Source organism: Streptomyces nogalater (assembly GCF_039532885.1).
Taxonomy (GTDB): Bacteria; Actinomycetota; Actinomycetes; order Streptomycetales; family Streptomycetaceae; genus Streptomyces; species Streptomyces nogalater.
Genome location: NZ_BAAASM010000002.1, coordinates 279912 through 337582, shown reverse-complemented (window position 1 = coordinate 337582; position 57671 = coordinate 279912). Strand labels below are relative to the sequence as shown.

Below are 57671 nucleotides of genomic sequence, written 5' to 3'. Positions count from 1 at the left end.
ACCTCCTACCCCATCGGTCATCTGTCCACCATGTACTGGATCGGGCTCAAGCCCGGCGACGTCCACCTGAACATCTCCTCGCCCGGCTGGGCCAAGCACGCCTGGTCCAACCTGTTCGCGCCGTGGAACGCGGAGGCGACCGTCTTCGTCGTCAACTACACCCGCTTCGACGCCACCCGGCTGATGGCCGAGATGGACCGCGCCGGCGTCACCACCTTCTGCGCCCCGCCGACGGTGTGGCGGATGCTCATCCAGGCCGACCTCACCCGGCTGGCCAACCCGCCCCGCGAGGCCGTGGCCGCCGGTGAACCGCTCAACCCCGAGGTCATCGAACAGGTCCGGCGCGCCTGGGGGGTGACCATCCGGGACGGCTTCGGCCAGACCGAGACCGCCGTGCAGGTCGCCAACACCCCCGGCCAGCCGCTGAAGACGGGGTCCATGGGCCGGCCCAGCCCCGGGTTCCGGGTGCTGCTGCTGGACCCGGTCTCCGGCGCGCCCGGGGTCACCGAGGGGGAGATCGCCCTCGACCTGGCCGAGCGCCCGGCCGGCCTGATGACCGGCTACCACGGCGACCCGGACCGCACGGCCGAGGCCATGGCGGGCGGCTACTACCGCACCGGGGACATCGCGACCCGGGACGAGGAGGGCTACCTCACCTACATCGGGCGCAGCGACGACGTGTTCAAGTCCTCCGACTACAAGGTGAGCCCGTTCGAGCTGGAGAGCGCGCTGCTGGAGCACGAGGCGGTGGCCGAGGCGGCCGTGGTGCCCGCCCCGGACGAACTGCGGCTCGCCGTGCCGAAGGCGTACATCGTGCTCGCCGAGGGCTGGGAGCCCGGACCCGGCACCGCGAAGATCCTCTTCGAGCACTCCCGTGAGGTGCTCGCCCCCTACAAGCGCATCCGCCGGCTGGAGTTCGGAGCCCTGCCCAAGACCGTCTCCGGCAAGATCCGCCGGATCGAGCTGCGCGAGGCCACGGCCGCGGGTTCCTCCGACGAGTACCGCGAGGAGGACTTCCGGTGACGGTACCGACCCCGTACGACCACGGGCCTCAAGCCTCGTACACCCACGGGACGGGAACCACCCCGCTCCTCGGTGACACCATCGGCGCCAACCTGGACCGGGCCGTCGCGGCCTGGCCGGACCGCGAGGCGCTCGTGGACGTGGAGTCGGGCCGGCGCTGGACCTACGCCGAGTTCGGCGCCGACGTCGACCGGCTGGCGTACGCGCTGCGCGCCAGCGGGGTCGCCAAGGGGGACCGGGTGGGCATCTGGGCGGTCAACCGCCCGGAGTGGATGCTGGTCCAGTACGCCACCGCGCGCCTCGGCGCGATCATGGTGAACATCAACCCGGCGTACCGCACGCACGAGGTCGCCTACGTCCTGGGCCAGGCCGGTGTGTCCTTCCTGTTCGCCTCCCTGAGACACAAGACGAGCGACTACCGCGCGATGGTCGAGGAGGTACGGGCCGGGCTGCCCGGGCTGCGCGAGACGGTCTACTTCGGCGACCCGGGCTGGGAGGCGCTGCTCGCGCGCGCCACCCCCGAGGCCTCGGCGGAGCCGTTCGAGGAACTGTCCTGCGACGACCCCGTCAACATCCAGTACACCTCGGGTACCACGGGGTTCCCCAAGGGGGCCACCCTCTCCCACCACAACATCCTCAACAACGGTTACTTCGTGGGGGAGATGATCGCGTACACCGAACAGGACAGGATCTGCGTCCCGGTTCCCTTCTACCACTGTTTCGGCATGGTCATGGGCAATCTGGCCGCCACCTCCCACGGCGCCTGCGTGGTGATCCCGGCGCCCTCCTTCGACCCGGAGGCCACGCTGGAGGCGGTCCAGCGGGAGCGGTGCACCTCCCTGTACGGCGTTCCGACCATGTTCATCGCGGAGCTGAGCCTGCCCGGCTTCGCGGAGTTCGACCTGTCCTCCCTGCGCACCGGCATCATGGCGGGCTCCCCCTGCCCGGTGGAGGTGATGAAGCGGGTGGTGGCCGAGATGCACATGGAGCAGGTGTCCATCTGCTACGGCATGACGGAGACGTCACCGGTGTCGCTCCAGACGCGGATCGAGGACGACCTGGAGCACCGCACGGCCACCGTCGGCCGGGTCCTGCCCCACCTGGAGGTCAAGATCGTCGACCCCGCCACCGGCGTGACCCGGCCCCGGGGAACGGAAGGGGAGTTGTGCACCCGCGGCTACAGCGTGATGCTCGGCTACTGGAACGAGCCCGGGAAGACCGCCGAGGCGATCGACGCCGGCCGCTGGATGCACACCGGCGACCTCGCGGTGATGCGCGAGGACGGGTACGTCGAGATCGTCGGCCGGATCAAGGACATGATCATCCGGGGCGGCGAGAACATCTACCCGCGCGAGATCGAGGAGTTCCTCTACGCCCACCCCAAGATCCGGGACGTCCAGGTCGTCGGGGTGCCGCACGAGCGGTACGGCGAGGAGGTGCTCGCCTGTGTCATCCCGAGCGATCCCGCGCAGCCGCCCACCCTCCAGGAGCTGCAAGCCTTCTGCGCGGGCCGGCTCGCCCACTACAAGATCCCCAGCCGGCTCCGGCTGCTCGACTCCTTCCCGATGACGGTGTCCGGAAAGGTGCGCAAGGTGGAGCTGCGGGAGGCGTACGGCACCTGAGAGCCCTACCCCTTCCCCTTTTCCGGAGGGCCGCCCGTACCGGTACGGGCGGCCCTCCGGTGTTTTCCGGTCCCCGGACCGCTCTTGACGACCTTCGCCCACCCGCTTACATTGCTTCCAGATAGTAGAAGTTATATTCCGCAATACGGAAAAGGTTGCGGAGACTGACGATCGGGAGACCGTGCTCACCGCGGGGCGCGACGGGAGTACGCATCCGAGAGGCCGAAGCAGGAGTACTCGATGGCTCGTATGACCGCTGCCCGCGCGGCAGTTGAGATCCTCAAGCGCGAGGGCGTCACCGACGCCTTCGGTGTGCCGGGCGCGGCGATCAACCCGTTCTACAAGGCCCTCAAGGAGGGCGGTGGCATCAACCACACCCTCGCCCGCCACGTCGAGGGCGCCTCGCACATGGCCGAGGGCTACACCCGTACCAAGCCGGGCAACATCGGCGTGTGCATCGGCACCTCCGGACCGGCCGGCACCGACATGATCACCGGCCTGTACTCCGCCATCGGCGACTCCATCCCGATCCTGTGCATCACGGGACAGGCGCCGACGCACGTCATCCACAAGGAGGACTTCCAGGCCGTCGACATCGCCTCGATCGCCAAGCCGGTCACGAAGATGGCGGTGACCGTCCTGGAGGCCGCGCAGGTCCCCGGCGTCTTCCAGCAGGCCTTCCACCTGATGCGCTCCGGCCGCCCCGGCCCGGTCCTGATCGACCTGCCGATCGACGTCCAGCTCACCGAGATCGAGTTCGACCCGGAGACCTACGAGCCGCTGCCGGTCTACAAGCCGACCGCGACCCGTGCCCAGATCGAGAAGGCCCTCACCTTCCTGCTGGAGTCGGAGCGCCCGGTCATCGTGGCCGGCGGCGGCATCATCGGCGCCGACGCCTCCGACCTTTTGGTGGAGTTCGCCGAGCTGACCCAGACCCCGGTCGTCCCCACCCTGATGGGCTGGGGCGCGCTGCCCGACGACCACGAGCTGAACGCCGGCATGGTCGGCGTGCAGACCTCGCACCGGTACGGCAACGCCAACTTCCTGGAGTCCGACTTCGTCCTCGGCATCGGCAACCGCTGGGCCAACCGCCACACCGGCTACAAGCTCGACGTCTACCGCCAGGGCCGCAAGTTCGTCCACGTCGACATCGAGCCCACCCAGATCGGCAAGATCTTCCCGCCGGACTACGGCGTCGTCTCCGACGCCAAGGCCGCCCTGGAGCTGTTCGTCGAGGTCGCCAAGGAGCTGAAGGCGGCCGGCAAGCTGCCCGACCGCGGCGCCTGGGTGGCCTCCACCCAGGAGCGCAAGGCCACCCTGCTGCGCCGTACGCACTTCGACAACGTGCCGATGAAACCGCAGCGCGTGTACGAGGAGATGAACAAGGCCTTCGGCCCGGACACCCGGTACGTCACCACCATCGGCCTGTCCCAGATCGCCGGCGCGCAGATGCTGCACGTCTACAAGCCGCGCCACTGGATCAACTGCGGCCAGGCCGGCCCGCTCGGCTGGACCATCCCGGCCGCGATCGGCGTCGCCAAGGCCGACCCGGACTCCCCGGTCGTCGCGCTCTCCGGCGACTACGACTTCCAGTTCCTGATCGAGGAGCTGGCGGTCGCCGCCCAGCACAAGATCCCCTACGTCCACGTCCTGGTGAACAACGCCTACCTGGGCCTGATCCGTCAGGCGCAGATCGGCCTGGACATCAACTTCCAGGTCAACCTGGAGTTCGAGAACATCAACACGCCGGAGCTCGGCGTCTACGGCGTGGACCACGTCAAGGTCGCCGAGGGGCTCGGCTGCAAGGCCATCCGGGTCACCGAGCCGGACCAGCTGGGCGCCGCCTTCGAGCAGGCGAAGAAGCTGGCCGCGGAGTACCGGGTGCCGGTCGTCGTGGAGGCGATCCTGGAGCGGATCACCAACATCTCGATGAGCCGCACCATGGACATCAGCGACATCTCCGAGTTCGAGGACCTGGCCACCGAGCCCGGCCACGCGCCGACGTCGATCAAGACGTTGAAGGTCTGACAGACCGGACACAAGCCAGGGGCGGCCTGCCCGGGGGGACGGGCCGCCCCTTCGCCATGCCCACAGCCGAATCCACCGCCCCCGACCCCACCGCCGCGGTCGCCCCCCGGTCCGGCCGGCACCGCGCCGTACTCCCCGTACCGGCCGTACGCGTCGCCGAAGCACCGGCGGTAGCCGGCACCCGGCGAAGCCCGGCACGAGGACGGCCGGCGCCCGCTCGCCGTACGGCGCGACGCAGAGCAGCAGTTCCTCCTCGGACAGGCCGTCGGGGCCCTGGAGCAGCGGCCGGCGCTCGCGCAGCGCCGCCGGCACACGGCGGGCCGCCCGGGTGCGCCGGGGCGGCAGCGGGCGCAGCAGCCCCTCGGCCGTCAGCCCGGCCCGCAGCCGGGCGAGGGCCCGGCGCACCACGGCCCGCACGGGCGGTTCCGACGGACCGGCGGGCCGGTACAGGCCGGTGCGGACCGCCTTCTCCAGCGGGTGCCGCACCGACGCGGCCACGCCCGTCGCGGTCTCGCGCAGCGTGCCGGGCCGGCCCGCCTCGACCGCCCCGCGCAGACGCGGCGCGACCACGGCGACGGTCACGGCGGCGCGGTCACCCCCGCGCAGCAGCGTGACCGCGTACGGGTCCGGCACGGCGGGAACCGATGCCGAGGTGTGCGTAGCCGGGCCGCGTTCCTTGCCGCAGTCGGCGCCGTCAGATGTCGTACTCCCCGAGTCCGGGCCAGTCGTCCGGGCCGCCGCCCTGCCATTCGATCAGGTCGCTCTCCTCCACCTCGATCCGGTCCAGGTCGGCCAGCCGCAGGATCTCCACGACATCGTCCAGGTGCGAGGCGATCCCCAGCGTCACATCCCCCTCGGTGACCCGCCGGGAGCCGTCCAGGGCGGGGGAGTGGACCACGATGTGCGGGTGCTGTGTCGGGTTGCCCATGCCTTCAGCGTGCTGCGCATACGGGGGACGCGCACGCCGGAGCCCCGGACGCGGACAGCGCGAAGCGCTCCCTCCGGACCGGAGGGAGCGCTTCGCGCACGTATGGTGACCGTCCGACGGCGCGAGGCTGGGCGCGACAGGTCATTCGCGCCGCCGGACGGGGCTCGGGTACCTCCGGGGTGATGCCGGAGGTGGGGCTGGGACCGCGGTGGCGGCGACGGAGGCGGACGTCCCTTCCCTCTGGTCGAGAAGGGAGCCCGGTTCTCCTTCACCACCGCACTGGCTCGCACGCCACCGCGGTCCTCGCCCTGCCCGCCGTACCGGGTGATCACCCCTCATCCGGATCACCCGGGGCGGCGGGGCCTTCGCGTCCGGGGCACGACCTCCCCGTCACGTCCCGGACGCAGCCTTGGGACTAGTCCTCGCGCAGGGCGCGGACCGCCTCCTCCACGCGCTTGCCGTACTCGGGGTCGGCGGCGTGGAAGTGGGCCAGGTTCTTCTCGATCACGTCGTCACGGGAGACCTGCGAGAGGCCGCCGGCGATGTTCGCGACGAGACGGGACTTCTCCTCCTCCGACATCAGCCGGTACAGCTCGCCGGCCTGGAAGAAGTCGTCGTCCTTGGTGTGCGCCGGGGCGACGTGGCTGCCGGTGTAGCCGGCCACCGCGAGCGGGGCGGACAGCGGGCGGCCGGTCTCCACCGGGCCGTCGTAGGAGTTCGGCTCGTAGTTCTTGGCGTGCCGGCCCTGGCCGTTGACCGCCATGAAGCCGTCGCGGCCGTAGTTCCGGGCACCGCCCGGGACCGCCTTCGGGGCGTTCACCGCGAGCAGGGTGTGGTTGACACCGAGGCGGTAGCGGTGGGCGTCCGCGTAGGCGAACAGCCGGCCCTGGAGCATCTTGTCCGGGGACGGGCCGATGCCGGGCACGAAGTTGTTGGGGGAGAACGCGGCCTGCTCGACCTCGGCGAACACGTTGTCCGGGTTGCGGTCGAGGACCAGCCGGCCCACGCGCTGGAGCGGGTAGTCCTTGTGCGGCCAGACCTTGGTCAGGTCGAACGGGTTGAAGCGGTAGTCCGCCGCCTCGGCCGCCGGCATGATCTGGACGTACAGCGTCCAGGACGGGTGCACACCGCGCTCGATCGCCTGGAGCAGGTCGGTCTGGTGCGAGTTGGGGTCCTTGCCCGCCAGCTCCTGCGCCTGCTCGGTGGACAGGCAGCGGATGCCCTGGTTCGTCTTGAAGTGGTACTTGACGAAGAAGGCCTCGCCCTTGGCGTTCGTCCACTGGTAGGTGTGCGAGCCGTAGCCGTTCATGTGGCGGTACGACGCCGGGATGCCGCGGTCGCCCATGAGCCAGGTGACCTGGTGCGTGGCCTCGGGGGCGTGCGCCCAGAAGTCCCAGACGTTGTCGGGCTCCTGCTTGCCGGTGAACGGGTCGCGCTTCTGCGAGTGGATGAAGTCGGGGAACTTCAGCGGGTCCTTGATGAAGAACACCGGGGTGTTGTTGCCGACGAGGTCGTAGTTGCCCTCTTCGGTGTAGAACTTCACCGCGAAGCCGCGGGGGTCGCGGACCGCGTCGGCACCGCCGAGGTTGTCGGCGACGGTGGAGAAGCGCACGAACACCTCGGTGCGCTTGCCGATCTCGCCGAGGAAGTCTGCGTGGGTGTAACCGGTGACGTCGTCGGTCACCTCGAAGTGGCCGTACGCGCCGGAACCGCGGGCATGCACGACACGCTCCGGGATCCGCTCGCGGTTGAAGCGCGCGAGCTTCTCCAGGAGGTGCTGGTCCTGGATCAGGAGCGGGCCGCCGACGCCGGCGGAGGCGGAATTCTGGTTGTCGGCGACCGGTGCGCCGGACTCTGTCGTGAGCACGCGCTTCGACATCGTGGACCTTCCGTGCGGGTGTCAGCGGAAAACTGTTTCCGCTTTGTGGAGCCTAGAAGTGGGGCGATCTGAGCGTCAACACTTTGTTGAAACCGATTCCGGGCCGCGGCGCCGCCTGGGCGCGACAGGACAGGTGTCAGCGGCGCCGCGGCCCGGAAGTTCCGAGGGGTCGTCAGACCTGGGCGCCGGACAGGCGCTCGACGGCCCGCAGCAGGGCCGAGTGGTCCAGGCCGCCGTCGCCCTGGGCGCGCAGGCTGGCGACCAGCTGGGCGACCACGGCGCCGACCGGGAGCGCGGCACCGACGTTGCGGGCGGCGTCGGTGACGATGCCCATGTCCTTGTGGTGCAGGTCGATACGGAAGCCGGGCTTGAAGTCGCGGTTGAGGAAGTTGTCCTTCTTCCGCGCCAGCACGGTCGAGCCGGCCAGACCGCCGTTGAGGACGTCCAGGGCGGCCTCAAGGTCCACGCCCGACTTCTCCAGGAAGACCACGGCCTCGGCGCACGCCTGGATGTTCACGGCGACGATCAGCTGGTTGGCGGCCTTCACCGTCTGGCCCGAGCCGTGCGGACCGCACAGCACGATCGTCTTGCCGAGCGCCTCGAAGATCGGCTTGGCCTGGTCGAAGTCGGCCTGCTCGCCGCCGACCATGATCGACAGCACCGCCTCGATGGCGCCGGCCTCACCGCCGGACACCGGGGCGTCGAGCACCCGGATGCCCTTGTCCTTGGCGGCCTTGGCCAGGTCCACGGAGGTCTGCGGGGTGATCGAGGACATGTCGATCAGCAGGGCGCCGGACTTGGCGTTCTCCAGGATGCCGTCCGGGCCGTAGGCGATGGCCTCGACCTGCGGGGAGGCGGGCACCATCGTGATGACCACGTCGGCGTCGCGCACGGCCTCGGCGATGGAGCCGGCCGCGCTGCCGCCGGCGGCGGCCAGGCGGTCCAGCTTCTCCTTCTCCAGGGTGTAACCGGTGACCTGGTAGCCCGCCTTGATCAGGTTCTCGGACATGGGGGAGCCCATGATGCCGAGGCCGATCCAAGCGATCTTGGGAAGGTTGCTCATTTCGGGGGTGCCTCTCTTACTGCGGCAAGTACGTCTGTGAAGGGCGGCCGGTGCGCGGGGGCCGGCGGCTCAGCGGGCCGCGCGGGCCTCGCGCGGGAGCCAGTCGAACGCCTCGGCGCTCGGGCGGTCGCCCGGCTTGTACTCCAGGCCGACCCAGCCGTCGTAACCGGCCTTCCTCAGCCGGCCGAGCAGCTCCTCAAGCGGGAGCGAGCCGGTGCCGGGGGCGCCGCGGCCGGGGTTGTCGGCGATCTGCACGTGCCCGGTCTTCGCCGCGTAGGCGTCGATGACCGCGGGCAGGTCCTCGCCGTTCATGGACAGGTGGTACAGGTCCATCAGGAACTTGGCGTTCCCGAGCCCCGTCGCCGCGTTCACCTTGTCGACGACCTCCACCGCGGCCGGCGCCGACACCAGCGGGTACAGCGGCGATTCGGGCTTGTTCAGAGCCTCGATCAGCAGGATGGCACCGATCCGGTCGGCCGCCCGGGCCGCGAGGACGAGGTTCTCCAGGGCCAGCGCGTCCTGCTCGGCCGGGTCCACGCCCTCGACCCGGTTGCCGTACAGCGCGTTGAGCGCCGTGCAGCCGAGGGAGGCCGCGAAGTCGGCGGCCACGTCGATGTTGGCGCGGAACTTCTCCGACTCCTCGCCCGGCAGCGACAGGGCGCCACGGTCCGGGCCCGGCAGCCGCCCGGCGTAGAAGTTCAGGCCCGTGAGCCGGACTCCCGCGTCCTCGATCGCCTTCTTCAGGGCGTCCAGCTCGGACCGGGCCGGAGTGGGGGAGTCGATCCAGGGCCACCACAGCTCGACCGCGGAGAAGCCCGCCGCGGCGGCGGCCGCGGGGCGCTCCAGGAGCGGGAGTTCCGTGAAGAGGATCGACAGGTTGACGTTGAAGCGCTGGTCTGCGGCGGTGCTCCACTCGAAACCTGGCATTCGGGCCGCGCTCCCTTCCGTTGGGTCGAGATTCCGTATTACGGAAGTTCGTTTCTGCGTAATGGAAGATTGCCGTCGTGTGTCGCCGCTTGTCAAGAGGGGTCCGCGAGAGCCGCCCCCATGACGGCCTCGCGCGTTAGGTTGAGCGCGTGCGATTGAGAGTGGAGTTCACGACCGAGCCCTTCGACCTGGACGAAGCGCCCGCGCACGCCCTGGTGGCGCGCGAGGTCATAGAGACGGCAGAGCTGGACGCCGTGGACGTCGGCCCCTTCGGCAACACCGCCGAGGGCGGCGCCGACCGGGTGCTCGGCGCGGTGGAGGCGCTGCTGCGCAAGGCCCTCCAGGCCGGCGCCACCCGGGTCTCGCTCCAGGTCAACGTGATCGGTGACGAGGCCGGGGAGGGTGATAGGTGACCGGCGACGAGCCCTTCATCGCGGCGGTGAAACCGCTGGTCGACGCCATGGGTGGGACGATGCTCCCGCCCGACGAGGCCGGTCCCGAGGACGTCGTCCTCGCCTGGGAGGGCGCCGACGTCGTCGCCGTGCGCCTGCCCCAGCTGGCCGACTCCCTCGACCACATCCTGGCCGCCATGGAGCGCAAGGAGGGCCGGCCGCTGGCCGATCTGGACCGCAAGGCCAAGCAGGAGGTCGTACGGATCCTGGAGGCGCGCGGCGCGTTCGCGGTGCGGCACGGCGTGGAGACCGTGGCGAGCGCGCTCGGCGTCAGCCGCTTCACGGTCTACAACTACCTCAACCGCGAGAAGGGCCTCTGACCGGGGCGGGAGTGGGGCGGGAGCGGGGGCGCAAGGGCCGTTCGGTCCCCAACCCGGCTTGTTACGCGGAATTTTCAACAAAGTGTTGACGTGGTGTTTCCGAGGGCGTTAGCTATCCGCAGCCCGTTCAGCACAACGGCCCGAAGCGGCCACGGAGGCTCCCGTGACTACCACTTCCACGCCCCCGGGCCTGTCCCGGTTCAACGCTCTGGAGGAGCGCGAAGCCCTCGCCGCCCTCCACGAGGCGTGCGCCTCCATCGAGTGGGCCCGGCGACTGCTCGCCGCCCGCCCGTACGCCACCCCGGAGGACCTCTACACCGCCAGCGACGCCGCCACGGCCGAGCTGACCCCCGCGGACCTGGCGGAGGCGATGGCCGGACACCCGCCGATCGGGCGGCCCAAGCCCGGCGACCCGACCTCCGCCCGCGAACAGCGCGGCATGGCCGGTGCCTCCGACGAGCTCAAGGCGGAGATGCTCGAACTCAACCTGGCCTACCAGGAGAAGTTCGGGCATGTCTTCCTCATCTGCGCCACCAGCCGGACCGGCGAGCAGATGCGCGACGCGGTCAAGGAGCGGATCGGCAACTCGCCCGAGCAGGAGCGGGAGATAGTCCGCACCGAGCTGGGCAAGATCAACCGCATCCGACTGGCCCGACTCGTCGAAGAGGACGCCTGACACCATGAGCACCAGCACCACCGCCTCCGTGTCCACGCACATCCTGGACACCTCGATCGGCCGCCCCGCCGAGGGCGTCGCCGTCCACCTCTCCGCCCGCCTCGGGCGCGAGGCGGACTGGCAGGCGCTCGGCGGCTCGGCGACCGACGCCGACGGCCGGTGCAAGGACCTGCCGGCCCTGCCGGAAGGGACCACCCACGTGCGGTTGGACTTCGCCGTCGAGCCGTACTTCGAAATTTCTGCGAAGAAGCAAGCCGATGCGCAGCAGGACGCCCCCGCGAATCGGGACAGCGGTGCCGTGTTCTTCCCCGAGGTGGCGATCACCTTCGCCGTGGTGCCCGGGGAGCACTACCACGTACCGCTGCTGCTCAACCCGTTCGGCTACTCCGTTTACCGAGGGAGCTAGCTACATGCCGACCATCCTGGGACAGAACCAGTACGGCAAGGCCGAGAACCGAGTCGTCAAGATCACGCGGGACGGCGCCACCCATCACATCAAGGACCTCAACGTCTCCATCGCGCTGAGCGGCGATATGGAAGAGGTCCACTACTCGGGCTCCAACGCCAACGTCCTGCCGACCGACACCACCAAGAACACGGTGTTCGCGTTCGCCAAGGAATACGGCATCGAGTCCGCCGAGCAGTTCGGCATCCACCTCGCCCGGCACTTCGTCACCAGCCAGGAGCCGATCCACCGGGCGCGCATCCGCATCGAGGAGTACGCCTGGGAGCGGATCGAGACCTCCGACGCCAACAGCAAGTTCATCGGCGCGGACGACGTCAAGCACTCCTTCGTCCGCAAGGGCCAGGAGGTCCGCCTCACCCAGATCACCTACGACGGTGAGAAGTGGGAGGTCATCTCCGGCCTGAAGGACCTGGTCGTGATGAACTCGACCAACTCCGAGTTCTGGGGCTACGTCAAGGACAAGTACACCACCCTCCAGGAGGCGTACGACCGTATCCTCGCCACCCAGGTCTCCGGCCGCTGGCGGTTCAACTGGACCGACGACGCGCAGAAGATGCCCAACTGGGAGAAGTCCTACGAGCAGGTCAAGAAGCACATGCTCCACGCCTTCGCCGAGACCTACTCGCTCTCGCTCCAGCAGACGATGTACCAGATGGGCTCGCGCATCATCAACAACCGCAGCGAGATCGACGAGGTCCGCTTCTCGCTGCCCAACAAGCACCACTTCCTCGTGGACCTCGAGCCGTTCGGACTCAAGAACGACAACGAGGTCTACTTCGCCGCCGACCGCCCCTACGGCCTCATCGAGGCCACCATCCTGCGGGACGGCTGTGAGGCCCGTATCCCGGTCGACATGACCAACCTCTGACGCGGGACGCCCGCCCCCGGCCCGGCCTGACGGGCCGGGGGCGCGCTACACCGGAGGGAACAAAATGGCACAGCCTGCAAAGGGGCCGGCGAAAGCCCCGTGTTCCACCCCGCCGGTGCACATAATGGACGCCGTCACGTCCGTGCACCCGGTGGACGAGAAGCTCCACCCCTCGCGGCTCGTCCCCGCCGCGCTCCAGCACATCGCCGCAATGTACGCGGGCGTTGTCACTCCTCCGCTCATCATCGGTCAGGCCTGCGGGCTCGACATCGGGGCCCGTACCCGGCTCATCGCCGCGAGCCTGCTCATCGCGGGCATCGCGACCATCCTCCAGACCATCGGCGTCAAGGGCTTCGTCGGCAACCGGCTGCCCTTCGTCAACGCCGCCTCCTCCGCCGGCATCGCCCCCATCCTCGCGATCGCCGAGACCAACGGCCAAGGACACCAACTCCCCGCGATCTACGGCGCGGTGATGGTGGCCGGTGCCTTCTGCCTGGCACTCGGACCCTTCTTCGGCCGGCTGCTGCGCTTCTTCCCGCCCCTGGTCACCGGCGTGGTCATCACCCTGATCGGCGTCACGCTGATGCCCGTCCCGGTGGGCTGGGCCCAAGGCGGCGACAAGACCGCCGCCGACTTCGGCGACATGCGCTACCTGGCGCTCGCCGGGTTCACCCTCGCCGTCATCCTGCTGATCCAGCGCTTCGGCAAGGGCTTCGTCAAACAAGTCGCCCTGTTGTTCGGACTGCTCGTCGGCACCCTGGCCGCGATCCCCTTCGGCATGGCCGACTTCAGCGGCATCAAGTCCGCGCCCGTGGCCGCGCTGCCCACCCCCTTCGCCTTCGGCGCCCCGGAGTTCCAGCCCGCCGCGATCCTGTCGCTGTGCATCGTGATGCTGGTGCTGATGACCGAGTCCAGCGCCGGCATGCTCGCCCTCGGCGAGATCTGCGACCGCCGCGCCGACGCCAGGACCATCACCCGGGGCCTGCGCACCGACGGCCTCGCCACCCTGATCGGACCGGTCTTCGGCGGCTTCCCCACCTCCGCCTTCGCCCAGAACGTCGGCGTCGTCTCGCTCACCCGGGTACGCAGCCGGTACGTCGTCGCCGTCGCCGGCGGCAGCCTGATCATCCTCGGCGCCTTCCCGGTCCTCGGCGCGGTCGTCTCCCTGGTCCCCATGCCGGTGCTCGGCGGCGCGGGCATCGTCCTCTTCGGCTCCATCGCCGTCAGCGGCATCCGGACGCTCTCCGAGGCGGGCCTGGACGACAGCTCCAACATCATCCTGGTGGCCGTGGCACTCGGCGCCGGCATCATCCCGCTGGCCGCGCCGACCTTCTACGCCGACTTCCCGGCGTGGGCGCAGACCGTGCTCGGGTCCGGCATCAGCGCCGGCGCGCTCGTCGCCGTCCTGCTGAACCTCTTCTTCCACCACCTCGGCACCCGGAGCCGGCAACCGGCCCCGGTACTCGAATCCTCCTAGGGTCCTGCCGTGCCCACCCCGTGGATCCCCCCTGGTCCACGGGCCGCCACCGAAAGACAAGGAAGCAGATGGGACCATCGGCAGCCCAGCGCGTCGTCATCGAGAACTGTGCGATCGCGACCGTGGACGCGGGTGACACGGAGTACGCCTTCGGGTACCTCGTCCTCGCCGGCAACCGGATCGAGGCGGTCGGCGCGGGCGAGGCCCCCAGGACACTGGAGAACGTGGTGCGCCGGATCGACGGGCGCGGCCACCTGGCCACGCCCGGCCTGGTCAACACCCACCACCACTTCTACCAGTGGATCACCCGGGGCCTGGCCACCGACCACAACCTGTTCGACTGGCTGGTGGCGCTCTACCCCGTCTGGGCACGGATCGACGAGCGGATGACGTACACGGCGGCGCAGGGGTCCCTCGCCATGATGGCCCGGGGCGGTGTCACCACCGCCATGGACCACCACTACGTCTACCCGCGCGGCTCCGGCGACCTGTCCGGCTCGATCATCCGGGCCGCCGCCGAGATGGGGGTCCGCTTCACGCTGGCCCGCGGCTCGATGGACCGCGGCGAGAAGGACGGCGGGCTGCCCCCGGACTTCGCCGTGGAGACGCTTCAGGACGCGCTGCGGGCGACCGAGGAGACCGTCGAGCGGCACCACGACGCCTCCTTCGACGCCATGACCCAGGTGGCGGTCGCCCCCTGCTCCCCCTTCTCGGTCTCCACCGAACTGCTCCGCGAGGCAGCCGAGCTGGCGCGCCGGCTGGGAGTGCGGCTGCACACCCACGGCTCGGAGACGGTGCAGGAGGAGAAGTTCTGCCACGAGCTGTTCGGCATGGGCCCCACCGACTACTTCGAGTCCACCGGCTGGCTCGGCGAGGACGTGTGGATGGCGCACTGCGTCCACATGAACGACTCCGACATCCGGGCCTTCGCCCGCACGAAGACCGGTGTCGCCCACTGCCCGTCGTCCAACGCCCGCCTCGGCGCCGGTATCGCCCGCGTCCCCGATCTGCTGAAGGCGGGCGTCCCGGTCGGCCTCGGCGTCGACGGCACCGCCTCCAACGAGTCCGGCGAACTCCACACCGAGCTGCGCAACGCCCTGCTGATCAACCGGCTCGGCGCCCACCGCGAGGCCGCGCTGAACGCCCGTCAGGCGCTGCGGCTCGGCACCTACGGCGGCGCCCGGGTCCTCGGCCGGGCCGATCAGATCGGCTCGCTGGAACCCGGCAAGCTGGCCGACGTGGTGCTGTGGAAGATGGACACCCTCGCCCACGCCTCCATCACCGACCCGGTGACCGCGCTGGTCCTCGGCGCGCCGGCCCCGGTCACCGCGTCGTTCGTCAACGGCCGGCAGATCGTCGACAACGGCCGGCTGCTGACCGCCGACGAGGACGCCATCGCCGTCGGCACCCGGGAGGAAGCCCGGCGCCTGGCCCGGATCGCCGCACAGGACTGATCAGCGGCCCCACCCCAAGACTCCGGCCGGGAGGGACGGCTCCCGGCCGGAACCGTGGATCCGAGCGGGATCCACGGCGATGCCGTCTCCGGGGCGCGTGTGGACGCACGCCCCCGGAGACGGTCACCCCACATCCCCCGTCACGTTCCACGCACCCCACACCGCTCCACACCCCCACACACTCGTCACCGCTTATCTCGCCACCCCCCGCGTGGGTCCCGCACGACCCACCGCACCACCTCCATGAAACCCACGTCGACGATGACGTGTCACCCGCCCGGAGGAGCCGCCGTGGCCGCCCATCCCGTAGACGAGAAACTCCCCGCCCTGAAAATGGCGACCAGCGGACTGCAGCACGTGGCCGCCATGTACGCCGGTGTCGTCGCACCACCGCTCATCGTCGGCGCGGCCATCGGCCTCAGCGCGACCGAGCTGACCTTTCTCACCGGCGCCTGCCTGTTCACCGCCGGCCTCGCCACCTTCCTCCAGACGCTCGGCTTCTGGAAGATCGGCGCCCGGCTGCCCTTCGTCAACGGCGTCACCTTCGCCGGTGTCGCCCCCATGACCGCGATCGTCGCCTCCACCGAGGACAAGTCCGACGCCCTGCCGATCATCTTCGGCGCGGTCATCGTCGCCGGTCTGCTCGGCTTCGTCGCCGCCCCCTTCTTCAGCAAGGCGATCCGCTTCTTCCCACCGGTCGTCACCGGCTCCGTCATCACCCTGATCGGCGTCTCCCTGCTCCCCGTCGCCTTCGGCTGGGCGCAGGGCCCCGATCCCCGGGCCGACGACTACGGTTCGACCACCTACCTCACCCTGGCCGGCCTCACCCTGCTGATCGTCCTGCTGCTGCGCCGCTTCACCCGCGGCTTCGTCAAGCAGATCGCCGTGCTGATCGGCCTGGTCGTCGGCACGCTCATCGCGATCCCGTTCGGCGTCACGGACTTCGGCCCGGTCGCCGACGCGAACGTGGTCGGCTTCCCCACCCCGTTCCACTTCGGCGCCCCCCAGTTCGAGCTCGCCGCGATCCTCTCCCTGTGCGTGGTCATGGTGGTCTCCATGACCGAGTCGACCGCCGACATGCTGGCCCTCGGCGAGATCGTCGAACGGCCCGCCGACGAGAAGACCATCGCGGCCGGCCTGCGCGCCGACACCCTCGGGTCCGCGCTCAGCCCGCTGTTCAACGGCTTCATGTGCAGCGCCTTCGCCCAGAACATCGGGCTGGTCGCGATGACCCGGATCCGCAGCCGGTACGTCGTCGCGGCCGGCGGCGGCTTCCTGGTCCTGATGGGCCTGTGTCCGATGGCCGCCTCGCTCATCGCGGTCGTGCCCCGGCCGGTCCTCGGCGGCGCCGGCATCGTGCTGTTCGGATCGGTCGCCGCGAGCGGCATCCAGACCCTGGTCCGGGCCGGTCTGGACAAGGACAACAACGTGCTGATCGTGGCCGTGTCCCTGGCGGTCGGCATCATCCCGATCACCGCGCCGGGGTTCTACCACTCCTTCCCGGAGACCGCGAAGATCGTCCTGGACTCCGGCATCTCCACCGGCTGTGTCACGGCCGTGGTGCTCAACCTCCTCTTCAACCACCTCGGCAAGGGCCGGGAGGCCCAGGACGTCACCCATCCCATGGAGTCGGGGGAGGAGATCGCCGCCGTCCGCTGACACCGGGCGCCGTGCGTCGGCACCGGACGCCGGCACCGGCGCCGATCCGGCCGGGGGAGACGTGGGGCACCGTCACCCCCGGCCCCTTCCCGTGCCCGGGGGCCTACAGGCCGAACAGGCCGGGGTCCGTCGCCAGTTCCTTGAGCACGGCGCGCGGGTCGGCGACCAGCTTGCGCTCGGTGAGGTTCATGAGGCCGCCCACCCCGGTGATCTCGGCGGCGAGCGTGCCGTCGGTCTTGCGTATCTCCTGCCGGATCCGGAACGTCTTGCCCTCGCCCCACTCGAAGGCGCAGGTCACGTCGACCTCGTCGCCGGCGAGCAGCTCCCGCCGGAAGCCGATGGTCGTCTCCAGCGCCACCGGGCCCACACCCTGGCCCACCAGCCGGGCCTGGCTGATCCCGGCGGCCTGGAGCAGCGACCAGCGGGCGTGCTCCGCGTAGTTGAGGTAGACCGCCTGGTTGAGATGTCCCTGGGTGTCGGTCTCGTAACCGCGGACGGTCACCCGGACGGAAAACGGTTCGGCCACTGCGCGCCCTTCTCGTGTTCGGTGCTGCGGTCGTTCGGTGGTGTGGTCGTTCGGTGCTCGGTCGACCGATCTTGACACGCCGGTCACACCCGGCGCGGCGAGGCCAGCAGAAAGCGGGCTCTCGTCCTGGGCTCGGTGTACTCGCCCGCCTGCCAGCCGGCCTCCTGAAGCGTCGCCGCGCAGGCCGCCAGCGCCGCGCTGTGGGGCGCGTACACCGCGACCGCCTCCGGCTGCGGTGTCGCCCGGACCCGGTACCCGTCCGTGTCCCCGCCCGCCGGACGGTGCCCGGCCGCCTCCAGCGCCAGCGCCGCGGCCCGCACCAGATGCGTCCGCTCCCAGCCGCACGGCCGGTCCACGGCACCGTCCGGATTCGTCATCCTCCGCAGCTCCAGCAGCCCCTGCCACGCACCGCGCACCTCGCGGAGCCGGGCCGGGCCGGACACCGGCGGCTCCTCCTCGCCGCCGACCCGGGCCGTGAACACCCCGGTGTCCGGCGTGGAGTCCGCCGGCGGCTCGGGTATCGCCTCCCGGACGCGGTGGCCGGCCGGGGTGAGGAAGTGGTCGTGCGGCGGCCGGGGATGCCGGAAGGCCAGGCCCCGCTTCACCAGCGCCGCGAGCTGGGCCGGCGTACCGCGCAGCCGGCCGGTGACCGGATCGGCGGCCTCGATCACCCGCCGCTGAGCGGCGGACGGCGGTCGGGTCACGGGCTGCTCCTTCCGACATCGCTCACTGGCACTGTTCACTGGTACCGCTCACTGGGGCCCCGCCCGTACGGACGGCCGCACGGACCGTCGTACGGCCCCAGTCGAAGAGTACGGCGGGGGACTGACAACGGCCGGTGCGCGGCGGACCGTCGCCGGTGGCATGCGGGGATGTCAGGGGATGTCAACTGTGGCAAGCGGGTTGGCCGTCCGGGGCGTGCCCGTCACGGCTCGGGGCCTGCCGGGACCGTCACCCCGTGCCCGTACGCCCGCCGTTACTCCGGGGGCCGGATGTTCCAGCCCGCCACCACATGCCGGCCGTGCTCCGTGCCGAGGCGGCACAGCGCTCCCGTCGCGAGCTGGAAGAGGGCGCCGTGCCGGGGTGACAGGCCCAGGCGGCGGGCGGTGAGCACACGGAGGAAGTGGCCGTGCGCGATCAGCACGACGACCCCCTCGGTGTTGGCGAGCGCGGCGTCGGCCTTGGCCAGCATCCGGTCGGCGCGGTCCCCGACCTGCTCGGGCGTCTCGCCCGGACGGTCCGGGGGACCGGGCGCGACCCCGTCGGTGAACAGGAACCAGCCCGGCCGGCTCCGCTGGATCTCCGGCGTCGTCACGCCCTCGTAGCCGCCGTAGTCCCACTCGCACAGGTCGGCGTCGACCCGCGCGTCCGGGATCCCGATCAGCTCGGCGGTCTCGCGCGCCCGCTGGAGGGGGCTGACGAAGGCCGCCCCGATCCGGTGCGAGCGGATCAGCGGGACCAGCCGGCGCGCCTCGTCCCGCCCGCGCTCGGTGAGCGGTACGTCGGTCCGGCCGGTGTGCCGCCCGGACCGCGACCACTCGGTCTCCCCGTGCCGGACGAGAAAGAGGTCACCCATGACGGCACGGTGTCACAGGGCCGCCGCCGCCCGCAGGACGGACTGCGCCAGACGGCGTTCCCCGGCGCCCGCCGCCGTCAGGTCCCGGCCTCCGTACGCTGTGGCGGGGCCATGGCGATGGTCTCCCCGCACGCGTCGAGTACGGCGGCCTTCCCGTGCGCGTCCGTGACCGGGACGACCGCGCCGTGGGCGTCGTGCGGCGCCGTCACGACGGCCTCGTGCTGCCGTACGCACCAGGTGTCCGCGCCCGGCGTGCCGCGGCGGGTGTAGCGGAGGTCCACGGTGACGGCGGCCCGGCCGGGCAGGGCGACGGCCGCGGGACGTCCGGAACCGGCGCCCTCGATGCCGTCCGCCTTGCCGTTGTGGATCTCCAGGCTCGGGTAACCCGCGAACACGCAGGCCCCGGAACCCTTGTTGACGGCGGTGAGGCGGGCCCCGGACCGGTCGCCTCCCCGCTGGGCGCCCGCACCGTCGAGCAGTGACAGCGTCCACGTCAGTGCGGCGGTCCGGCAGGGCGGTGCGGTGGCCTCCGGTGTGGCGGTCGTGGTGGCGGTCGTGGTGGCGTCCGGTGTCGCGGTCGTGGTGGTGTCGCAGGCCGTCAGCGTCAGATGGGCCATGAGCGCGAGGCCGGTCGTGAGCGCGGCGAGGCCGCCGGCCGGCCGGGTGGTGGCGGGCATCGTTCCCCCTTCAAGTGCCGTGGTGCGGTCAGGTGCCGGGGTGGACCAGCGTGTACTCGGTGCCGAGGGCCTTGGTGCCGGTGTCGGCGTACAGCGTGGTCTCCCCGTTGGACCAGCGCACGACGAGGTCGTCGGCCCGGCCGTCGTGGCGGAAGGCGCCGGCCGTCAGCACCCGCGCCTGCTTCCACAGGTTGTTCGGGCCGCGCACCCGGGACGGGGTGCCGGGTCCCGCGGCCGAGACGTCGGCGTAGGTGTCGAGCGCGCCGTCGGCCCAGCGCACCAGCAGGTCCCCGGCGGCCGTACCGCCGAAGTCGCCGCCGGTCAGCAGGGCCGCCTTGGTCCAGGCATCGCCCGCGGGAAGGAGCCGGGTGCCGGGGCCGAGGCCGCCGGTGCCCACCTTCGGGTACAGGGAGAGCCCGCCGTCGGCCCAGCGGACCAGCAGGCCGGTGCCCCCGTCCGCCCGGAACGCCCCGGCGGTGAACTGGGCGGCGTTCTTCCACACCGAGCCCGGCGCCGCCAGCCGGATCTCCCGGCCGAGGCCCGAGGGGCCGGGCTGTGGGTAGAGGGTGACCTCGCCGTCGGACCAGCGCACCAGCAGCCCCGCCCGCCGGCCATCGGCGAAGGTGCCGCCGGTCACGGTACGGGCGTGGGTCCAGGTGGAGTTGGCCGGCCGCAGCCGCTTCTCGGCCCCGAAACCGCCCTTGCCGTCGCCCGGGTGCAGGGTGACCCCGCCGTCGGTCCACACCACCAGCAGATCACCGTGCCGGTCGCCGGTGTACTCGCCCGAAGCCATGAGCGCGGCCTTGCGCCAGCGCCCGGCACCGCCCGGCAGGCTGCCGCTCAGGCCCCGGTACGCGGGCAGGTCGGCGGGCGGCGCCTGATCGGCGACGGCGCGGCCGAGGAGGTACGCGGCGTCGGCGCCGAACGCGGTGGCGTAGCTGACGTAGTCCACGTTGGCGTCGTTGCCGCCGCCGTTGTAGCCGCCGAGGTTGCCGATGACGTGGCCGGTGCGGGCGTCGTCCTTGTAGTCGGTGATCCACGGGCTGCCGGACACCCCGCCGTAGTAGCCGCCGCAGGTCATCGACAGCTGCCGGTAACCGCGCAACTGGGTGGTCGGCACCGTGCACTTGACGGCCCGTCCGGCGGTGTTGTGCCGGTGGGAGGGGTAGCCGACGACGGTCACGCCCCGGTGGGTGTAGCCGGCGGGCCGGGTGAAGGTCAGTCCGCCGCCCACCGCGTCCTGGAGGGACTTGCCCCACTGGTTGGCCGAGACCCGGGCGAACGCGGTGTCCAGGTCGGACGCGGCCTTCTTGGTGGTGGACGAGCCCCGGTCGGGCACGTACCGCGGGTCGATGAAGATCCGCTTGATGTGGAAGATGCCGTACGGCTGCCGGTCCGGGGCCGCGCCCTTGACGAACTTCGGGACGAAGACGTAGTCGCCCTTCATGTTCCGCGCGCAGTGGGCCGCGGTGAGCACGATGTTGCGGGCCTTGGTGTCGATGACGCTGCCGGTGCAGTGCCAGGTGGTGCCGCGCGGCCCGTCGGAGCCGAAGAACGTGCCGACCAGCCGGGTGCCCTGGAACAGGGTGCCCTTCGGCCGGGCCGCCGCGGCCGCCGCGGACGGCGGCGTCGGACGCGCCTGCCGCAGCGCGTCGAGCGGCCGCGCTGCGGCCATGCGCTCGGCGGTCCAGAACCGCGCGGCCTGCCGTGCCTCCTGCCCGGCGGCCGGCGCGGGCGCCGCGGCCCGCGCGGCCGGTACCGCGAGCGCGGTCAGCGCTGCGCAGAGCAGGGCGACGACCGCCCCGCGCCTGCCGCGCGCGGACGGTCTTCCGGGCGCGTCCGGATGTCCGCAGGCGTCCGGTCTTCCGTACGAGAACACTGCCGTTTCCCCCTGGTCGATGGAGCGGACCGGGGGCGCGGCGGTGCGGTGCGGCGCTGGTCGGGCGCGCACCGAGGGCTCGTCGCGGAAGTCCCCCGATCATGCGCGGTGATCTTCGCACAAGCGACCGAAACGGGCCAACTCGCCTGCCGTGGGCCGTCTTCCTACTGCCGGTACCCGGCGAGGAACCTGCCGATCCGGCCGATGGCCGCCTCCAGGTCCTCCGCGTACGGCAGGGTGAGGATGCGGAAGTGGTCGGGGGCGGGCCAGTTGAAGCCGGTGCCCTGGACCACCTGGATCTTCTCGCGCAGCAGCAGGTCCAGCACGAACTTCTCGTCGTCGTGGATCGGGTGCACCTTGGGGTCGATGCGCGGGAAGGCGTACAGCGCGCCCTTGGGTTTGACGCAGGACACGCCGGGGATCTCGTTGAGCTTCTCCCAGGCCACGGTGCGCTGTTCGTGCAGCCGGCCGCCGGGCCGGGTCAGTTCGCGGATGGACTGGCGTCCGCCGAGCGCGGCCTGGATGGCGTACTGCGCGGGCGCGTTGGCGCACAGCCGCATGGAGGCCAGCATGGTCAGGCCCTCCAGGTAGTCCTTGGCGTGCTGCTTGGGGCCGGTGACGACCAGCCAGCCGGAGCGGAAGCCCGCCACCCGGTAGGTCTTGGACAGCCCGCAGAAGGTGAGGACGACCAGGTCGGGGGCGAGCGCGGCGGCGGAGTGGTGGACGGCGTCGTCGTACAGGATCTGGTCGTAGATCTCGTCGGCGAACACCATCAGGCCGTGCCGGCGGGCGAGATCGAGGATGCCCTCGACGATCTCCTTCGGATAGACCGCGCCCGTCGGGTTGTTGGGGTTGATGATGACCACGGCCTTGGTGCGGTCGGTGATCTTCGCGGCCATGTCGGCCAGGTCCGGGTTCCAGTCGGCCTGTTCGTCGCACAGGTAGTGCACGGCCTTGCCGCCGGCCAGCGTGGTGGCGGCCGTCCACAGCGGGAAGTCCGGCGCGGGGACGAGGATTTCGTCGCCGTCCTCCACCAGCGCCTGGACGGCCATGGAGACCAGTTCCGAGACGCCGTTGCCCAGGAAGACGTCGTCCACGTCGACGTCCAGGCCCAGGGTCTGGTAGCGCTGGGCGACCGCGCGGCGGGCGGAGAGGACACCCCGGGAATCGGTGTAGCCGTGCGCCTGCGGCAGCATCCGGATCATGTCCTGGAGGATCTCCTCCGGCGCCTCGAAACCGAAGGCCGCGGGGTTGCCGGTGTTCAGGCGCAGCACGCTGTGCCCCGCCTCCTCCAGCGCGTTGGCGTGCTCGATCACCGGGCCGCGGATCTCGTAGCACACCTCGCTGAGCTTGTTGGACTGCCGGAACTCCATGGGCCCCTCCGGAAACTCGTGTTGCTTGGTTTTACCAAGTGAGAGCTTGGAAAGTCCAACAACGCGTCTACACTGCGTCGCATGTCACCTCGCCGAAGCTACGACCAGTACTGTTCCGCAGCCCGCGCCCTCGACCTGGTCGGCGACCGCTGGACCCTGCTGATCGTCCGGGAGCTGCTCGCCGGTCCCCGCCGCTACACGGACCTGCACGCGGACCTGCCCGGCGTGAGCACGGACGTACTCGCCTCGCGGCTGAAGGAGATGGAACGCGACGGTCTGACCACCCGGCGCAGACTGCCCCCGCCGGGCGCCGCGTACGTGTACGAACTCACTCCCCGGGGGCGCGAGTTGCTGCCGGTCCTCCAGGCTCTGGGCACCTGGGGCGCACGGGAGCTGGGCGAACGCGGGCCCACCGACGCCGTGCGGGCGCACTGGTTCGCGCTGCCGCTGCTGCGCGTGCTGGAAGGCGAGGGCGTCGTCGAAGTGCGCCTGGAGGAAGGGGAGTTCCACCTCCACGTCGGCGCCGGGGAGGGACCGGTCTACGGCGACGGACCCGCCCCCGGCCCGGCCGACGCGCGCCTGGTGATGGACGCGGCGACCTGCGAGGCCGTCGCCCGGGGCGAGCTGTCCCTGCCGGACGCGGTACGGCACGGGCGGGTGACGGTGACCGGGGAGGGCACGCTCGCCAAGGCGCTGCGCGAAGGGTGACGATTGCGGGCGCCGGGGTGACAAAGACGAAGGCCCGCCGCGGTGGCGGGCCTTCGCCGGATTCTTCGGGGCCGTACGGCTCAGGCGCCCGGCGGCACCCGGGAGGGCCGGCCCGACCCGCGGGTCAGCGCGTAGCCGCCGATGCCCGCGAGCGCGGCCAGCACACCGCCGATCCCGGTCCACACCCAGCGGTCCGACCACCAGCCGGACGACCAGCCGTCGCGGCCGAAGCTGGACAGCACGGCCTCCTTCGAACCGTTCCTCTCCTCCTCGGACTTGACGGCGATGCCCGGGACGAGCGGCTTGCCCAGTGAGCCGTCGACCGCCGCCGCGCCGCCGATGTCCTTGGAGTCGACGCGCACCTCGGCGCCGACCGGCTGGCCGAGGTCGGAGGCGGCGAGGTCCACCACCGTCAGCCGGATGTAGTACGTGCCCGGCAGCGGGTCGTTGGCCCACGGCTCCGACCAGCCGCGCACCGTCCGCAGCACACAGGCCAGTTCGACGGAGCCGGCGTCCGCCGCGACGGTGCGCGACTGGGCGCCGTACTGGCAGGCCTGGCGGCGCCGCAGCCCGTCGTACACGTCGAGCTGCCAGGTCTGGGCGCCATGCCTGGCCGGGAGCTTCACCGTCGCCTTCACGGTGGGGCGCTCCCCGGTGTCCGCCGGGAAGGACCAGTACAGGTAGTCACCGGTGGAGCCGGAGGCGGTGGCCCGCTCGCCCTGCTCGATCTCCGTCGCCGTACGGAACGAGGTGCCCGCCTGAGTGGGCGCGTCGTCGTCGGCCGAGGCGCCCGGCGAGGGCGAGGAGTCGGCGGCGGCCGGCCCGGCGGCCAGCCCCAGCGCCAGCAGCGCGGCGCCCAGTACGCGTGTGATCCGCATCAGTTCGTCCTCCAGACCGCGACCCGCCAGCGTGACAGCCAGCCCCACAGCAGACCCGCGAGGAAGCCGGCCAGCACCAGAGCCCCCAGCAGCCACCAGCCCCGGCCGAGACCGAAGGCGGCCACGTCCCGGTGGCCCGAGGGGCCGTCCACCACGTCGATGGTCAGCTCCAGCGGCAGACCCGGCGTGGTCTTCACCCCCGAGGCCGCCGAGAAGGACTGGGTGACCTGGAGGCACACCGTCTCCGCCGGAGCCGAGTCGTCGTCGCTGTCCTTCTTCGGGTAACGCAGACCGGTGGAGATGACATCCGTACGGCCGGTGCCCGCGGCCTCACCGCGCACGATCTCCCGGCCGTGCGCGGTCACCGCCCGCAGCAGCACCCCGTAGTGGGGGTTCACGGCCCGGTCGTCCGCCACGCTCACCGAGGCGCGCAGCTCCTGGCCGGGCTCGACGTCCACCTTGTACCAGCGCTGCTGCCCGAACTCTTCCCGGTCGGTGTAGAGACCGGACTTCAGGACGGGGGCCTTCTCGCACCGGTCGGCGCCCTGGGTGGCGACCGGGGTCACCACCGGATCCGCGGCCCGGTCCACCAACTGGCCGACCCGGTCGCTCAGTTCCTCCTTGTGCCGGACGTCGGTGTAGGTACCGCCGGTGGCGTCCGCGATACAGCTGAGCTGGGCGCGGGTCTTGGCGTCCGGCACCAGGCCGAGGGTGTCGATGGTCAGGCCGATGCCCTTGGCCGCTATCTCCCGGGCCACCTCGCACGGGTCGAGCGGCTGGCAGGTGTCCTCGCCGTCACTGATCAGCACGATACGGCGGGTGCCGTTCCCGCCGTCCAGATCGTCCGCCGCCTTCAGCAGCGCGGGCCCGATCGGGGTCCAGCCGGTGGGCGACAGCGTGGCCACGGCCGCCTTCGCGTCGGTCCGGTTCAACGGGCCGACCGGGTACAGCCGCGCGGTGTCCTTGCAGCCCTCCTTGCGGTCGTTGCCGCGGTAGTTGGCGCCGAGCGTACGGATACCGAGCCGGACCTCCTCGGGCGTCGCGTCCAGCACCTCGTTGAACGCCTGCTTCGCCGCGGCCATCCGGCTGCCGCCGTCGATGTCCCGGGCCCGCATGGAACCACTGACGTCCAGCACGAGTTCGACCTTCGGAGCGTCCTGCTCCGTCTCATCGGCGACCGCGCCGGAGGGGAACGCGATCCCGGCGCTCAGGGCGGCGAACAGCGCACAGACCCCCACCGCCAGCCGTTGTCTTCTGATCATCGCCGGATCTTATTGATCAGACGGGCCGGACTCCAAAACGCCGGGCGGGACCGGACCGGCGCCGGCCACCAGCGGCCGAGCGGGCACGGGGCCGGCGCCGGCACCGGGCGCGCCCCGGAACGCTGTAGGCGGGCCGGGACGCGGCGCGGCGCGCGGCGGGCCGCCGCCGCGGTGGTGCTGCGCCGGACCCGCTCCGGGCCCCGCCCCAGCGGCCGGAACACCTCGCGGGCCGGCCGGAACCAGGTCGTCGCGCCCGAGGCGGTCGCGTGACGGACGCCCGGTGGGACGGCCCCCGGGCGGCGGACCGCGCCCGTTCGCCGGGCACCAGGGGGAAGGTCAACTCCGTTCCCGGCCGGCCGGCCCGGCACCGGCTCGGTGCGCCACCGCTCGCGGTTGCGGCAGTTCCGTCCACACGTCCCCCGTGCCGGCAGGGGACAGGCGCATCAGGGTCAGGGCCTTCACCGGGAGGGGGGACGCGCGGAGGGCGGGCAGGTCCGGGGTGGCGGGGAGTGCCGGGAGGGCTGTCTCCAGGGCGGTGGCCAGGGCGTGGGCGGAGCCTGCCGTGCCGGCCAGGGCGCCGCACACCAGGGAGCCGAAGAGCTTGCGGCGCAGGGCCGTGGGGTCGTCGGTGATCAGGCGGCCCGTGAGGGCGGGCGGGGCGATGCCGTGCCGGGACAGCCGGGCGGGGCTGACGCGGATGTCGGCCAGATCGCGGTAGACCAGCCGCAGCGGGGTGCCGTCCGCCGCCAGCACGACCAGGAGGTTCTGGCCGTGGGCCTCCAGCGCCACCCCCAGCTCCAGCAGGCGCAGGCCCACCGTGAGCGCCAGCCGGGCGAACTCCGCCAGCCAGCCGGGACGGCCGGGCAGCGACGTGGTGGCGAGCGCGGCCACCGGCACCACCCGCTCGCCCGGCCCCGCGTACACCTCCGGCGGCTCCCGCAGCAGCGCGGCCAGATCGGGGGAGTGCGCGGTGACCGCCCCGAGCGTGCGGGTGAGGTGCAGCAGCCCGTCGGTGCGCGCCGCCAGGTCCTCGGCGAAGGCGGACAGCGGCGCCGCCGCCCGCACCGAGTAGGCGGAGATGTCCCGCACCGACGACGTCAGCCGGGCGCTCAGCGCCGTCTTCACGTGCGGGCCGCCGGGCAGCGCCAGCGTACGCAGCGACATCAGCGGCCGGGCCGGGCGCCACACGTCGTACGGCCGCTTGAGGACATGCGCGGCCTGCCAAGGGTGCACCGGCAGCAACAGCCGTCCCCCGTCTCGGAGTTCGGCGGGCCAGTGGCCGGAGACCAGGCAGTCGGCCGCCGGTACCGGCACCGTCCCCAGCTCCACCACCGGGCCGTGCTCCGGGCCGTACGCCAGCTGCTCCGCCACCGAGAAACCGGGCCGGGACCGGCAGCCCGGATGGAACGGGTGCCCGTCGGTCACCCGCCGCTCCCACTCCCAGTCCTTCCCCGAGCCCCCGCCCGCCGGATCTTCCGCCGGCCACTCCTCGCGCCCCCGCTGCCGCGCGCCGGCCCGGGACAGCGCCAGCGACGCCACACTGTGCGCCAGCTCCGCCGCGAACCCGGCCGTGCCCGGCCCCCCGAGGGCGCCCAGCAGCCGCGCCGGATCGTCGTACCGCTCCCGGTCCAGGTGAACGACGGTGACGTACGCGGCGGTGGCGTACGGGTCCGCGTGCGGCCCGCGCAGCCGCCGCCCGTCGGCCAGGCGCAGCGCGAGCCCGTGCGCCCCGGACTCCCGGCCGGTGACGAACGGCAGCGGCTCGTACGCCAGCGCCCGCCACAGCCGGGTCAGCACGGCGGCCCGGGCGCCGGGCAGCTCCGCCGCGTAACCGGGCAGCAGGCCGGGCCGGACGGCGGCCAGTTCCTCGGCGATCACGGACTCGGCGGCGGGGGCAGGGCGCACGGTCGGCTCCTGGGGTAGGCGGGGCACGGCACGATTGTCGGGGACCACCGGGCACGCCGGCGTCCGGGACGGCCGAGTACGGCACCGCCCGGAACGGCCGCGTACGGCACGGCCGGGAGCGGCGGAGGCGGGGAACCGGTCGAGTACGGCACCGCCGAAGACGGCCGGGACGGCGGTGACGGGACCGGTCGGGTACGGCAGTGTCGGTATCCGCGCATACGGCAGTGGTGGGAGCCGCGGGGTACGGCACTGGTGGGGACCGCCGGGTACGCCAGCCATACTGATCGTCCCCGGCTTCCGGCCGACGCGCCCCGCGTGCGCCGGGACGACCGCGGGTCCCTGGACGACGGACGAATGGAACGCGTGGACCTCACACCCCCCACCGGCGAGGCGGGCCGCCTGGCCGACGCGTACGCGACAGCGCCGTTGCTCAACTGCCTGCTGCGGGAGGTGGCCGAGCCGCTCCCCAACGCCGGTGACCGCCGGACGCACCGGCTGCCGGACGGCCGGCTGCTGCGGGTGCGCGCCGGGCGCCGGCCCGCCGACCCCGAGCTGTACACGGCCGGCGCCTGGCACCGGATCGGCCACCCGGAGCTGGTCAAACTGGTCGCGGAGGTGCTGCGCCGGCACACCGGGCTGCCCGGCGGCGACCTGCCCGCCGAGATGATCGACAGCCGGGACGCGGTCGCCGCCCTGCTCACCGCCCGCGCCCGGACCACGCCCCCCGGGGACCCGTATCTGCGCTCCGAGCAGTCCCTGCTCACCGGCCACCCCTACCATCCGGCCCCCAAGGCGCGCGGCGGCGGCCCGGTCGTGTCCTGGCTGCCGTACGCCCCCGAGGCGCACGCCCGCTTCCCGCTGGCGCTGCTCGGCGTCCGCGAGGACCAGGTGGCCGAGGAGGGCGACACCGGCGCCCTGGACACCCTCGGCACCGCCCCGCCCGGCTACCGGCTGCTGCCCGCCCACCCCTGGCAGCTCGACCTGGCCGGCCGCGACCTCGCCCCCGCGTTCGCCGACGGCCGGCTGCTCCGGCTCGGCACCACCGCGTTCCCGGTCTGGCCGACGGCCGCCGTCCGCACGGTGTACGAGCCCCGCCGCGACCTGTTCCTGAAGTTCAGCCTGGACGTGCGCATCACCAACGACATCCGCCGGCTGTGGCGGCACGACCTCGGCCGGCTGCGCCGTACCGACCGTGCCGCCGGGCGCGCCTTCGCTGCGATGGGACCGCCCGCGGCCTGGCTGAGCGACCGCGGCTACCGCACCGCCGCCTTCGCCTTCGAGGAGCTGGCCGTACTGGTCCGCGACGGGCTGCGCGGCCACCTCCTGCCGGGCGCCACCCCGTTGCTCGCGGCGGGCCTCGCCGAGGGCTTCGAGGGCAGCCCGCTGACCGCCACGGACGACCCGGCCGGCTGGTGGGAGGCGTATCTGCGGCACGTCGTGCCGCCCGCCCTGACCGCGTTCGGCACGCACGGGGTGGTCCTGGAGGCCCATCTGCAGAACACCCTGGTCGCCGTGGACGCGGCCGGCACACCCGTGCAGGCCCTGTTCCGGGACGCCGAGGGCGCAAAGCTGCTGCCGGACGTGAGCCGGGCGGCCGGCTGGGAACGGCTGGTGTACTGCCTGGTCGTCAACCACCTCACCGAGATCGCCGGCGCCCTCGCCGACCACCGTCCCGGCTACGACCCGTGGCCCGCCGTCCGCCGCGAACTCGCCCGGCACGACCTGCCCGAGATCCCCGCGCTGCTCACCGCGCCCACCCTGCCCGGCAAGACCAACCTGTTGCTGCGCTGGACGGCCGCGGACGGCGCCGACGCCCGCTACCTGCCGCTGCCCAACCCGCTGCTGGCCGGCTGAGGCCGGTGCCGCCGTGGTGCGGCAGGCGGATCGCCCTCCTCTCACTCCTGCTCACTCCTGCCTCTGGGAGGGTTTCCCCTCGCCGAACAGCCAGGTGTCGAAGAGCGCGCCCAAGTCCTTCCCGGACTCGCTCTCACACAGGGCGATGAACTGCCGGGTGTCGGCGCTGCCGTGCCGGTGCTGCCGGGTCCAGGTACGGAGGATGCCGAAGAAGGTCTCGTCGCCGACGGCCTCTCGCACCTTGTGCACGACCATGGCACCGCGTCCGTAGACGGGCGGGTCGGAGACGTGCCCCGCGCCGGGCGGCTCCGGCGGCGGGAACGCCCAGATGCCCTCGCTCTCGGCGTCCGTGCCGTCGTAGAAGGCCTGGAAGATCTCCGGGGTGCTCCTTCCGCCGTGTTCCTCCTCCCAGAGCCACTCCGCGTAGGTGGCCATGCCTTCGCTGAGCCACATGTCGCTCCACCGGCGCGGGGTGACGGAGTTGCCGAACCACTGGTGGGCCAGTTCGTGCACGAGCAGGGCCCGGTCGGGGGCGGCGTCGAAGTAGGGCTTGGTCTGGGTCTCCAGGGCGTAGCCGAGTCCGGGCAGGTGGTCGACGACGGCGCCGGCCGAGGAGAAGGGGTAGGGGCCGAAGCGGTCGCCGGCCCAGTCGACGATCTCGGACACCATGCCGGCGACGTCGGCGGAACCCTCGGCCTCGTCGGGGTCGACGGCGACGTAGACGGGCACGTCGTGGCCCGTCCAGCCCTTGTGGATCTCGAAGTAGCCGACGGAGACGTGGGCGAGGTAGCCGGCCATGGGCTCCTGGTTGCGCCAGTGCCGGGTCACCGCCTCGCCGCTGTCCTCCTCCGATACCAGTTCGCCGTTGCTGATCACGTCGTAGGGGTCGCCGTCCTCGTCCTTGGGCACGGTGACCGTGATGTCGTACGTGGCCTTGTCCGAGGGATGGTGGTTGCCGGGGAACCACGTCATGGAGCCCGACGGCTCGCCCAGGGCCGCCGAGCCGTCATCGGTCTTCACCCAGCCTTCCACGCCTCCGTCGTCACCCTTGAGCGTGCGCGGTGTGCCGTCGTAGGTGACGACCGTCCGGAAGGTCTCACCGTTGCGCACCGTCTTCCCCGGTGTCACGATCAACTCGTCCTTCGAGCGCGCGACTTGCGCCCTGGCTCCCTGCACCGTGACGGTGCGTACCCGCAGCCCGGACAGGTCGAGGTCGAAGCGGCTCAGGGGTTGGGTGGCCCGCGCCGTGATGACCGCCGTGCCCTTCAGGTGGTTGGTCTCGGGCACGTAATCCAGGGTCAGCCCGTAGTGCGTCACGTCGTAGCCGCCGTTGCCGAGCGCAGGGAACAGCCGGTCTCCCACCCCCGCCGCACCGGGCCTGCCGCCCGAGGGGGCACCGTCCCCCGGCGCGGAGCCCGTGCAGGACGTCGTCACGACCAGGAGGAATGCCGTGGCGGGCACCCAACGGGACAGCCGGCCCCCGGCCACCGGCCGAGGCGGGCCGCCCTTCGTGAAGCGGGGTTTCATCCGATGCTCTCCGATCGATCACACGACGCGAGACGTCAGACGGCCGGCGTCGTCTCCGGGTTGCTTCCGGGCCCCGTCTCCGGGGAAGCCGGCCGCGCAGGATCGCGGTGACCGATCACCGACGCGACGCGCTCCAGGCGGACGGCTTTCCTGCCCCGCACGGCCAACGGTGAACCCGGTGCCGGTGAAGTGCGCGCACAGTCGGGGGAGTTGCGGGCCCTATGCTCGGAGGCGAGGCGGGCCGTCCCGCACCGTGACCGACCGTTCCGTGACGCGACCCTAAGGAGCCGGGGCCGATGAGTCCGCTGCAGCTCTCCCTCACCGCCGCCCTCTGCATCTCCGGCATCGCCCTGCACATCTGGTCCTCCGCGCCGGACCGGGCCGGGCGGCAGTACTCCCTCCAGCTGCCGGTGGTCCTTCTGTACTCCCTGGCCGCGGCCCTCTTCCTGTTCTCCGCTTTCCCGGACTCGATGACCGAGGGCCGGGCCCTGGGCTTCGGGATCGGCGGGGCGGCCGGGTTCGCCGCCTTCTTCCTGCTGGCGTCGTTCACCTGGCTTAGCAAGACCCGGCGTCTGGACGAGGTCTCGGCGCAGCTGAGGAAGGCGACCCGGGAGAACACCGCGCTGCGCAGGCAACTGTCGCAGCGGCGGCCGGCGGAGGACACCCCGCGGCCCGTCCTGCAGTGCACCCGGTACGAGCTGCCGTTGCGGGGCGACCGGCGCCACCGCATCGGGATGATCACCGGGAACCTCGCCAACGTGCTGGGTACGGACGTGTGGGTCAACTCCGAGAACACGCGGATGGAGATGTCACGCGTCGACGAACCCACCCTCTCCGCGACGATCCGGTACCACGGCGGCCGCCGGGACACCGCGGGCCACCTGGTGCACGACACCATCGCCCTGGAACTGGCCGAGCACATGGCGGGCCGGTCCCATGTGACGGCGGGCTCCGTGCTGGTCACCGGGCCGGGACAACTGCAGGAGAGCCACCAGGTCCGGCGCGTCCTGCATGTCGCCGCCGTGGAGGGAGAACCCGGCTCCGGGTACCGGCAGGTCATCGACCTGGAGCGGTGCGTGCGCAACGTCCTCGCCGAGGTGGACCGGCTGGCCGCCGCCGGGGAGCCGCTGCGCTCGGTGGTGCTGCCGCTCCTCGGGACCGGCGGCGGCAACAGCGACCTCGGCAAGACCGTCGACACCCTGCTGGCCGCCACCGTGAGCTACTTCCGCTCCCACGCGGCCTCACGCATCCGCGTCGTCTACCTGCTCGCCTACACGGACGTACAGGCCACCGTGTGCCGGGCGGCCCTCGACTCCGAGCCCGCGCTCTCGCCGAGCGCGGGCTGACCCCGACCGCAGGCGCCGGTCCTCAGGCGAGCATGAGCCACTTCCTGCGGAACGACTGCAACTGGTCCCTGACCTCCGGCGAACGCGTGATCGGGGAGATGTTGACCAGGTACATCCAGTCGTTCCACCGGCGGTGGATACGCTTGTCGATGGACCCGTTCGCCCTCTTGGCCCGGTCCGCCCATTCGAGGGTGTACTTGAAGAAGGTGATGTACGGGTACTCGGAGTCCTCGGCGGCCATGGCGCGCGCCTCCTCCAGGTACGCGGTCACCTCCAGCAGGTTCTCCGTCCTGTTGTGCTCCGGCCCGCCCTCGGCGAGATACCGTCGGAACAGCACGGTGGCCAGCGTGTTCAGCGCGAACGCGTCACGGCGCTGGGCGATGGCGTGCCGGGCCCACGAAGTGGCCGGGGCGTGCCGGCCCCGCTTGCTCGCCCCGAGGGCCCGCTGCTCCCAGTACCGCGCGTTCCAGGCGTACGTCTCCTGCAGCGCCTCGTACCAGGCGTCCAGGCGCTCCTTGCCCAGCCACACGGTCAGCATCTCGTGGTCGAGGAGCTGGCGCACCATACGGTAGGCGAACGTGCGCGACGCGATGGCCGCCGGGGAGATCTGCACGCCGTAGTGCTGGGCGAGTTTCAGGGTGACGTCGTACTTCTCCTGCGCGCTGAAAGAACTCTCCAGCAGGTACGACCCGAAGGCCCGGTGCCGCGGGTGGAGGCGTCCCCCGGCGACGCGGATGAAGTCGGCGAGCACCGAATCCGAGTGCAGCAGGGCGTTCAGCTCGTTGGCCGGCAGCCCGCAGACGGACGCCGCAGCGCCGATCGGCAGCCCGTATCCGAGGGCGGATGTGATGCACACCGCCTGGAACACCGCTCGTTCGGTCTCGCTCTGCAGACGCGAGTAGCCCGTCCGTACCCTGGTGCGGAACCCGTCGGCCTCCTCCAGGTTCGACATCGCCGAGAAGAGGTTCCTGCGGTGCGTCCGCGTGAAGTACTCGACCTGGTCGGTGTGGCCCGCGTCGGCGACGATGCCGAGCCGTCCGTGCCCCTTGAGCTTCCGGATCAGAGCCTCGACCTCCGGGTCCTTCAGCTTGTCGGAGACCTCCGCGTCGGTGAACCCCACGCCGGCGAAGCTGCGGCGCACCTCGCGGGCGCGCGAACGCCGTTCCACGGCCAGCAGCTTGAAGGGGATGCCCCGCTCCTCGGCGAGCAGCGCCATGTCGGCGAGGTCGCTCGCGAAGTCGGCGGCGCCCTCCACGATGAGGAGGGTCCTCGGATGCTGCCGGAGCCACCACAGGGTGGCCTCCTGGGACGGGCGCAGTTCGGGATCGAGCAGATACGGCGTCCAGTCCCGCTCCACGAGCCTCTTCGCGACCCGCAGGGCTATCGTGCTCTTCCCCGTGAACGCCGAACCGGTCAGGCAGATGACCTTCTGCTGTTCGTCCGACGTCACCTCGCGGAAGACGCTGTCGGTGAGGACGCGGTGCGAGTCGAGGTCGCGCAGGATGTCGGAGTACAGGGGTTCGTGCCCGGCGTAGAAGTCGTGCCGGTCGTCGAAGCGGTACTCGGTGCCCGTGCGGATGGGATGCCACTGGCTCAGGAAGCTCAGCACGTTGGGGTTGATGCGGCCGGGGTCGTCCGCCGACAGGTCGGCCTGCCGGAAGTAGTCCGGCCAGCCGGCCCGGACCTCGGCGAGGAACTCCTCGGCCGTGGCCTCGACCGGGATCAGGCCCCACTCACGGAAGCGCTCCTTGTCGAAGTCGTCGATCGTCGGCATGACGATGACGGAGGGCTCGGAGCCGCCCTGCACCCGTCCCTTCTCCAGGACGTGCTCCAGGTCGATCTCGTCGTTGAGGCTCGCGCCCAGGATGATGGTGGGCGTCTCCAGGTAGCTGTCGGCGAAGATGTTGTGCCAGCTGTGGCCGTGGGTGGCCGCGTACAGGTAGGACGAGATGTCGAAGACGAGGTCGTCCGTCTTCTTCGTCCAGGCGACACCGTGCAGATGGACGAGGATCACCTGGTGGCCCGAGGGCACGCGGTGGGAGTCCGTCCAGGAGACGGAGACGAGTTCCTTGGCCGCGTGGTCGGCGAACTGCTTGTTGTAGGCGTTCTCCACCGAGTCGTCGATGTTCAGCGACCAGATGTACCGCCACGGGATGGAGACCAGGTCGGCGTACCACGACGGCGCGGTGCAGTTGGCGAAGCGGTCCGCCATGTAGGCCAGGACGTTCTGGCCGTCCGCCGTGACGCGCGACTTCGCCATCGAGAACACCTGGCGCAGGTTCCCGCGCGGATTGCCGGGCAGCGAGAACGCCGTGGCCATCTCCTGGGCGAGGTCCCAGCCGCCGGGCAGCGGCCCCAGCGGCCCCTCCGAGTCCAGGCCGGCGCCGGCGCCCAGCAGCAGCTGGTACTTCGACTCGGTGATGGCCCGCATCATGCTGTCCCACTGCTCGTCCGACATCCACGGTGTTGGCACGACCCGTCCCCTTCTTGAGATGCGTGAGCGCGGTGCTGTACCGGAGCGTGAGCGCCCCCATGAAGGGTTCGAGTGGTCAGTAAGCCCGACGGGCCCTGCTCCTGGGTGAGTTCGCGTCCTCCGGTCCGGCAGATCGTACCGAGTCCGGCCCGTGGCCGAGACGCATCGACAAACCGGGGTGCCGGCACCCGCGCGCCAGCACGGTGCCGGACGCCACCCACCGAGAAACGGCCGACGCCACCGCCCGGCTACGGCCCCATCAGGCGCTCCTGAGAACGGTGTCCTGCATGGTCGGTTCGAGGAGCCGTCTCCGCCCACCGATCTGGCGCGCGAGTCGTCCCCGTGGGCTCGATCCGTCCCCGACGGCGGATTCACGTCCCGCCCGCCGCTGCGCAGGCACGTCAAGCGCGGTCTGGAGATCACCTGGCCAGTACTCCAGTGTGGTTTTGTGATCCACCTGCTGGCTGCGGGGGCGTGCAGTCGTCGGTAGTCGCCACGTCGGGTCGTGGCATGGTGCCGTGTGAGGCTGCGGCATCCCTGAGGATGACGGTGGTCGGCGATTCCGACGCACATCCAGGACGAGTTGCAGTGAACGGCGCATTCCGGTGGTTCAGTGGGCCGGAGGGAATGTAGCGTCGCGATCATGGAATCGCTGATAGGCACCACCACTGACCAGGCGCCGGCGAACCCGGCCGCGACCGATGACATGCTGGCCACTCAGCCGATCGGCTACTGGAGCGGCTTGGTCCATGCGACCGTCACGCGGTACTTGCGTGACGCGATGGCCAAGCTCGACGTCACGCAGCCGCAGTACTGGGTACTCAACCGCGTGAACGGCGGCCCTGCGGCGCCGAGCCGCGAGGAGGTCGTCGCGCAGCTGACGCACCTTGCCGACGGTCCGCACGAGATCGCCAGGGTCGTCGACCAGTTGCTCCACCGCGAATGGCTGCGGATCGACGACGGGCAGCTCCTGCACCTCACGGATGCCGGGGAGGCCGCCAGAGCGCGGCTTCGTGAGCTGGCGACCGAGGTACGCGCCGTAGTCCACAAAGGGATCAGCGACGATGAGTACGTGGCCGCGCTCAAGGTGCTTCGCACGATGGTGGCCAATGTCGAGGGCGACGGGGCTTCTGGTAATCCGGTCTGATTCGGCGACCTCGTGACGGACCCGGCTGGGAACGCGTGCGGCCACCGCGTGATCATCGGGGGTTGTGCGGACTCCTGAAGATCGTGCGATGGCTGCAGGCCATAGCGTGGACCCTGCCCGCCGGCGGGCGATGTTCGACCAGGGCATGGCCCGGATCGCGGGTCGGGCCCGGGCCGATGCAGCGCCTGCTGCGCTACGCCCGCTGGGACGCCGATGCCGCCCGCGACGACCTGCGTGCCTGGGAGTGCCCGGCGTAGCCCGAGTTGTAGTAGACGCGGTATCCGTCCGCCGCAGAGCAGTTGTCGGGCCGGGCGGGATGCCGTGCCCAGGTCTTGGTCACGGTGTAGGTGCTCATCTCCTACCGTTCGGCGACCCCGGGAGTGATCGAGCCGAGTCGGCGTGCGACTCGGGCATTCCTCTCCGGCTGTCACCCTTCGTTACTATGCTCACTTCACGCCGGAGGCCGGTAGTAAGGGGCGTATGGCCATCGATGGACTGTTGGGGAGAGAGGGGCGCGAGCGTGCCAGTCGCAACTCCCCGGATTCTTTCCAGGGCCGATCGTGGACGTGTGCCTGGTCCGAGACCCCTTGAGGCGATCGTGGAAACGCAAGGTCAGCGAGTGGGGAGCCTTCGAAAGTGCTGAGAGAAGTCACCGCGACCCGCTACATCGAACCCTTGCGCTCGGGTGGCTCCGTCCCGGGTGTCGTCGAGGCCGATGATCTCGGCACGTACGTCGTGAAGTTCACCGGCTCCGCGCAGGGGCACAAGGCGCTGGTCGCCGAAGTCATCGTCGGGGAGCTCGCCCGGGCGCTCGGTCTGCGCTTCCCCGAACTGGTGCTCGTGCACTTCGACCCGGCCATCGCCGAAGCCGAGCCGCACCAGGAGGTGCGCGACCTGCACGGCGCCAGCGCGGGCGTGAACCTCGGTATGGACCATCTGCCGGGCGCCCGGGACTTCACCCCGGAGATCGCCCGTACCTTCCCGGTGGACCCGCTGGAGGCCGGCCGGATCGTCTGGCTGGACGCGCTCACCGTCAACGTCGACCGTACGGTCCACAGCTCCAACCTGATGGTCTGGCCCACGCTCGGCACCGCGCCGGCCCGGCTGTGGCTCATCGACCACGGCGCCGCCCTCGTCTTCCACCACCGCTGGGACACCACGACCCCGGGCCGGCGGTACGACTTCCGGCACCACGCGCTCGGCCACTACGGCCCCGATGTGCGCGCCGCCGACGCCGAGCTGGCGCCCCGGGTGACGGAGGAGCTGCTGCGCGGGATCGTCGCCGAGGTGCCGGACGCCTGGCTCGCCGAGGACGCCGCCTTCGCCACGCCCGACGACGTCCGGGACGCCTACGTCGGCTATCTGCTGGACCGGGTCCGGCTCTCGGCCGAGTGGCTGCCCACCGACTTCCCGAGCCGTGAGCAGCTGGCGGCGGAGGAGGCCGCCCGCGCGGCCCGGACCCAGGCGGGCCGTCCGGACTGGCTGAAGCGCGTCCCCGACCTGCACGGCAAGCCGGCGGCCGAGCAGGACTGGTCGGCGCACCTGGGGTGAGCCGGGAAAGCGGGAAGGGCCCGGGGGAAGCCCCCGGGCCCACTGGTGGCGGTGGCGGTCAGCCGCGCAGCCGCTCGTACGCCGGCAGGGTGAGGAAGTCGGCGTAGTCCTCGTCCAGGGACACCTGGAGCAGCAGGTCGTGCGCCTCCTGCCAGTGGCCGGCCGCGAAGGCCTCCGCGCCGATCTCCTCGCGGATGGCGTCGAGTTCCTCGGCGGCGACCTTGCGGGCCAGCTCCGGGGTGACCTTCTCGCCGTTGTCGAACTCGACCCCGGCGTTGATCCACTGCCAGATCTGCGAACGGGAGATCTCGGCGGTGGCCGCGTCCTCCATCAGGTTGAAGATGGCGACCGCGCCGAGACCGCGCAGCCAGGCCTCGATGTAACGGATGCCGACCTGGACGGCGTTGACCAGTCCCTCGTACGTCGGCTTCGCGTCGAGCGAGTCGATGGCGATCAGGTCGGCCGCCTCGACGCGCACGTCCTCGCGCAGCCGGTCCTTCTGGTTGGGCTTGTCGCCGAGCACCTTGTCGAAGGACTCCATGGCGATGGGCACCAGGTCGGGGTGGGCGACCCAGGAGCCGTCGAAACCGTCGTTCGCCTCACGGTCCTTGTCGGCGCGGACCTTCTCGAAGGCCACCTTGTTGACCTCCGGGTCCTTGCGGGACGGGATGAAGGCCGCCATGCCGCCGATGGCGTGCGCGCCACGCTTGTGGCAGGTGCGGACCAGCAGTTCGGTGTAGGCCCGCATGAACGGGGCGGTCATCGTCACGGCGTTGCGGTCCGGCAGGACGAACTTGGCGCCGCCGTCACGGAAGTTCTTCACGATGGAGAACAGGTAGTCCCAGCGGCCGGCGTTCAGCCCGGCGGCGTGGTCGCGCAGTTCGTAGAGGATCTCCTCCATCTCGTACGCCGCCGTGATCGTCTCGATCAGGACGGTGGCGCGGATGGTGCCCTGCGGGATGCCGACGTAGTCCTGGGCGAAGACGAACACCTCGTTCCACAGCCGGGCTTCGAGGTGCGACTCGGTCTTGGGCAGGTAGAAGTACGGGCCCTTGCCGAGGTCGAGCAGCCGCTGGGCGTTGTGGAAGAAGTACAGGCCGAAGTCGACGAGGGCCCCGGGGACCGGCGTGCCGTCGGCGTCGACGAGGTGCCGCTCGTTCAGGTGCCAGCCGCGCGGGCGCATGACGACGGTCGCCAGCTCCTCGTTCGGCCGCAGCGCGTACGACTTGCCGGTGCGCTCGTCGGTGAAGTCGATGTTCCGGGTGTAGGCGTCGATCAGGTTGAGCTGGCCGAGGACGACGTTCTCCCAGGTGGGCGCGGAGGCGTCCTCGAAGTCGGCGAGCCAGACCCTCGCGCCCGAATTGAGCGCGTTGATGGTCATCTTCCGGTCGGTGGGCCCGGTGATCTCGACGCGCCGGTCGTTCAGCGCGGCCGGGGCCGGGGCGACCTTCCAGGAGTCGTCCGCGCGGATGGCGGCCGTCTCCGGCAGGAAGTCGAGCGTGGAGGTGCGGGCGATCTCGGCGCGGCGCTCGGCCCGGCGGGTAAGGAGTTCGTCACGGCGCGGGGTGAACCGCCGGTGCAGCTCCGCCACGAAGGCGAGCGCCGCGTCGGTGAGGACCTCCTCCTGCCGGGGCAGGGACTCGGCGTCGACGATGGCCAGCGGGGACGGCGCTGGTGCGGACATGAGCTGTCACTTCCTTCAGCGGTGGCACCGGGTGCCAAGTGGCACGAATGGGACAGACAGCGCCCACTGTGCGGTCGGACGCTTCTGAACAGTGGATAGTAGTTTCCTCATCGTGGAACTTCAATGGTGTGTTGATGTCGAGATTCTCTGAGTCGAGCGAAGGTGGCGCTCGGTGCCACCCCGTTCACTCAAGGTGGCTCAGGTCCGCCTCGGTGTCGATGTCGTACGGCTCGGCCACATCCGAACACTCCACCAACCGCAGCTCCGCCCGGTGCGCCTGGAGGTAGGCCCGGGCCCCCCGGTCGCCGGTGGCCGTCCCGGCGATGCCCGCCCAGTGCGCCGCGCCGAGCAGCACCGGATGCCCGCGTACCCCGTCGTAGGCGGCCGAGACCAACGACCGCTCGTCCCGGTAGGCGCCCAGCACCCGGGCGGCCGCGGCCGGGCCGATCCCCGGCTGGTCGACCAGGCTCGCCAGCGCCGCGCGCGCCCCCGTGCCGGCCAGCGAGGCCAGTCCCGCGCGCAGCGAGGAGCCCATGCCCTCGGTCCAGTCCGGGTTGTCCACCAGCACACACCCGCCCAGCTCGGCGCGGGCCCGCACCTCGTCCGCCGCCGCGCCCAGCACCACGTGGACCGGCCCGCACCCGGCCGCGCGCAACACCTCCACCGCGTGCTCGACCAAGGGCCGTCCCCGGTGCGTCAGCAGCGCCTTGGGGCGTCCGCCGAGCCGTCTGCCGCCGCCGGCGGCGAGCAGCAGCCCCGCCACCTCCCCGTGCGGTTCCCTGTTTTCGCTCATGGCTCCTGCATACCCTGCGGCGAGGAAAACCGGCCGCGTGCGCGGTGCCGGTTCCGTTGGGCTGAATTTCGGTCCGCACTGTGGCGCTCGGGCCCGCGGGTGGCGTTTACTGACCCGCGCACAAGGGCGTGCCGACGGGGAGGGGCTGCGTTGCGGAGCTTGGGGCAGAGGCCGGTGACCGGCGTCGACGAGGATCCGAGAGTGGCGGAATTGCGTACCGCCGTGTCCCGGCTGCGCCGTCAACTCGCCGTGTTACCGGCGGACTTCCCCGACCGGGGGATAGCCGAGGACGAGCTGGCGGCCCTGGCCGCGATGGCCGCCGGAGGCGTCCCGGAGATCCCGCGGCTGCGCGCCTCCCTGCTGCTGGTCGCCGGCGCGATCGGTTCGATGAGTGCACTGGCCCGGGGGCTGTCACAGGTACGCGCCGCCGTGGACCTCTTCGGCGAACCGCCCCGCGGCTGACCGGACGTGGCCCTGGCCTGGCCGTGGCCCTGGCCGTGGCGGGGCTTCGTCGGCGTTCCGGCGGGGCGTCCTTCCGGTCCCAGGGGTCCTATCGGCCCCGGAGGGGCGCACGGGAACTGGGCCATCGTGTACGGGAACTGGACTGTCTCGAGCGGGAACCCGACCGTCTCGAGCGGCCACCCGCCCAGCGCGCCGAGGTCGTCCATGCTGTCGCCCTCGAAGCGGACGCCCCGGATCGTCGTGGGGATCGGCTCCCGGCCGTCCGACCCGAAGACGACGGTCTGCGCGCCATGCCGGCCGGTGTACCGGCCCGGCCGGCGCTGAAAGCCGCTCAGCCCTGGTTCTGGCTGGCCAGGGCGGCGGAGAGTTCGCGGGCGATCTGCTGGAGCGCCGGCACGATCCTCTCCATGGCCGTCTCCGTGACGCGTCCGGCCGGTCCGGAGATGGAGATGGCCGCCGCCGTGGGGGAGTCGGGCACGGACACCGCGAGGCAGCGCACCCCGATCTCCTGCTCGTTGTCGTCCACCGCGTAGCCCATCCGCCGCACGTCCTCCAGCGCCGCGAGGAACCCCTCCGGCGTGGTGATGGTCTTCTCGGTGGCCGCGGGCATGCCGGTGCGGGCCAGCAGCGCCCGCACCTCCTCGTCCGGGACCCCGGCGAGCAGCGCCTTGCCGACGCCGGTGGAGTGCGGCAGGACCCGTCGGCCCACCTCGGTGAACATTCGCATCGAGTGCTTCGACGGCACCTGGGCGACGTACACGATCTCGTCGCCGTCGAGCAGCGCCATGTTGGCCGTCTCGCCGGTCTCCTCCACCAGCCGGGCCAGATACGGCCGTGCCCAGGTGCCGAGCAGGCGGGAGGCCGACTCGCCGAGGCGGATCAGGCGGGGGCCGAGCGCGTAGCGCCGGTTGGCCTGCTGGCGCACATAGCCGCAGGCGACCAGCGTGCGCATCAGCCGGTGGATGGTCGGCAGCGGCAGGCCGCTGGCCGCGGACAGTTCGCTCAGGCCGACCTCGCCGCCCGCGTCCGCCATCCGCTCAAGCAGGTCGAAGGCGCGCTCCAGGGACTGCACCCCGCCGGCGGCGGAGGGCTTGGCGGAGTCGGTGGTGCTGGCGCTGGACGTCGGCACGGCGCGTTCCTTTCGGGACTGGCGGGAGAGCAGAAGCCTACCCGGCAGTCGGTTGACTCCCCGCTTGTACATAGCTACGTTCTGCTTGCTGGAATTCTAATTCCGCTTTGTGGAAACGTCCAGAGCGGGTGAGTCCTGCCCGCCGCCCCGAGGGGTGCCTCTTGACGACGGAGTAGTGGGAGTGAAGACTCCTTCAACAGAACGTTGAAGTCCGTTACGTGGGCGTAAATCCCGTTTCCTGGACGTAAAAACGGCGGTATAGAGAGGGGTTCGGGTGTCCGACGCTGAACTGGTGCTGCGCTCGACGCGGGTGATCACCCCGGAGGGGACACGGGCCGCCACGGTCACCGTGTCCGGCGGGAAGATCACGGCCGTCCTGCCGTACGACGCCGAGGTTCCGGCCACGGCCCGGCTGGAGGACGTCGGCGACCATGTGCTGCTGCCCGGCCTGGTCGACACCCATGTGCACGTCAACGACCCGGGCCGCACCGAGTGGGAGGGCTTCTGGACCGCCACCCGCGCGGCGGCGGCCGGCGGCATCACCACCCTGATCGACATGCCGCTCAACTCGCTGCCGCCCACCACCACGGTCGAGCACCTGCGGATCAAGCAGGACGTGGCCCGGGACAAGGCGCACATCGACGTCGGCTTCTGGGGCGGCGCCCTGCCCGACAACGTCAAGGACCTGCGCCCGCTGCACGACGCCGGCGTCTTCGGCTTCAAGTGCTTCCTCTCCCCGTCCGGCGTGGACGAGTTCCCGCACCTCGACCAGGACCAGCTCGCCCAGTCGATGGCCGAGATCTCCGGGTTCGACGGGCTGCTCATCGTGCACGCCGAGGACCCGCACCACCTGGCCGGCGCCCCCCAGAACGGCGGTCCGAAGTACGCCGACTTCCTGGCCTCCCGCCCGCGCGACGCCGAGGACACCGCCATCGCGAACCTCATCGCGCAGGCCCGGCGCCTGAACGCCCGCGTGCACGTGCTGCACCTGTCCTCCAGCGACGCCCTGCCGCTGATCCGCGCCGCCCGCGCCGAGGGCGTGCGCCTCACGGTGGAGACCTGCCCGCACTACCTCGCCTTCACCGCCGAGGAGGTCCCGGACGGCGCCAGCGAGTTCAAGTGCTGCCCGCCCATCCGCGAGTCCGCCAACCAGGACCTGCTGTGGGAGGCCCTGGCGGACGGCACGATCGACTGCGTGGTCACCGACCACTCGCCCTCCACCGCCGATCTGAAGACGGACGACTTCGCCACCGCCTGGGGCGGCATCGCCGGCCTCCAGGTGAGCCTGCCGGCGGTGTGGACCGAGGCCCGCAAGCGCGGCCACACCCTGGAGGACGTCGTCCGCTGGATGTCCGCGCGGACCGCGGAGCTGGCCGGCCTGTCCCACAAGGGCGCCATCGAGGCCGGCCGCGACGCCGACTTCGCCGTCCTCGCCCCCGACGAGACCTTCACCGTCGACCCGGCCGGCCTCCAGCACCGCAACCGGGTCACCGCCTACGCCGGCAGGACCCTGTACGGCGTCGTCAAGTCCACCTGGCTGCGCGGCGAACGCATCGTCGCCGACGGCGAGTTCACCGAACCGAAGGGGACGCTGCTCAGCCGGACCCACTGAATCCCACCCACCGAGTCTCGAAAGGAAGAACTGATCACCGTGACGGCGATACCCAGCTTCACCGGCGACGCGAACCCCTACGGAGGCGGCGACCCGTACGCGGACTACCGCACCGCCGACTTCCCCTTCACCCAGTACGCCAACCTCGCCGACCGGCAGCTCGGCGCCGGTGTCATCGCCGCCAACGACGAGTTCTTCGCCCAGCGGGAGAACCTGCTGGTACCCGAGCGGGCCGAGTTCGACCCCGAGCACTTCGGCCACAAGGGCAAGATCATGGACGGCTGGGAGACCCGCCGCCGCCGCGGTGTCTCCGCCGAGCACCCCTGGCCCACCGCCGAGGACCACGACTGGGCGCTGGTCCGCCTCGGCGCGCCCGGGGTGATCCGCGGCATCGTGATCGACACCGCCCACTTCCGCGGCAACTACCCGCAGGCGGTCTCCGTCGAGGGTGCCTGCGTACCGGGCTCGCCCTCGCCGGAGGAACTGCTCGGCGACGACGTGAAGTGGACCACCCTCGTCCCGCGCACCCCGGTCGGCGGCCACGCGGCCAACGGCTTCGAGGTCACCGTCGAGCAGCGCTTCACCCACCTGCGCGTCAACCAGCACCCCGACGGCGGCATCGCCCGGCTGCGGGTGTACGGCGAGGTCGTCCCGGACCCCGAGTGGCTGGCGGCCCTCGGCACCTTCGACGTGGTCGCGCTGGAGAACGGCGGCCAGGCCGAGGACGCCTCCAACCTCTTCTACTCGCCGGCCACCAACACCATCCAGCCGGGCCGCTCGCGCAAGATGGACGACGGCTGGGAGACCCGCCGCCGCCGCGACCAGGGCAACGACTGGATCCGCTACCGGCTCGTGGCCCAGTCCGCCATCCGCGCCATCGAGATCGACACCGCCTATCTGAAGGGCAACAGCGCGGGCTGGGCGTCGGTCTCCGTCCGGGATGGCGAGGACGGCGAGTGGACCGAGGTCCTGCCGCGCACCCGGCTCCAGCCCGACACCAACCACCGCTTCGTCCTGCCCGAGGCGGCGGTCGGCACGCACGCGCGGATCGACATCTTCCCCGATGGCGGCATCTCCCGGCTGCGCCTGTTCGGCTCGCTGACCGAGCGGGGCGCGAGCGCCCTGGCCGCCCGTCACCAGGAACTGGGCGGCTGATCCCCGTCCGCACGCTCGTGTGGGGCGCCCCGGCCGGACAGCACCGGGGCGCCCCACGCGTCACCCGAACGGACCCCGTACCACCGGTTCGGAACTCTTCGTACCGCCCGTCCGGAACTCTTCCGTCCGCCTGACGCGTTGTCCCTCACGTGACCCTTCAGCAAGAGATCGTCGGCAACGCCATGCAGATGGCGGTCGTCAGCCTGCGCCCCGGCCAGACCGTCTACTGCGAGGCCGGGAAGTTCCTGTTCAAGACGGCGAACGTGACCATGGAGACCCGGTTGTCCGGCCCCTCGGGCGGCGGCGGACAGCAGCAGAGCGGCTCCGGCGGCATGGGCGGGCTGCTGCGCCAGGCCATGGGCACCGCCATGCAGGTCGGGCAGCGGATGCTCGCCGGCGAGTCGCTGGCCTTCCAGTACTTCACCGCCCAGGGCGGCGAGGGCACGGTCGGCTTCGCGGGCGTGCTCCCCGGGGAGATGCGCGCCCTGGAACTGGACGGCACGCGCGCGTGGTTCGCCGAGAAGGACGCCTTCGTGGCCGCCGAGTCCAGCGTCGAGTTCGGCATCGCCTTCGCCGGCGGGCGCACCGGGATGAGCGGCGGCGAGGGCTTCATCCTGGAGAAGTTCACCGGGCGGGGCACGGTGATCATCGCCGGCGCGGGCAACTTCATCGACCTGAACCCGGCGGACTTCGGCGGCCGGATCGAGGTCGACACCGGCTGCGTGGTCGCCTTCGAGGAGGGCATCCAGTACGGCGTCCAGCGCGTCGGCGGCCTCAACCGCCAGGGGATCATGAACGCCGTCTTCGGCGGCGAGGGCCTGTCCCTGGCCACCCTGGAGGGCAACGGCCGGGTGATCCTGCAGTCCCTCACCATCGAGGGCCTGGCCAACGCCCTGAAGAAGGCCCAGGGCGGCGACAAGCAGGGCCCGACCGGCGGACTGTTCTCCACCCACGCCGGCTGAGCCGTCCGCCCGCGGCGAAGACCGGGCCCGGCCGAAGCGGCCGGGCCCGGCGGGATGTCGCGCCGTTCCTCGGGGCGGCCCCGTGGGGGAGGGGCTCAGCAGCCGTAGTCGATCAGGTCGAACGAGGCGTAGTGGTCCGCCGTGTAGTAGTCCTCCTGGTACTTCTCACCGGTGACGATGCGCCGGGCACCGCGGGTGGGGGAGCCCGGAGTGATCACGGTGTACTCGTGGTAGTAGCCGGCCGTGTGCTTGGGCAGGACGCCTTCGCGGTTCTGGAAGACGGTCCCGTCCTGGGAGTACGGGTACGGACCGCCCTGTTCGATCAGCTCCAGGGTGTCGTGGGCCTGGGCGGGCAGAGCGCCGTAGCAGACGCTGCCGACCGAGGCGGCCGCGGCGTCCGCCGTGGTCGCGGTGACGGTGCCGCCCACCAGAAGGGCGGACAGGAGGGCGGCCGCCGCTCCGATGCGCGTTGCGCGTGGGGGGAATCTCATGCCCTCATGATGACGCGCGTAGATCATGGCATGTCAATGTCAACCACCGAGTGTTTTCCGGTAAGTCCGATGATTTTTCCGGGGGTTAACCTACGGCCGCTTCCGGCTGTCCGCCGCCGCGAACAGGGCGAGCGCCAGCACCACGAGCGCCACGCTCGCGTAGACCTCGTAGCCGTCGAGGAAGCCGAGGCGCCACACCACCCCCACCCGCCAGTCGGTGAACTCGTGCACCAGGCCCATGACGCCCTGCACCAGCGCGATGAATCCGAGAAGTTCCAGTAGCTGTTTCACCCGGCGACTCTCGCCCGGCGGCGGCTTGGCGCGCATCGGCCGCCCGGCGAGCGCGTGCCGCCGAAAGACCGCGCCCCGCGGCGGCGGACCGCGCCGAAAGTTACCCGGCCGTGCGACTTCGGTCGGTGCCGCCGGTCGTATGGTCGGTGATCCCCGGCCCGGGACGGCGGCGGAGCCCGGACCCCGCATAGATTTGCCGACCGTGAGCGACAACGAGCAGGCACGGGCGCCGGGAGGGTTCGCGGGCCGCCGGTGGCTGTTCCCGTCGGCGCTGGTCCACGAACTGGACGCGGACGCAGGGTCCTCGGGACGACGGCCCCGGCGCACCGCGCGGGACTGGGTCGTCGACTTCTGCTGCTTCCTCCTGGCCGTCCTCGTCGGCCTCGCGGCGGCGCAGTCCCTGCCCGAGGAGGCCGGCCTGCCGCGCTCCGTCGCCGTCCTCGACCAGGTGCTGGGCGCCCTGTCCTGCGCCGCCGTCTGGCTGCGCCGCCGGTGGCCGGTCGGGCTCGCCGTCGCGATGGTTCCGGTCGGCCTGCTGTCCAACTGCTCGGGCGGCGCGGCCGTGGTCCTGCTGTTCACGCTCGCCGTGCACCGGCCCTTCCGGTACGTCGCCTGGATCGGCGGCGCCGGTCTCGTGCTGGCCCCGCTCCTGTACTGGGTGCGGCCCGACCCCGACCTGCCCTACGCCGGCGTCGTCGTGTTCACCACGCTGCTCACCGTGTCGATCACCGGCTGGGGCATGTTCGTCCGCTCCAAACGGATGCTGATGCTGAGCCTCAGGGACCGGGCGCACCGGGCGGAGACCGAGGCCCGGCTGCGCGCCGAGCAGGCGCAGCGGCTGGCCCGCGAGGCCATCGCCCGAGAGATGCACGACGTGCTCGCCCACCGGCTCACCCTGCTCAGCGTGCACGCGGGCGCCCTGGAGTTCCGGCCGGACGCGCCCCGCGAGGAGATCGCGCGGGCCGCCGGGGTGATCCGGGAGAGCGCGCACGAGGCGCTCCAGGACCTGCGGGAGATCATCGGCGTGCTGCGGGCCGGCGACGCCGAGGAGTCCTCCGGCGGGCGCCCCCAGCCGACGCTCGCCGCGCTGGACGCCCTGGTCGCCGAGTGCCGCGAGGCCGGGATGAAGGTCACCCTGGACCATCGCGTCGCCGACCCGGCCGCCGTCCCCGCCTCCGTCGGCCGCACCGCCTACCGCATCGCCCAGGAGGCCCTGACCAACGCCCGCAAGCACGCCCCCGGCACCGAGGTCACCGTCCGCCTGACCGGCGCCCCCGGCGACGGCCTGACGGTCGCCGTCGCCAACCCGGCACCGCCCGCCGAGGTCCCGCCCGTCCCCGGCTCCGGCCAGGGCCTGATCGGCCTCACCGAACGGGCCACCCTGGCGGGCGGCCGGCTACGGCACGGCGCGCGGCCCGACGGGGGGTTCGAGGTCCGGGGGTGGCTGCCGTGGCCGCGGGGGTGAGGGAGCCCGCCGCAGGCACCTTCGGCGTCGCGCGCCCGCGAGCCGAGCCGGGGGCGTGGCGAGCGGGGGTGTGGCGAGCTGGGGAAGCGTGCCTAGCGGGGGTGTGTGCTGAGTGGGGAGGCGTGGCGAGCGGGGCGCGTGGCGAGCCGGGGAGGCGTGGCGAGCGGCGGCGCGTGGGAGCGGGGGGCCTGCCGAGTGGGGGCGCGTGCCGGGAGCGCGTGTGGTGCCTCCTGGTGCCCGCCTGCCACCGGCCACCCCCGGCACCCCGGTCCGCCGACCGTGATTACGTAACCCCATGACTGCGACGCCGACGCCGATCAGACTCCTCCTCGTGGACGACGACCCCCTCGTACGCGCCGGTCTGGCGCTGATGATCGGCGGGGCCGGGGACATCGAGGTCGTCGGGGAGGCCGCCGACGGCGCGGAGGCCGAGGAACTGGTGCGGCGGACCCGGCCGGACGTCGTCCTGATGGACCTGCGGATGCCGGCGGTGGACGGGATCACCGCGACCCGACGGCTGCGGGCCCGGCCGGACGCGCCGCAGATCGTGGTGCTCACCACCTTCCACGCCGACGAACAGGTGCTGCACGCGATGCGGGCCGGCGCCGCCGGTTTCGTGCTGAAGGACACCCCGCCCGCCGAGATCGTCGACGCCGTGCGCCGGGTCGCCGCGGGCGACCCGGTCCTGTCGCCCGCGGTCACCCGGCAGCTGATGCGGCACGCGGCCGGCACCGCCGCCGACGCCCGGCAGGCCCGGGCCCGTGAACGGCTCGCCGTCCTGGGCGACCGCGAGCGCGAGGTCGCCGTCGCCGTCGGACGCGGGCTCGCCAACGCGCGGATCGCCGCCGAGCTGTTCCTGAGCGTCGCCACCGTCAAGGCCCACGTCTCCCGCGTCCTCGCCAAGCTCGGCCTCGACAACCGGGTGCAGATCGCGCTGCTGGTCTACGACGCCGGGCTGCTGGACGGCGACGACAGAGCCTAGGGCTCCCTCGGGAACGGCTGCTCAGGGCATCGCGAACCTGGCGACGTACTCGTCGAAGGGCTCGATGCCGGCCTGCGCGCGGAGTTCGTCCACGCGCTCGGGCTCTTCGCACGGCCACGGCACCGGCTGCCCGCCGCGCACGCCGGCGATCTGGGTGCCGTAGGTCTGCTCGCGACCCTCGTTGACCCGCGTACGGTCGTGCAGGAAGGCCAGCTCGCGCCGTCCGGCCGCGCCGGCCGACACCGCCTGCCGCATCAGCTCCAGGGCGCGGCGCTGGACGTCGAGCTGCCGGTCGGCGTGCTGGGCGATCAGCCATGCCGCGCGTGCGGCCTCCTCGCCGACCTTGTCCGCCGTCGGCCAGCCGTACTCCTCCATGATCTGCCGGAGCCGGTCACCGTGCCGTGCGGTCAGCCGGCGCCACGCCAGCTGCTCGGCGGGGTCGTCGCTGTTCGCCTGGGCCGAGCACAGGTGATCGGCCGCCGCCATGGCCGTGAGTTCCTCCGCCAGTGCGGCAACGTCGTACGCCACTGTCAACTCCCCGGTGGGGTAGGTGGGTTGTAGGGGTTCGCGATAACCCTAGAAGGACATCGGGGGCGTAAAGATCGTTCCGGGGAACGGTGACAGACACCGCCGCGCGCCTCGATAATGGATCTGTCCCCGGTTGCCCGAGATCGCCGCCGAAACCGGTCGGCCGAATATGTCCGGACAACCTGACTACACGACTTCCCGTCAACCGGGCACCGGACTACGCTCGGCCACGTGCCGAAACCTGATGTGGACCCGACCGTGGCGCTCGATCTCCGTGTGGACCGCAGCTCCCCGGTGCCGTTGTACTTCCAGCTCTCCCGGCAGCTGGAGTCCGCCATCGAGCACGGCGGTCTCACCCCGGGCAGCCTGCTGGGCAACGAGATCGAGCTGGCCGCGCGGCTCGGCCTGTCCCGGCCGACCGTCCGCCAGGCCATCCAGGCCCTCGTCGACAAGGGGCTCCTCGTCCGGCGCCGGGGCGTGGGCACCCAGGTCGTGCACAGCCAGGTCAAGCGCCCGCTGGAACTGAGCAGCCTCTACGACGACCTGGAGGCGGCCGGCCAGCGCCCCGCCACCCGGGTACTGGTCAACGCCGTCGTCCCGGCCCCCGCCGAGGTCGCCGCCGCGCTCGGCGTCCCCGAGGGCGGTGACGTGCACCGCGTCGAGCGGCTCCGCCTCGCCCACGGCGAACCCATGGCCTACCTGATCAACCACCTGCCGACCGGCCTGCTCGACCTGGACACCGGCCAACTGGAGGCCACCGGCCTGTACCGGCTGATGCGCTCCGCCGGGATCACCCTGCACAGCGCCCGCCAGGCCATCGGCGCCCGGGGCGCCACCGCCACCGAGGCCGAGCGGCTGACCGAGCCCGTGGGCGCCCCGCTGCTGACCATGCGGCGCACCACCTACGACGACACCGGCCGCGCGGTGGAGCTGGGCGACCACACCTACCGCCCGAGCCGCTACTCCTTCGAGTTCCAGCTGCTGGTGCGGTCCTGACCGGGGTCCCGGTATTCGATGCGATGTCCGGACAAAGCGACCGCTCCTCGGTCCCCGGTCGTGTCATCCACGGTCGGCATGTCCGATACTGAAGTGTTTGGGGCAGGTGAGATCGCCGCCGGGACGCACCCACGGTGAGGTCGCCCGCCCCTTATGTACGTTTCGGAGCAGAGCAAGAGCGGCAAGAAGGGCACGGCCTCGTGGCACGGTTTCGGACCTGGGTAGGCATAGCGCTGGCGGGGGCACTCTCCGTGTCCCTCGCGGCGTGCAGCAGCACCGGAGGAAAGCGGGCGGAGGACGCGCGCAAGGCCGCCGCCGCCGAGGGCAGGGCGGCGGTGAACACCCCGCGCTGGACCTTCGCGATGATCACCCACTCGGGGGACGGCGACACCTTCTGGGACATCGTCCAGAAGGGAGCCGAGCAAGCCGCCGTCAAGGACAACATCAACTTCCTGTACTCCCACGACGACGAGGCCCAGCAGCAGGCCCAGCTGGTGGACGCGGCCGTGGACAAGAAGGTGGACGGCATCATCGTCACCCTCGCCAAGCCGGACGCCATGAAGGACGCCGTGGCCCGCGCCCGGAAGGCCGGCATCCCCGTGATCACGGTGAACTCCGGCTCCGAGGAGTCCAAGGCCTTCGGCGCCCTCACCCACATCGGCCAGGACGAGACCATCGCCGGCGAGGCCGTCGGCGACGAGCTGAACAAGCGCGGCAAGAAGAAGGCCCTGTGCGTGCTGCACGAGCAGGGCAACGTCGGCCACGAGCAGCGCTGCGACGGCGTCGGCAAGACCTTCCGCGGCACCCTGCGCAAGCTCTACGTCAACGGCACCAACATGCCCGACGTGCAGTCCGCCATCGAGGCCAAGCTCCAGGCCGACAGGTCCATCGACTCCGTCGTCACCCTCGGCGCGCCCTTCGCCGACACCGCCGTCAAGGCCAGGACGGACGCGGGCAGCAAGGCCGAGATCGACACCTTCGACCTCAACCCCAAGGTCGCGGCGGCGCTCAAGGACGGCAGCCTCGGCTTCGCCGTGGACCAGCAGCCGTACCTCCAGGGGTACGAGGCCGTCGACCTGCTGTGGCTGTACAAGTACAACGACGACGTCCTCGGCGGCGGCAAGCCGGTCCTGACCGGCCCGCAGATCGTCACCAGGGACCAGGCCGCCGAGCTGGCCGAGTACACCGAGCGGGGTACCCGATGAGCACGGTCACCGACCACAAGCCGCTCGACGAAAGGCTGCTGCCCACCTCCCCGCTGCGCAAGCTGCTCGCCCGCCCGGAGCTGGGCTCGGTCGTCGGCGCCCTGGCCGTCTTCCTCTTCTTCGCCTTCGTCGCCGACGGCTTCCTGCGCGCCACCAGCCTCAGCACGGTGCTGTACGCCTCGTCGACCATCGGCATCATGGCCGTACCCGTCGCGCTGCTGATGATCGGCGGCGAGTTCGACCTCTCGGCGGGCGTCATGGTGACGTCGTCCGCGCTGATCTCCTCGATGTTCAGCTACCAGATGACGGCGAACACCTGGGTCGGCGTCGGCGTGTCGCTGCTGGTCACCCTGGCCATCGGCGCCTTCAACGGCTTCATGCTCACCCGCACCAGGCTGCCCAGCTTCATCATCACGCTGGGCACCTTCCTGATGCTGACCGGCATGAACCTCGGCTTCACCAAGCTGATCGACGGCACGGTCTCCACCAAGACCATCGGCGACATGGAGGGCTTCTCCAGCGCCCGCGCCGTCTTCGCCTCCACCCTCGGCATCGGCGGCGTCGACGTGAAGGTCACCATCCTGTGGTGGCTCGGCCTGGTCGCCCTCGCCTCCTGGATCCTGCTGCGCACCCGCACCGGCAACTGGATCTTCGCCGTCGGCGGCAACGAGGACGCGGCCCGCGCGGTCGGTGTCCCGGTCGCCCGCACGAAGATCGGCCTCTACATGGGCGTCGCGTTCGGCGCCTGGATCTCCGGCCAGCACCTGCTCTTCTCCTTCGACGCCGTCCAGTCCGGCGAGGGCGTCGGCAACGAACTGATCTACATCATCGCGGCCGTCATCGGCGGCTGCCTGATCACCGGCGGCTACGGCAGCGCGGTCGGCTCGGCCGTGGGCGCGCTGCTGTTCGGCATGACCAGCAAGGGCATCGTCTACGCCGAGTGGAACCCCGACTGGTTCAAGTTCTTCCTCGGAGCGATGCTGCTCCTCGCGACCCTGCTCAACGCCTGGGTCCGCAAGCGCGCGGAGGCGACCGCATGACCCTCGTCGAGCTGACCGACGTCAGCAAGCACTACGGCACCGTCCGCGCCCTGGAGGGCGTCTCCCTGGAGGTCCACGCGGGCGAGATCACCTGCGTCCTCGGTGACAACGGCGCGGGCAAGTCGACCCTGATCAAGATGATCGCGGGCCTGCACCGGCACGACGGCGGCACCTTGCGCATCGAGGGCGAGGAGACCACCCTCTCCTCCCCGCGCGAGGCCCTGGACCGGGGCATCGCCACGGTCTACCAGGACCTGGCCGTCGTCCCCCTGATGCCGGTCTGGCGCAACTTCTTCCTCGGCTCCGAGCCCCGCAAGGGCGCCGGCCCCTTCAAGCGCATGGACATCGACCTCATGCGCCGCACCACCCGCGAGGCGCTGCTGCGCATGGGCATCGACCTCAGGGACGTCGACCAGCCCATCGGCACCCTCTCCGGCGGCGAACGCCAGTGCGTGGCGATCGCCCGCGCGGTCCACTTCGGCGCGAAGGTCCTCGTCCTGGACGAGCCGACGGCCGCCCTGGGCGTCAAGCAGTCCGGTGTGGTCCTGAAATATGTGGCCGCGGCACGTGACGAGGGCCTGGGCGTTGTCTTGATCACCCACAACCCGCATCACGCGTATCTCGTGGGCGACCGATTCGTGCTCCTGAGGAGGGGCACGATGGTGGGCAATTACACACGGAACGAGATCACCCTGGACGAGCTGACACAGCAGATGGCCGGCGGCTCCGACCTGGACGCCCTGCGCCACGAACTCCAGCGAGACTGAAGAAGCGCGGGGCCGCGCCGGGTACGGCTCCGCCGCGTGGGCGCGAGACGCCACGGCGGACCCGGGCGGCACCGGACGCCTGCCCCGCACCGGACGCGCGGCCCGCACCGGACGCGCGCCCCCTCCCTCCCCGCCCCGTACGGCACTCGGCGTGAGCGTGCGGCAGAATCGACCAACGATGAGCACCTACCGCGACCTCACCGCCCCCATCGGCTCCCGCCGAGCCCCCGTCCTGCGCACCGTCGGCACCAGGGAGCGCCGGTCCCACCTGACCGCGCCCCGCGTGCCCACGGTCGGTATCGACATCGGCGGCACCAAGGTCATGGCGGGCGTCGTGGACGCCGACGGCAACATCCTGGAAAAGCTCCGCACGGAGACCCCGGACAAGTCCAAGAGCCCGAAGGTCGTCGAGGACACCATCGTCGAGCTGGTCCTGGACCTGTCCGACCGGCACGACGTGCACGCGGTCGGCATCGGCGCGGCCGGCTGGGTCGACGCCGACCGCAACCGCGTCCTGTTCGCCCCCCACCTGTCCTGGCGCAACGAGCCGCTGCGCGACCGCCTCGCCAGCCGGCTGTCCGTGCCGGTCCTGGTGGACAACGACGCCAACACCGCCGCCTGGGCGGAGTGGCGCTTCGGCGCCGGTCACGGCGAGGACCACCTCGTCATGATCACCCTGGGCACCGGCATCGGCGGCGCCATCCTGGAGGACGGCCAGGTCAAGCGCGGCAAGTTCGGTGTCGCCGGCGAGTTCGGCCATATGCAGGTCGTCCCCGGCGGCCACCGCTGCCCGTGCGGCAACCGCGGCTGCTGGGAGCAGTACAGCTCCGGCAACGCGCTCGTCCGCGAGGCCAAGGAGCTGGCCGCCGCCGACTCCCCGGTGGCCTACGGCATCATCGAGCACGTCAAGGGCAACATCGACGACATCACCGGCCCGATGATCACCGAGCTGGCCCGCGAGGGCGACGCGATGTGCGTGGAACTGCTCCAGGACATCGGCCAGTGGCTCGGCGTCGGCATCGCCAACCTGGCGGCGGCCCTCGACCCGTCCTGCTTCGTCATCGGCGGTGGCGTCTCGGCCGCCGACGACCTGCTCATCGGCCCGGCCCGGGACGCCTTCAAGCGCCACCTCACCGGGCGCGGCTACCGCCCCGAGGCCCGCATCACCCGCGCCCAGCTCGGTCCCGAGGCCGGCATGGTGGGCGCCGCCGACCTGGCCCGGCTGGTGGCCCGCCGGTTCCGCCGGGCCAAGCGGCGCCGCGTGGAGCGCTACGAGCGTTACGAGCGCTACGCCCAGGCCCGCCGGGACCGGGACACCGCATGATGCCCTCGCTGCCGCACCAGGCCGGTCCGCCACCACGGCCGGACCGGCCCGCCGAGGACCCCCGGCACAAGGCCCGGCGCCGGGCCCTCACCCTGCTGATCATCGTCCTGCTCATCGGCGTACCGGCCGGCTATCTGGTGATCTCCGCCAACCAGAGCCGCGACAGCGGCAAGGACAAGGAGGCCAAGTACTCCGCGACCGGCCTGACCGCGGGCTGGCCGTCCAAGGTGCAGCGCCGCCTCTACCAGGTGGCCGTCCCGCACCCCGCCGACGACATCGCCTACTACGAGACGAACAACTGGAAGACCAGCCGCCTCTACGTCCAGTTCCGCACCAACCCCGCCGGCCTCGACAGCTTCCTGGAGGCCATGGGCGTACGCCGGGAACAGCTGCGGAAGGACGAGCTCACGATCGGCGAGCGCGACCGCGAGGTCAGCGGCTGGACCTTCGGCGGCCCCGGCCCCTGGTGGGGGCTGACCCACGAGCAGAAGAACCCCGCGCCCACCCAGGACGTGGTCGTCAACCTGTCCGACCCCCGGCGCCCGATGGTGTTCGTCGTCTCCCGCACGGTCCCCTGACCAGGGGCCCGGACCGGGCCCCGGAGCCGATTGTCAGACCCCGCCCGTAGAGTCGAGGACGACTGGTGCGACGCCCGGGCGGGAGGTGGCGGGACGGATGACGAGCGGAACGGCCGCGGTGGCCGCGTACACGGAGGGTTCCCCGGAGACCCACGCCGGGCACCCGGCCTGGGTGCGCCTCGCGTGCGTCTATCTGCCCGCACCCCTGCCCCGCGACGGCCGCCTCGCCTTCTGGGACCCCGCGGGCGACCCGCTGCCCCCGGCACCCGGGGGCACGGCCGAGAAGCTGACGGTCGTCCGCCGCCACGGCGCCGGAGCGCGCCGCCACCGGGTGCCCGCGCTGACCCTGCCGCTCGCCGGGGCCCTGCCGCTGCTGGTGCGCGCCCGGCGCGACCCGGCCGCCCACCCGGCCACCGCCTGCTGGGGCGCCGCCGCCCTGCACGCGCTGCGGCTCGTCGCCCGCGGCCGGCTGCTGCCCGGCCTGACCCCGGCCGGCCACGACGCCTGGCGGGCCGGCCCGCTGCAGCCCGACGACCTCGCCCACCTGCGCGCCATCGCCGCCGCCCTGCCCCCCGAGGGCCACGCCGTCCCCCTCCCCGGCCCCGGCGCGCTGCGGCTGCCCGAGCCCGAGGCCCTCGTCCGCTCCTTCCTCGACGCGGTCGCCGACACCCTGCCGCGCACCCCCGCCGCCCCCCACGCCTCCGGCCGGCCCTTCGCCGCCCAGGCCCCCCAGAGCCTGCCCGCCGCACAGGAGTGGGCGGCCGAGGTCGCCGCCGGGATGGACGCGGGCGTCCGCCTCTCGCTGCGCCTCGACCTGTCGGCGTACGACGTCTTCGACGGCGGCACCAGCGAGGGTGCCCGCGCCGCCGGAGCCGCCGTCGTACAGGTCCACAGCCTCGCCGACCCCACCCTGGTGGCCGACGCGGCGGCCCTGTGGGCGGGAGAGGCCGACCCGGCGTTCGGGCCCCGCGCGCGCGTGGACGCCGCCCTCGCCGTCCGGCGCGCCGCCCGGGTCTGGCCGCCGCTGGACCGCCTCGCCGAGCAGGACGTGCCCGACGTCCTCGCCCTGTCCGAGGAGGAGCTGAACGACCTGCTCGGTGTCGCGGCGAGCCGGCTGGCCGCCGCCGGAGTCGCCGTGCACTGGCCCCGGGACCTCGCCCGCGACCTGACCGCCACCGCCGTGATCCGCCCCGCCCCCGGCTCCGCCACCGACGGCACCGGCTTCTTCGACAGCGGCGAGCTGCTCGGCTTCCGCTGGCAGCTGGCACTCGGCGGCGAACCGCTCGACGAGGCCGAGATGGACGCCCTCGCCGAGGCCCACCGCCCGGTCGTACGGCTCCGGGACCGCTGGGTGCTGGTCGACCCCGCGCTGGTCCGCAAGGCCCGCAAACGGGAACTCGGCCTGCTCGACCCGGTCGACGCGCTGTCCGTCGCCCTCACCGGCACCGCCGAGGTGGACGGCGAGACCGTCGAGGCCGTCCCCGTCGGCGCGCTGGCCGCCCTCCGCGACCGGCTCACCGCCGGCCTGCGCCCCGCCACCGCACCCCCCGGCCTGCGTGCCACCCTGCGCGACTACCAGCTGCGCGGGCTGGCCTGGCTCGACCTGATGACCTCCCTCGGCCTCGGCGGCTGCCTCGCCGACGACATGGGCCTCGGCAAGACCGTCACCCTCATCGCCCTGCACCTGAAACGGGCCCGCACCGAACCGACCCTCGTCGTCTGCCCGGCCTCCCTCCTCGGCAACTGGCAGCGGGAGATCACCCGGTTCGCGCCCGGCGTCCCGGTCCGCCGCTTCCACGGCCAGGACCGCACCCTGGACGGCGTCGACGGAGGCTTCGTCCTCACCACCTACGGCACGATGCGCTCCGCCGCCGCCCACCTCGCCGAACGGCCCTGGGGCATGGTCGTCGCCGACGAGGCGCAGCACGTGAAGAACCCGTACTCGGCCACGGCCAAGGCGCTGCGCGCCATCCCGGCCCCCGCGCGCGTGGCGCTCACCGGCACCCCCGTGGAGAACAACCTCTCCGAACTGTGGGCCCTGCTCGACTGGACCACCCCCGGACTGCTCGGCCCGCTGAAGTCCTTCCGCGCCCGGCACGCCCGCGCGGTGGAGAGCGGCGAGGACACGGAGGCGGCCGAGCGGCTGTCCCGGCTGGTGCGGCCCTTCCTCCTGCGCCGCAAGAAGTCGGACCCGGGCATCGTGCCGGAGCTCCCGCCGAAGACCGAGACGGACCACCCGGTGCCGCTCACCCGGGAACAGGCCGCGCTGTACGAGGCGGTGGTGCGCGAGTCGATGCTGGCCATCGAGACGGCCGAGGGCATGGCACGGCGGGGCCTGGTGCTGAAACTGCTGGGCGCGCTGAAGCAGATCTGCGACCACCCGGCGCTGTATCTGAAGGAGCGGCCGGACCCCGAGCGCCTGGCCGCCCGCTCCGGCAAACTCGCCCTGCTCGACGAGCTGCTGGACACCCTGCTCGCCGAGGACGGCTCGGCGCTCGTCTTCACCCAGTACGTCGGCATGGCCCGGCTGCTCACCGCCCATCTCTCCGCCCGCGCGATCCCGGTCGACCTGCTGCACGGCGGCACACCGGTGCCGGAGCGCGAGCGCATGGTCGACCGCTTCCAGAGCGGGGAGACCCCGGTGCTCGTGCTGTCCCTGAAGGCCGCCGGCACCGGCCTGAAC

51 protein-coding genes and 1 pseudogene (2 of these 52 cut by a window edge) are annotated in these 57671 nt (G+C 72.0%); 29 read left to right on the top strand and 23 right to left on the bottom strand.

Features of this window, described 5'->3' with window-relative positions:
• The 3 genes from ABD350_RS03475 to gcl all read left to right on the top strand — a co-directional run.
• Positions 1-1023, top strand: the 3' portion of a protein-coding gene (locus ABD350_RS03475; protein WP_344346169.1) for an AMP-binding protein. The gene continues 648 nt to the left of window position 1, outside the view; 1023 of the gene's 1671 nt are visible here — the last part of the coding sequence; the start codon falls outside the window, past its left edge; its stop codon occupies positions 1021-1023.
• Positions 1020-2645, top strand: a complete 1626-nt coding sequence (locus ABD350_RS03470; protein WP_344346168.1) for an AMP-binding protein — start codon at positions 1020-1022, stop codon at positions 2643-2645. The genes ABD350_RS03475 and ABD350_RS03470 overlap by 4 nt, the downstream gene beginning before the upstream one ends.
• 240 nt (positions 2646-2885) lie before the next feature.
• Positions 2886-4673 (top strand): glyoxylate carboligase, encoded by a 1788-nt coding sequence (gene gcl / locus ABD350_RS03465; protein WP_344346166.1) that lies wholly within the window; start codon positions 2886-2888, stop codon positions 4671-4673.
• A gap of 694 nt (positions 4674-5367) precedes the next feature.
• Here gcl and ABD350_RS03460 read toward each other — a convergent pair.
• The 4 genes from ABD350_RS03460 to ABD350_RS03445 form a co-directional block, all read right to left on the bottom strand.
• Positions 5368-5601 (bottom strand): hypothetical protein, encoded by a 234-nt coding sequence (locus ABD350_RS03460; protein WP_030777988.1) that lies wholly within the window; start codon positions 5599-5601, stop codon positions 5368-5370.
• A gap of 415 nt (positions 5602-6016) precedes the next feature.
• On the bottom strand, positions 6017-7480 hold the full coding sequence (locus ABD350_RS03455; RefSeq protein WP_344346164.1) for a catalase: 1464 nt from the start codon (positions 7478-7480) through the stop codon (positions 6017-6019).
• 172 nt (positions 7481-7652) lie between these two features.
• Positions 7653-8543 carry a 2-hydroxy-3-oxopropionate reductase gene (locus ABD350_RS03450; RefSeq protein ID WP_344346163.1) on the bottom strand — a complete coding sequence of 297 codons (891 nt, stop codon included), beginning with the start codon at positions 8541-8543 and terminating at the stop codon, positions 7653-7655.
• A 69-nt stretch (positions 8544-8612) separates the two neighbouring features.
• Positions 8613-9470, bottom strand: coding sequence for a TIM barrel protein (locus ABD350_RS03445; protein WP_344346162.1), 858 nt, complete (start codon positions 9468-9470; stop codon positions 8613-8615).
• Between the two features lie 149 nt (positions 9471-9619).
• On the opposite strand from ABD350_RS03445, the gene ABD350_RS03440 reads away from it, so the two are divergent.
• The 8 genes from ABD350_RS03440 (at position 9620) to ABD350_RS03405 (ending at position 16842) form a co-directional block, all read left to right on the top strand.
• On the top strand, positions 9620-9883 hold the full coding sequence (locus ABD350_RS03440) for a YkoF family thiamine-binding protein (protein WP_344346161.1): 264 nt from the start codon (positions 9620-9622) through the stop codon (positions 9881-9883).
• 47 nt (positions 9884-9930) lie between these two features.
• Positions 9931-10242 (top strand): helix-turn-helix domain-containing protein, encoded by a 312-nt coding sequence (locus ABD350_RS03435; RefSeq protein ID WP_234469983.1) that lies wholly within the window; start codon positions 9931-9933, stop codon positions 10240-10242.
• Between the two features lie 163 nt (positions 10243-10405).
• On the top strand, positions 10406-10918 hold the full coding sequence (uraD, locus tag ABD350_RS03430; RefSeq protein WP_344346160.1) for a 2-oxo-4-hydroxy-4-carboxy-5-ureidoimidazoline decarboxylase: 513 nt from the start codon (positions 10406-10408) through the stop codon (positions 10916-10918).
• Between the two features lie 4 nt (positions 10919-10922).
• On the top strand, positions 10923-11324 hold the full coding sequence (gene uraH / locus ABD350_RS03425; protein ID WP_344346159.1) for a hydroxyisourate hydrolase: 402 nt from the start codon (positions 10923-10925) through the stop codon (positions 11322-11324).
• Positions 11325-11328: 4 nt separating this feature from the next.
• The gene (gene pucL / locus ABD350_RS03420) at positions 11329-12252 is read left to right on the top strand and encodes a factor-independent urate hydroxylase (RefSeq protein ID WP_030778004.1); all 924 of its coding nucleotides are present in this window, start codon (positions 11329-11331) and stop codon (positions 12250-12252) included.
• Between the two features lie 64 nt (positions 12253-12316).
• The gene (locus ABD350_RS03415; RefSeq protein ID WP_344346158.1) at positions 12317-13729 is read left to right on the top strand and encodes a nucleobase:cation symporter-2 family protein; all 1413 of its coding nucleotides are present in this window, start codon (positions 12317-12319) and stop codon (positions 13727-13729) included.
• 68 nt (positions 13730-13797) lie between these two features.
• Entirely contained in the window at positions 13798-15183 is a 1386-nt protein-coding gene (locus ABD350_RS03410; RefSeq protein WP_344346157.1) for an 8-oxoguanine deaminase, read from the top strand.
• 291 nt (positions 15184-15474) lie between these two features.
• The gene (locus tag ABD350_RS03405; RefSeq protein ID WP_344346156.1) at positions 15475-16842 is read left to right on the top strand and encodes a nucleobase:cation symporter-2 family protein; all 1368 of its coding nucleotides are present in this window, start codon (positions 15475-15477) and stop codon (positions 16840-16842) included.
• Positions 16843-16945: 103 nt separating this feature from the next.
• Here the strand turns inward: ABD350_RS03405 and ABD350_RS03400 are convergent, their stop codons facing one another.
• The 6 genes from ABD350_RS03400 to ABD350_RS03375 all read right to left on the bottom strand — a co-directional run bounded on the left by ABD350_RS03400 (position 16946) and on the right by ABD350_RS03375 (position 22873).
• Positions 16946-17368: an acyl-CoA thioesterase gene (locus tag ABD350_RS03400; protein WP_344346155.1), complete on the bottom strand. Its 423-nt coding sequence runs from the start codon at positions 17366-17368 to the stop codon at positions 16946-16948.
• 83 nt (positions 17369-17451) lie between these two features.
• Complete coding sequence (locus ABD350_RS03395) at positions 17452-18072, bottom strand: hypothetical protein (RefSeq protein ID WP_344346154.1); 621 nt, start codon at positions 18070-18072, stop codon at positions 17452-17454.
• Positions 18073-18344: 272 nt separating this feature from the next.
• Entirely contained in the window at positions 18345-18944 is a 600-nt protein-coding gene (locus ABD350_RS03390) for a histidine phosphatase family protein (RefSeq protein ID WP_344346153.1), read from the bottom strand.
• Positions 18945-19021: 77 nt separating this feature from the next.
• Positions 19022-19621, bottom strand: a complete 600-nt coding sequence (locus ABD350_RS03385; protein WP_344346152.1) for a DUF4232 domain-containing protein — start codon at positions 19619-19621, stop codon at positions 19022-19024.
• A gap of 28 nt (positions 19622-19649) precedes the next feature.
• On the bottom strand, positions 19650-21572 hold the full coding sequence (locus ABD350_RS03380) for a trypsin-like serine peptidase (RefSeq protein WP_344346151.1): 1923 nt from the start codon (positions 21570-21572) through the stop codon (positions 19650-19652).
• A gap of 92 nt (positions 21573-21664) precedes the next feature.
• Complete coding sequence (locus ABD350_RS03375; protein ID WP_344346150.1) at positions 21665-22873, bottom strand: pyridoxal phosphate-dependent aminotransferase; 1209 nt, start codon at positions 22871-22873, stop codon at positions 21665-21667.
• Between the two features lie 81 nt (positions 22874-22954).
• Between ABD350_RS03375 and ABD350_RS03370 the strand changes: the two genes are divergently transcribed.
• On the top strand, positions 22955-23581 hold the full coding sequence (locus ABD350_RS03370; protein ID WP_344346149.1) for a winged helix-turn-helix transcriptional regulator: 627 nt from the start codon (positions 22955-22957) through the stop codon (positions 23579-23581).
• Positions 23582-23661: 80 nt separating this feature from the next.
• Here the strand turns inward: ABD350_RS03370 and ABD350_RS03365 are convergent, their stop codons facing one another.
• The 3 genes from ABD350_RS03365 to ABD350_RS03355 all read right to left on the bottom strand — a co-directional run bounded on the left by ABD350_RS03365 (position 23662) and on the right by ABD350_RS03355 (position 27626).
• Positions 23662-24459: a hypothetical protein gene (locus ABD350_RS03365; RefSeq protein WP_344346148.1), complete on the bottom strand. Its 798-nt coding sequence runs from the start codon at positions 24457-24459 to the stop codon at positions 23662-23664.
• Entirely contained in the window at positions 24459-25721 is a 1263-nt protein-coding gene (locus tag ABD350_RS03360) for a VWA domain-containing protein (protein WP_344346147.1), read from the bottom strand. The genes ABD350_RS03365 and ABD350_RS03360 overlap by 1 nt, the downstream gene beginning before the upstream one ends.
• Positions 25722-26057: 336 nt before the next feature.
• Positions 26058-27626, bottom strand: coding sequence for an IucA/IucC family protein (locus ABD350_RS03355; RefSeq protein ID WP_344346146.1), 1569 nt, complete (start codon positions 27624-27626; stop codon positions 26058-26060).
• 354 nt (positions 27627-27980) lie between these two features.
• On the opposite strand from ABD350_RS03355, the gene ABD350_RS03350 reads away from it, so the two are divergent.
• Positions 27981-29480 carry an IucA/IucC family protein gene (locus ABD350_RS03350; protein ID WP_344346145.1) on the top strand — a complete coding sequence of 500 codons (1500 nt, stop codon included), beginning with the start codon at positions 27981-27983 and terminating at the stop codon, positions 29478-29480.
• Positions 29481-29531: 51 nt separating this feature from the next.
• Here ABD350_RS03350 and ABD350_RS03345 read toward each other — a convergent pair whose 3' ends face one another.
• Positions 29532-31007 carry a M1 family metallopeptidase gene (locus ABD350_RS03345; protein ID WP_344346144.1) on the bottom strand — a complete coding sequence of 492 codons (1476 nt, stop codon included), beginning with the start codon at positions 31005-31007 and terminating at the stop codon, positions 29532-29534.
• A gap of 296 nt (positions 31008-31303) precedes the next feature.
• Between ABD350_RS03345 and ABD350_RS03340 the strand changes: the two genes are divergently transcribed.
• On the top strand, positions 31304-32353 hold the full coding sequence (locus tag ABD350_RS03340) for a macro domain-containing protein (protein WP_344346143.1): 1050 nt from the start codon (positions 31304-31306) through the stop codon (positions 32351-32353).
• 22 nt (positions 32354-32375) lie between these two features.
• Here the strand turns inward: ABD350_RS03340 and ABD350_RS03335 are convergent, their stop codons facing one another.
• Positions 32376-34826 carry a P-loop NTPase gene (locus ABD350_RS03335; protein WP_344346142.1) on the bottom strand — a complete coding sequence of 817 codons (2451 nt, stop codon included), beginning with the start codon at positions 34824-34826 and terminating at the stop codon, positions 32376-32378.
• 643 nt (positions 34827-35469) lie between these two features.
• Between ABD350_RS03335 and ABD350_RS03330 the strand changes: the two genes are divergently transcribed.
• Positions 35470-35973: a MarR family winged helix-turn-helix transcriptional regulator gene (locus ABD350_RS03330; protein WP_344346141.1), complete on the top strand. Its 504-nt coding sequence runs from the start codon at positions 35470-35472 to the stop codon at positions 35971-35973.
• 193 nt (positions 35974-36166) lie between these two features.
• On the opposite strand, the gene ABD350_RS03325 is transcribed toward ABD350_RS03330, so the two are convergent.
• On the bottom strand, positions 36167-36328 hold the full coding sequence (locus ABD350_RS03325; RefSeq protein ID WP_344346140.1) for a hypothetical protein: 162 nt from the start codon (positions 36326-36328) through the stop codon (positions 36167-36169).
• A 281-nt stretch (positions 36329-36609) separates the two neighbouring features.
• Between ABD350_RS03325 and ABD350_RS03320 the strand changes: the two genes are divergently transcribed.
• Positions 36610-37524 carry a HipA family kinase gene (locus ABD350_RS03320; RefSeq protein ID WP_344346139.1) on the top strand — a complete coding sequence of 305 codons (915 nt, stop codon included), beginning with the start codon at positions 36610-36612 and terminating at the stop codon, positions 37522-37524.
• 58 nt (positions 37525-37582) lie between these two features.
• Here the strand turns inward: ABD350_RS03320 and aceB are convergent, their stop codons facing one another.
• The gene (gene aceB, locus ABD350_RS03315; protein ID WP_344346137.1) at positions 37583-39208 is read right to left on the bottom strand and encodes a malate synthase A; all 1626 of its coding nucleotides are present in this window, start codon (positions 39206-39208) and stop codon (positions 37583-37585) included.
• A gap of 184 nt (positions 39209-39392) precedes the next feature.
• A complete protein-coding gene (locus ABD350_RS03310) occupies positions 39393-40001 on the bottom strand; it encodes a nucleotidyltransferase family protein (RefSeq protein ID WP_344346136.1) in 609 nt (202 codons plus the stop codon).
• A gap of 174 nt (positions 40002-40175) precedes the next feature.
• Between ABD350_RS03310 and ABD350_RS03305 the strand changes: the two genes are divergently transcribed.
• Positions 40176-40463: a DUF5955 family protein gene (locus tag ABD350_RS03305; protein WP_344346412.1), complete on the top strand. Its 288-nt coding sequence runs from the start codon at positions 40176-40178 to the stop codon at positions 40461-40463.
• Positions 40464-40654: 191 nt separating this feature from the next.
• Here the strand turns inward: ABD350_RS03305 and ABD350_RS03300 are convergent.
• Both ABD350_RS03300 and ABD350_RS03295 read right to left on the bottom strand, forming a co-directional pair.
• Positions 40655-40798: pseudogene (locus ABD350_RS03300) on the bottom strand (DUF6304 family protein); the annotation flags it as partial.
• Complete coding sequence (locus ABD350_RS03295; protein ID WP_344346135.1) at positions 40795-41592, bottom strand: IclR family transcriptional regulator; 798 nt, start codon at positions 41590-41592, stop codon at positions 40795-40797. The pseudogene ABD350_RS03300 and the gene ABD350_RS03295, both read right to left, overlap by 4 nt.
• A gap of 274 nt (positions 41593-41866) precedes the next feature.
• On the opposite strand from ABD350_RS03295, the gene allB reads away from it, so the two are divergent.
• The 3 genes from allB (at position 41867) to ABD350_RS03280 (ending at position 45321) form a co-directional block, all read left to right on the top strand.
• The gene (gene allB, locus ABD350_RS03290) at positions 41867-43204 is read left to right on the top strand and encodes an allantoinase AllB (RefSeq protein ID WP_344346134.1); all 1338 of its coding nucleotides are present in this window, start codon (positions 41867-41869) and stop codon (positions 43202-43204) included.
• Between the two features lie 39 nt (positions 43205-43243).
• Complete coding sequence (gene alc / locus ABD350_RS03285) at positions 43244-44359, top strand: allantoicase (RefSeq protein WP_344346133.1); 1116 nt, start codon at positions 43244-43246, stop codon at positions 44357-44359.
• 149 nt (positions 44360-44508) lie between these two features.
• Entirely contained in the window at positions 44509-45321 is an 813-nt protein-coding gene (locus ABD350_RS03280; protein ID WP_344346132.1) for an AIM24 family protein, read from the top strand.
• A 95-nt stretch (positions 45322-45416) separates the two neighbouring features.
• Here ABD350_RS03280 and ABD350_RS03275 read toward each other — a convergent pair whose 3' ends face one another.
• Together ABD350_RS03275 and ABD350_RS03270 are read right to left on the bottom strand one after the other, a co-directional pair.
• Positions 45417-45812, bottom strand: a complete 396-nt coding sequence (locus ABD350_RS03275) for a guanyl-specific ribonuclease (protein ID WP_344346130.1) — start codon at positions 45810-45812, stop codon at positions 45417-45419.
• A 90-nt stretch (positions 45813-45902) separates the two neighbouring features.
• Positions 45903-46103 (bottom strand): hypothetical protein, encoded by a 201-nt coding sequence (locus ABD350_RS03270; RefSeq protein WP_344346129.1) that lies wholly within the window; start codon positions 46101-46103, stop codon positions 45903-45905.
• 193 nt (positions 46104-46296) lie between these two features.
• Here ABD350_RS03270 and ABD350_RS03265 point away from each other — a divergent pair, with 193 nt between their 5' ends.
• Together ABD350_RS03265 and ABD350_RS03260 are read left to right on the top strand one after the other, a co-directional pair.
• The gene (locus ABD350_RS03265; RefSeq protein ID WP_382467008.1) at positions 46297-47568 is read left to right on the top strand and encodes a sensor histidine kinase; all 1272 of its coding nucleotides are present in this window, start codon (positions 46297-46299) and stop codon (positions 47566-47568) included.
• 295 nt (positions 47569-47863) lie between these two features.
• Positions 47864-48550 (top strand): response regulator, encoded by a 687-nt coding sequence (locus tag ABD350_RS03260; protein ID WP_344346127.1) that lies wholly within the window; start codon positions 47864-47866, stop codon positions 48548-48550.
• Positions 48551-48571: 21 nt separating this feature from the next.
• On the opposite strand, the gene ABD350_RS03255 is transcribed toward ABD350_RS03260, so the two are convergent.
• On the bottom strand, positions 48572-49078 hold the full coding sequence (locus ABD350_RS03255; protein ID WP_344346126.1) for a DUF6624 domain-containing protein: 507 nt from the start codon (positions 49076-49078) through the stop codon (positions 48572-48574).
• Positions 49079-49336: 258 nt separating this feature from the next.
• Here ABD350_RS03255 and ABD350_RS03250 point away from each other — a divergent pair, with 258 nt between their 5' ends.
• The 7 genes from ABD350_RS03250 to ABD350_RS03220 form a co-directional block, all read left to right on the top strand.
• Positions 49337-50074 carry a GntR family transcriptional regulator gene (locus tag ABD350_RS03250; RefSeq protein WP_344346411.1) on the top strand — a complete coding sequence of 246 codons (738 nt, stop codon included), beginning with the start codon at positions 49337-49339 and terminating at the stop codon, positions 50072-50074.
• Positions 50075-50274: 200 nt separating this feature from the next.
• Positions 50275-51279: a sugar ABC transporter substrate-binding protein gene (locus ABD350_RS03245; RefSeq protein WP_344346125.1), complete on the top strand. Its 1005-nt coding sequence runs from the start codon at positions 50275-50277 to the stop codon at positions 51277-51279.
• Positions 51276-52319, top strand: coding sequence for an ABC transporter permease (locus ABD350_RS03240; RefSeq protein WP_344346124.1), 1044 nt, complete (start codon positions 51276-51278; stop codon positions 52317-52319). Before ABD350_RS03245 ends, ABD350_RS03240 begins: the two co-directional genes overlap by 4 nt.
• A complete protein-coding gene (locus tag ABD350_RS03235) occupies positions 52316-53086 on the top strand; it encodes an ATP-binding cassette domain-containing protein (protein ID WP_344346123.1) in 771 nt (256 codons plus the stop codon). Before ABD350_RS03240 ends, ABD350_RS03235 begins: the two co-directional genes overlap by 4 nt.
• A 178-nt stretch (positions 53087-53264) precedes the next feature.
• The gene (locus ABD350_RS03230; protein ID WP_344346122.1) at positions 53265-54410 is read left to right on the top strand and encodes an ROK family glucokinase; all 1146 of its coding nucleotides are present in this window, start codon (positions 53265-53267) and stop codon (positions 54408-54410) included.
• On the top strand, positions 54407-54988 hold the full coding sequence (locus ABD350_RS03225; RefSeq protein ID WP_344346121.1) for a sugar kinase: 582 nt from the start codon (positions 54407-54409) through the stop codon (positions 54986-54988). Before ABD350_RS03230 ends, ABD350_RS03225 begins: the two co-directional genes overlap by 4 nt.
• A gap of 97 nt (positions 54989-55085) precedes the next feature.
• On the top strand, positions 55086-57671 hold the 5' portion of the coding sequence (locus ABD350_RS03220; RefSeq protein WP_344346120.1) for a DEAD/DEAH box helicase. Its footprint extends 273 nt past the window's final position; only the first 2586 of its 2859 coding nucleotides appear in the window; the start codon lies at positions 55086-55088; the stop codon falls past the right edge of the window.

Bases quoted from the DNA above. Each gene is read 5' to 3' on its own strand.
- ABD350_RS03325 (WP_344346140.1), bottom strand. From the start codon at position 36,328: ATGAGCACCTACACCGTGACCAAGACCTGGGCACGGCATCCCGCCCGG.
- ABD350_RS03310 (WP_344346136.1), bottom strand. From the start codon at position 40,001: ATGAGCGAAAACAGGGAACCGCACGGGGAGGTGGCGGGGCTGCTGCTC.
- ABD350_RS03345 (WP_344346144.1), bottom strand. From the start codon at position 31,007: ATGAAACCCCGCTTCACGAAGGGCGGCCCGCCTCGGCCGGTGGCCGGG.
- aceB (WP_344346137.1), bottom strand. From the start codon at position 39,208: ATGTCCGCACCAGCGCCGTCCCCGCTGGCCATCGTCGACGCCGAGTCC.
- ABD350_RS03455 (WP_344346164.1), bottom strand. From the start codon at position 7,480: ATGTCGAAGCGCGTGCTCACGACAGAGTCCGGCGCACCGGTCGCCGAC.
- gcl (WP_344346166.1), top strand. From the start codon at position 2,886: ATGGCTCGTATGACCGCTGCCCGCGCGGCAGTTGAGATCCTCAAGCGC.
- ABD350_RS03365 (WP_344346148.1), bottom strand. From the start codon at position 24,459: ATGCGGATCACACGCGTACTGGGCGCCGCGCTGCTGGCGCTGGGGCTG.
- ABD350_RS03445 (WP_344346162.1), bottom strand. From the start codon at position 9,470: ATGCCAGGTTTCGAGTGGAGCACCGCCGCAGACCAGCGCTTCAACGTC.
- ABD350_RS03330 (WP_344346141.1), top strand. From the start codon at position 35,470: ATGGAATCGCTGATAGGCACCACCACTGACCAGGCGCCGGCGAACCCG.
- ABD350_RS03230 (WP_344346122.1), top strand. From the start codon at position 53,265: ATGAGCACCTACCGCGACCTCACCGCCCCCATCGGCTCCCGCCGAGCC.
- ABD350_RS03390 (WP_344346153.1), bottom strand. From the start codon at position 18,944: ATGGGTGACCTCTTTCTCGTCCGGCACGGGGAGACCGAGTGGTCGCGG.
- ABD350_RS03375 (WP_344346150.1), bottom strand. From the start codon at position 22,873: ATGGAGTTCCGGCAGTCCAACAAGCTCAGCGAGGTGTGCTACGAGATC.
- ABD350_RS03360 (WP_344346147.1), bottom strand. From the start codon at position 25,721: ATGATCAGAAGACAACGGCTGGCGGTGGGGGTCTGTGCGCTGTTCGCC.
- ABD350_RS03435 (WP_234469983.1), top strand. From the start codon at position 9,931: ATGGGTGGGACGATGCTCCCGCCCGACGAGGCCGGTCCCGAGGACGTC.
- ABD350_RS03370 (WP_344346149.1), top strand. From the start codon at position 22,955: ATGTCACCTCGCCGAAGCTACGACCAGTACTGTTCCGCAGCCCGCGCC.
- ABD350_RS03340 (WP_344346143.1), top strand. From the start codon at position 31,304: ATGAGTCCGCTGCAGCTCTCCCTCACCGCCGCCCTCTGCATCTCCGGC.
- ABD350_RS03450 (WP_344346163.1), bottom strand. From the start codon at position 8,543: ATGAGCAACCTTCCCAAGATCGCTTGGATCGGCCTCGGCATCATGGGC.
- ABD350_RS03260 (WP_344346127.1), top strand. From the start codon at position 47,864: ATGACTGCGACGCCGACGCCGATCAGACTCCTCCTCGTGGACGACGAC.
- ABD350_RS03350 (WP_344346145.1), top strand. From the start codon at position 27,981: ATGGAACGCGTGGACCTCACACCCCCCACCGGCGAGGCGGGCCGCCTG.
- ABD350_RS03225 (WP_344346121.1), top strand. From the start codon at position 54,407: ATGATGCCCTCGCTGCCGCACCAGGCCGGTCCGCCACCACGGCCGGAC.
- uraH (WP_344346159.1), top strand. From the start codon at position 10,923: ATGAGCACCAGCACCACCGCCTCCGTGTCCACGCACATCCTGGACACC.
- ABD350_RS03275 (WP_344346130.1), bottom strand. From the start codon at position 45,812: ATGAGATTCCCCCCACGCGCAACGCGCATCGGAGCGGCGGCCGCCCTC.
- ABD350_RS03240 (WP_344346124.1), top strand. From the start codon at position 51,276: ATGAGCACGGTCACCGACCACAAGCCGCTCGACGAAAGGCTGCTGCCC.
- ABD350_RS03460 (WP_030777988.1), bottom strand. From the start codon at position 5,601: ATGGGCAACCCGACACAGCACCCGCACATCGTGGTCCACTCCCCCGCC.
- ABD350_RS03385 (WP_344346152.1), bottom strand. From the start codon at position 19,621: ATGCCCGCCACCACCCGGCCGGCCGGCGGCCTCGCCGCGCTCACGACC.
- ABD350_RS03410 (WP_344346157.1), top strand. From the start codon at position 13,798: ATGGGACCATCGGCAGCCCAGCGCGTCGTCATCGAGAACTGTGCGATC.
- ABD350_RS03415 (WP_344346158.1), top strand. From the start codon at position 12,317: ATGGCACAGCCTGCAAAGGGGCCGGCGAAAGCCCCGTGTTCCACCCCG.
- pucL (WP_030778004.1), top strand. From the start codon at position 11,329: ATGCCGACCATCCTGGGACAGAACCAGTACGGCAAGGCCGAGAACCGA.
- ABD350_RS03235 (WP_344346123.1), top strand. From the start codon at position 52,316: ATGACCCTCGTCGAGCTGACCGACGTCAGCAAGCACTACGGCACCGTC.